Raw genomic sequence first — 57014 nt, 5'->3', positions numbered from 1 at the left:
TTTGTTCTTCTGCGGCATCGACACCAGGTGCATCGACGATCGCGCCAGCTTTGTCTGTCGTGCCTTCTTGGTGTAGGTCGCGGCCGGCTTCGGATCGTCCCATCCGAACATCGCCATAATCTGGTGCTCTGTCGCGCCATTCTCGGTCGCCAGTGTCGCGTCGAACTTTCGAATCCCGTGCGCCGAGCCGTGCGTGAGGCCGGTCTCGTCGCCCTATTCGCGGAATTTGTTGCCGAAGCCTGCGATGCTGAAGGCCTTCCCGAACGCCGTCACCAGATAGGTCATGTAACCGCTTGGGGGTGCGTCGAGAATGGCGCGCTGGTTGAAGGACGCGGCGTTTGGCCCCGCGCCCCGGCAGTCCTCGCGGATGCGCAGCGCTTTATGGCCGGCAACGACGGGTGATGCGGCGGCCTGTTAGAGGCCTGCGCCGCTGGCGGAAGATTCAGCGACGAAGCGGAGCACCTGAAAGAACGCTGCCGAATAGTAAAGCAACAGCATCCGCGCATTGATGCGGTGATGATGTTGGAACGCGCTGACGATATTGCCCGGCGAGAATTGGATGCGGGCCTTGCGGATTAGCAGCAGCAGCGCGCCGATGACCGCCAGGGCCGATCCGACATTGAAGGCACAGCAGAGCCAGCTAACCATTGACGATCACTCGATTTGGCGGCCGAGCCTCTCTCAGAGACAGGCACAACTAATAGAATAACCGCCGGCGCGTGTTCTACTAATGAGGGAGCGGACGAAGGAGTCAAATTCCGTGTCGTCCTGATAGCCGCGCTTGACCTTCGCGGCTTGAAGTCGGCCCAGAGCGCGATCGGCGTCCGCCTCAGGGTCGGAGAGATCGCAGCGCACGCGATCCGATTGGCCGATACGGCCCCCTTTCCCGCACGACGGCAAAGCCGTCGAACAAGGTCGGCTGCGCGGCGAGGTGACAGAATCGTCGCATGCGCAGCGCAGGATGATGCGGACCAGGTGGACGATGGGCGAACGCTGAGTCCCGGCGAGTCCGGCGTCAACGGCCGATTGGAAAGACGGTCGGAGCCGCGATAGAACTCGCGACGGGGATAGAGGCCAGTCGAACATTGGGAATGTTCGACTTGGCGAATCGGTGCGAACGTGGGCGCAGTCAAAGGATCGTTTGCACATGGCCGTAATACCTCTGCCAGCAAATTATGACGACCTCGTCCTCTCCTTGAACGATACAGGCTTGAATCACGACATCATATCGCTTCTAGCCGCGCAGGCGCGTCCCGCCATCCTTTTACGGACGACTCAAAGTGAAGAAGACTTGATTTCGTTGGGAGCATCTAAGATCGGGGGCAGACCCGATCTGCCGCGTGGTGCGGCTTGGCCAATACGGCCTGCCTACCCGGATGCGGATAAGAGAGCTGCGAGGCACCGAAAGGAAGCCGCTCGCCTGCTTGCGGATTCAATAAAGCCGCACTCACGGATGACACCTGAACAAGCTCAGCGCTTCAGTCTCGCACGTCGGGCGAGAGCGGATGCCGTTGAGACAGAATTCCCTCTGGCATTTTTCGGACAGTTCGATCTGTCCGAGCTGAGCCGGGAAAAGGGATTCGACGCGACTTTTCCGAGCGATGGCCGCCTACTCCTGTTCTATGATCTCCTGGAACAACCAGAGGAGTTCAGCCCTGAGGCTTCAGTGGGATGGCGGATGTTATGGGATACGACACCCGTCTCAGCGCTGGTCCGAGCGCCAATCCCCGACGCATTGTCATCAATCTCGGACGACGATTGGTCGTGCGTTTTTCGTGCGGCTCAAGTTTCCACCGAAACCGTTCTCACGCCGATCCCGCCAAATGACAAATCATGGAATGCATTTCCGCTCGATGATGACTACGCGCTGGAGGAGTATCAGGAGTGGCTATCCCAATTCGGGACGCCAGACATGAGCGGTCGCGACAACCATCAGTTCGGGGGCTTTCCGCAAACATTGCAGAATGGTCTGCAGGCCCGCTGTCAGTTGGCCGCCAACGGCTTGAACTGTGGTGGTCTGGACGTCTGGAAGACGGAAGCAGCAAAAGAACTCCTGAAATCCGCTAAAGATTGGCGGCTTGTTTTGCAAATCGGCGTCGATCGTCATGCGGGAATCTCTCAACCGGGCGCCTATTATGTGACTATGCGGGAGCAAGATATCGCGGCACGACGGTTCGATCGGGCTCGAGTAACCTACCAATGTGATTGAGCAGGCTTACATTTTCCTTCTGTGAGGTCTTGGCGTTGTTCAGTGGGAAGCCAACGCTATGCCCTCCGTCATGGGTGAGAGGGCGCCAGCGGCACAACCAATAGCACAACTGCCGATGCCGTTTCTATCCACGAGGGAACGGACAAGAGAGCGGGGCGGACCTGGAGCGACTGCCCTGGCAAGCTATCACGCGCGACCTGGACAGACTTAGGTGTCCGGGCTGGGGTGCGCGTTCGCGTCGCCTATTTCCCGTCGCAGAGGCGGACGATCTCGCAGAAAACCTTGAAAACGCCCGGGCCAGGCGGGCGATCATCTTGAGTTGGACGGGTGTATCCTCTTGAGGAAGGCTATGTTCAAGGCGATAGGCACATTTGTCATTGGTATCGGCCTTCTGATCGCTGCGGGGTTCAGCGTCCACGCAACGCTTGGATTTCTACGAACGTCGATTGTTGCACCCGGGCGCGTAGTGAAGCTCAATGCGGGCGGATATCACGCCGAGATCGAGTTTGTCACAAAGGCCGGAGAGCATGTGTCGTATCCACAAGGGGGCATCCTGATCGCGGCGATGATGGTCGGACAGGATGTCGAAGTTCGATATTTGCCGGAACAGCCGATCCCCACTGCAACGGTCAATACGTTTCGGGCAATTTGGGATACTTCGATCTTTTTCCTCACGATAGGGCTGGGCGCTATCGCGGTCGGGCTTATGAATCTGCCGTCGCGCAAGTAAGAAGACAGCGTGAGAGGATGCCGCGCGGCGCTCAGCCGAGCAATTCGGGCTCGGCCAGGTGCTCTTGCACCAACAGCTTGACGGCACGTTGCAAGCGCTCGAGACGCCAAGGGCCTCCCCTGCTACCGGGGTCCTTATTGAGCTCAGTGACAATGGCGCGCCATCTGGTGTGCGGCCGAATGCGGCGCACGATCGGCAGTCAGGCATCGGCTTCGGCTGTCCCAGCCCGCTCGAATCGGCAGAAGGCGCTAAGCACCATAGGGAGCTGTGGGCAGCAATACGTCAAATCTTAACCGGAAAGTGGAAAGCCGTGAATCAGGCAGATTTCTCAATCCGCAGGTATTGGGCCCGGCAAGCAATCTTGCTTACATCGAATGGAACACCGATCAACATCTTCAGGCAGCCGAGCGCCTTCCGTTCAATGCGAAACGCGGCACCGGCACGGGCATTGCGCTCTACAGCTGATGTAGAGGCTCCGCTTCATACGCAGATCATATCATCCCCTCGGCTACGAGACGGCGGTAATGCTCTCCCAGCACGGCCACTTCGTTAAAGCGTCTAAATGTAAAGAATCGACGTTCTGGTCATGAGGCACGCTATAGTGGCGGCCATTCAGGGAGTTGAGGGGCACGGTTTGACAGCAACTCGAAGCAGTCTGTCCGAGAAGATTTACGCAGACCTGCGGCTCGCATTGATGTCCGGGGTCTATGAGCCCGGCGATCGCCTTAACATACGCAAAATAGCGGTCACCAATGACACTTCCCCGACTCCAGCAAGGGAAGCAGTAATGCAATTGGTGCGTGAGGGGGCCCTTGAGCTCAAACCGGGCTATCAACCCCGCGTTCCTGTTCTAAGCGCCGATCAGTACATCAAGATTCGCGAGGTCCGAGTTCCGCTCGAGCGTCTGGCAACCGAGCTGGCAACGGTCCGCGTGACTAACGAGTTACTCGATCAGCTGGTTGAACTCGACAAGCAGTTCATCGATGCGGAGCATCGGCGCAGCTGGAAGGAGGCAATGAGCGCGAACCAGGCATTCCACTTCTCGATATACAACGCTTCGGGCAACGAAGTCCTTGTGCGCATGATTGAAAATCTGTGGTTGCTCACTGGCCCCTTCGTGCACAAGCAGTACCTTTCGTTGCCGCGTTTACCTTCTGACAGCGACCTTCACACCCAGATCATCGATGCGCTGAGGCGTCGCATGCCAAATGAGGCAGGCGACCTGATTGTGCAGGATATGCGTGAAGGCTTCCGCATTATCTTGCAGCATCTGTTGCATGCAAAGGCCTCGCTTCGCGGAAAGCGCCCGAACGCGAATACAACGAAGACCAATGGCAAGTACTGACGCCGTACGTCAGATGGGCGGTCTTCGATAGCGTCGGGCCACGTCGTCTGGTGCCTATTACCGATGCGACAACTGGGCAACGGCCCGACCCGCGGCAGGAGTTCCCGCCGATAGACCACCGTCTACAGCCAGCGTTTGACCGGTGATCATCGATGCCCTTTCCGACGCAAGAAAGGCAACGGCGTGCGCTACGTCGGCCGGGCGCGAAATGCGCGGCAGCGGGCAAAGTGCCAGCAGCTCGTCAAATACGTTTGGGTTGGCTGCCAGCCTCGCGTCCCAGGCGCGAGTGCGAACCGTACCAGGCGCTACGGCGTTCACTCGGACCCCAAATGGCCCAAGTTCGACGGCCAGGGACTTGGTCAGATGGATCAACCCAGCCTTCGCTGCGCTATAACCTGGGAAGCCGAAAACGCCTAGGCCGTTGACTGTCGCAATGTTTACGATGTTACCGTGCTCGGCAATCAGCTGCTCGCGGAGTGCCTGAATGCAAATAAAGGCAGAGTCGAGGTTGGCAGCGATATCTAGACGCCAGGTCGGGTAGTCGGTCGTAAGGATTGATGCGCCATTCGCCTTGCCAGCGGTGTTTACTAGGACCTTGATCTTCCCGAGCTTCATGGCCGCATCTGTTGCCGCGGCGACTGAAGCGGGATCCGCCGCATCGGCTACAAATGGGACGGCTTGACCACCTTCCTTCCGGATGGCGGCGCACACGTCTTCCGCCCGATCGCCGACGAGATCCATACAGGCGATCTTGAATCCGTCGTGCGCTAGTGCATGGCAAATAGCACTCCCGATATCGCCGCCGCCGCCGGTCACGAAAGCCCACGTGTTCATGCTCATTGTCCTACAGGGTTAGTCAGAGTAAGGCGGCCGATGCTGCGCCCACGGCCGTATTGCCTCGAAACGGGACGCTAGCTGCAGCACGCCGAGATCATCGAAGCGCCGTCCGACGATCTGCAGCCCAACGGGCAGACCGCTCGGAGTGAAGCCACAGGGAATTGATGCCGCCGGATTGCCTGATAGGTTGAATGGGTAAGAAAACTCCGCCCAGCTCAGCCAATCCCACGCGTGTTGCGGCCAGTGTTCGGGTTGCAATCGATCTGCTGGAAAAGCAGCTACAGATACCGAAGGCGTAATGAGAAAATCCCACTCCTCGAAGAAGCGGTGAATCTCCACAGCGTAAGCATACTTCTTTAGCCGCATGTTCTGATAATCGGCGAGCGTATAGTCCATCCCCGCGCGAATGCAGGCCACAAAGCCGGGGTCCATCTTCTCTTCCCATTGTGGCAGCAACGACCCGTGGCGAGCGGCGAAATGAGCTGGCCAGAAGAACCGAGCAAGTTCCGGTCCGCGGGCGCCCCAAGCGGGCGTCACCTCCTCGACGGTGAGGTCGAGGTCTGCTTCGAATACCTTTGCGGCAGCAAGAACGAGTTCGGCCACCTCTGGGTCGACCCGCGCGTGACCGAGATCTGGACTGAACGCAATGCGTAGTGGTCGATCAAACGCTTCATGTAGACGACTGGAGTAGTCAGCCGCAGAAGATTCCAGGCTGGTCTGATCCCATGGATGAGGTCCCGCCATCACTCCAAGCATCAGGCTTGCATCGGCGACATTGCGCGTTATGGGTCCCAGATGCAGCGTGTTGTCGCCGTTGGAGGGCGGATAGATGGGAACGCGACCATATGTCGGCTTCAGCCCGAACACGCCGCAGAAGTGTGCCGGCATGCGGATCGAGCCCGCGCCGTCTCCGCCCTGGTGCAGCGGGCCGTAGCCAGCGGCCGCTCCAACGCCTGCACCAGAGGACGAGGCGCCGGCATTGTAGCCGTGCTTCCAGGGATTGTGCGTCGTACCGGTCAGCGGACCATCGCTCACGCCCTTCCAGCCAAATTCGGGCGTGGTGGTCTTGCCCAGAATGATTCCGCCAGCGTCCCGCAGGCGCGTGACCATCGGTGTCGTGAAATCCGGCACCTTGCCCTTGCTCGTAAAGCTGCCGAACTCGGTCGGCAGACCAGCAATGGCTTCGTGATCCTTGATCGTCACTGGCACGCCGTGCAAGCGACCAAGCGGATCCCCGGCCATCACCGCTCGTTCCGCGTCGCGCGCCTGGTCCAACGCCGTCTCCGACGTCCGCAGCGCGAACGCATTCAAGCGTGGCTCGAGGCGATCAATGCGCTGGAGGACGGCTCGTACCAGTTCGACGGGGGACAAAGCCCGTGAACGGATAAGACGCGCCAGGTCGGTCGCTGATGTGAAGCAAAGATCGTCCGAATTCATCGACGTGCTCAGCCTTTCTTGAGATTCCAGAAGACAGGCATGCCGTCGACTACGTCTGTCAGGTTCGAGCGATAGGCCGTTGGCTGGTAGTAGAATCCCAACGGAATATACGGAACGTCCTCAAAGGCCTGTCTTTGCATATCGGCGATGATCTTCTTCTGCTCGGCAAGGTCGCCAGTGCTCATGTAAGCGTCGCGGTAGCGTTCGAGAGCCTCGCTGGTCGGCCAGCCGGCCCCCGAGAAGCCGGCGGCGCCGATGCCTCTCAGGAAGGTATGACTGAGGGGATTGATCGCCAGAACGCCCGGAGCATAGTTGCACCAGACGCTCCAACCACCCCGATCAACGGGTTGCTGCGACGACAGCCGAGGCAGCACCGTTCCCCAGTCCAGCGCCTGATAGTCGAGGTTGACACCACTTCGGCGGAACATGTCTGCGATGATCTCGCTCACCGCATTGAGCGCGGGTAGATCCGTCGGCACCAGGAAGACAACTTTTTCACCCTTGTAGCCGGCGGCACCGAGCGCCCGCTTCACCGCATCCACGCTGCGCGGAGAGGTCAGTGCTTCCATTCCAGCATTATTGGCAAGTGGCGAGTCCGGCAGGAAGTACCCGACATTGTCCTTCCAAAGCGACCGGTCGTCTCCCATGACCGCCGTCATGCAGTCTGCCTGATTCACCCCAGCGAGGAAGGCGCGGCGAATGGCCGGGTTGTTGAACGGCGGCTGCAGGTGGTTGAACTGCAACAACGCGAGATAGCCGCCCTTGTCCTTTATCTGGACCGTCACACCGCGCGACGATTTCAGCTGGGGCAGAAGGTCGGGTGTGGGCTGCTCCCACCAGTCCATCTCGCCCACTCGAAGCGCTGCCGCGGCAGTCGAAGCATCGGGCAAGGTGTGCCATTCGACGCGGTCCACATGAACGACCTTCGCACCGGCCATAAAGCTTGGCGCGCCTGCGGCGGGGACGTAGCCCGCGAATTTCTCATACACAGCACGCTGCCCGGCCATGCGCTCTTCTGCCAGGAATCGGAATGGTCCACTTCCGATGATTTCGGTTACCTGCTTGGCGCCGTCAGTCTGGGCCAGACGCTCCGGCATGATGAAGCAACACCGAGAAGGCTTGCCGAGGACGAAGGGTAACGATGGAAATGGCTGCTTCAGCCGGAAGCGGATCGTCTTGTCGGTGGGGGCCGACAACTCGTCGGTGACCGACGCGAGTTGCTTCGCCAGGACATCGAGGCGCCACCACCGCTCGATGCTTGCCACGGCATCTCTCCCGCGCACGGGCGTGCCATCGTGAAAAACGAGCCCGTCCCGCAACGTGATAATCCAGCTTCTTCCGTCATCCTCTATGGAATGACCGGCAGCCATCTGCGGCTGAATACTGAAAGACCCGTCCATCCCGTACAGGGTATCGAACACCATCAGACCGTGGTTACGGCTGACGAGGGCTGGGCTCTGAACCGGGTCGAGCAGCGCGAGATCCGCTTGCGGGATGAACTTCACCGTCGATCGACTGTGCGCTTGACCGAGTGCGGGCGTGAACAGCGGCATCACCGACGCGCCGGCAGCTTTGAGAACTGTTCTGCGATGGACCATGGCCTGACCCTCAATCATTTATCGGTCATTTTGATCTATCAAAATATCATCCCATATCGCGATACGATCAAGTCTTGCTTGCATCTGTTCTATCACAACCTTATTTTTGGTATATCATACTGAAGTCGTGGAGAGCCTTTCGTGCGTCCCATCGAGACCCGAACACCGCTCAATGAGCCGCTCGACCTTGCCGAAGGGCCGGTGTGGGATGACATGTTGGGCATGCTCTGGTTCGTGGACATCACGCAGCAGCTGATTCTGCAGCTCGATCCCGATTCAGGAGCGCTGCGTCGCTTTCCGATGCCGGCCCAGGTCGGCAGTCTTGGCCTCGCGACCAATGGGCGGCTCGTCGTGGCGTTGCGCTCTGGCGTGCATCTTTTTGATCCAAATACCAGTGAGCTCGAGTTCCTGGTTAACCCTGAGCCCACACCGACGACCAACCGATTGAATGACGGAAAGGTCGGTCCGGACGGCAATTTCTGGGTCGGCAGCCTTGATGGGCGGCCCACGCGCGAACGTGTGGCGGCTCTCTATCGGATCACGCCAGAGGGGACCTCAACGCGGATCGTCGGAGGACTTTATTGCTCCAATGGACTCGCCTGGAGCCCGGATGGGCGGACCATGTATCACGCCGATACCCTTGGTTCCTACGTGCAGGTGTTCGACTTCGATCCGAGGTCGGGCCAGGCCAGAAATCCACGCAAGCTTCTGACTTTGGACCGAGCGCAAGGCCTTCCGGACGGGGGCGCAGTGGATGTCGAAGGCCACTATTGGAGCGCAGGCATCAGCGCGGGAGTCATCAATCGAATTTCCCCGGATGGTGTCATCGTGGAGCGCATTCCGCTGCCAGTTACTGCCCCGACGATGCCGTGTTTCGGAGGGCCGGATATGCGAACGGTCTTCGTTACTGCCCTCGCTTCTGATCGGTCGGGTACCTATCAGGCAGGCAGCGTCGTCTCGTTTCGCGTTGAGGTTCCTGGACTCCCTGCTTGCCGGTTCGGCGAGAGAATTCCAGCGTAATGGACATGACCCGCCCGTGTTGATCTATGCCATACGGCGTCTAGTGGCAACGATCCCGGTGATGGCGATCGTCGCTCTCTTCGTATTCAGCCTGCTCTATCTGGCGCCCGGCGACCCGGCCACGATCATCGCGGGAGATCAGGCCACGCTCGAGGATGTGGAGCGGATCCGAGTCTCACTCGGCCTCAACGAACCTTTCGTGATGCGCTTCTGTCACTGGATTTGGCGCATCCTTCACGGCGACCTCGGTGTGTCGATCTTTTCCAACCAGCCAGTGACTCTCATGATTGCACAACGTATCGAGCCCACCGTTTCTTTGATGGTCCTGACGTTGGTTATCTCGGTATTGATTGCCGTGCCGCTTGGAGTGATCGGGGCCTGGCTGCAGGGCTCACTCGTCGACCGGCTGGTGATGGTATTCGCTGTCCTCGGCTTCTCCGTTCCCGTATTTGTGGTGGGATACGTACTGGCCTATTTCTTCGCACTGGAGCTCGATTGGCTGCCGGTCCAGGGCTTCACGCCAATCAATGCCGGGTTCTGGCCCTTCCTCCGGCAACTCATTCTGCCTGCGGTCGCACTCGGATTGATTTACGTCGCTCTGATCGCGCGCATAACACGCGCTGCCATGCTGGAAGTGCTTTCGCAGGAATACATCCGTACCGCTAGAGCGAAGGGGGTGGGACAGCCCCAGCTTCTGTTCTTTCATGCGCTTAAGAATGCCGCCGTTCCGATCGTGACGGTCATCGGAATCGGCGTGGCTCTGCTGATCAGTGGCACAGTGGTAACAGAAAGCGTGTTTGCACTTCCGGGCCTCGGCCGGCTGACGGTGGATGCCATCCTACGACGCGATTATCCGGTCATCCAAGGCGTGGTGCTGTTGTTCAGCTTCGTCTACGTGCTGGTCAATCTGGCAGTGGATCTCATCTACAAACTGTTCGATCCGAGGATCCGGTATTGAGCACGATGACAACCCCGCAGGACGTAGCCGTGGCCGACGCCCTTCCGGCCCTTTTCCCGACGGTGCGGCAACGGGGTCGGATTGCCATCTTCATCCGCCGTCATCCAACGATCGTGGTCGGCGGCGCGTTTCTACTCGCGCTCCTGCTCATTGCTGTCTTTGCGCCGTGGCTCGGTACCGTCGACCCGACCGCCCTCGCTCCGGCGAGGCGAACGAGACCGCCTTCTGCTCAATATTGGTTCGGCACGGACATGCTGGGGCGCGATGTCTACTCCCGAGTGCTGTTCGGCACGCGCGTCTCGCTGTTCGTCGGCTTTTCGGTCGCCATTCTCGCATCCACGATCGGACTGTTGATCGGCATTATCGCCGGCTTCGTCCGTCCCCTCGACACAATCCTGATGCGCGTCATGGACGGGCTGATGGCAATTCCGGGTATCTTGCTTGCAATCGCACTGATGGCACTAACGCGCGGCTCGGTGGCGAACGTGATCATCGCGATCAGCGTTTCGCAGATTCCGCAGGTGGCCCGTCTCGTGAGAAGCGGCGTTCTCACCCTCCGCGAACAACCCTATGTCGAGGCTGCCATCGCATCCGGCACACGTCTGCCAAAGATCCTTTGGCTGCACGTGGTCCCGAATGCGCTTGCTCCACTGGCGGTGCAAGCAACCTTCATCTGCGCCGCAGCGATGATCACCGAAGCGACACTATCGTTTTTGGGAGCTGGTACGCCCCCGAGCATTCCCTCATGGGGCAACATCATGGCTGAAGGGCGGGCGATTTGGCAGGTAAAGCCCTACATCGTTTTCTTTCCGGCCATCTTCCTCACGATTACGGTACTCGCGGTCAACATGCTCGGTGACGGCATGAGGGACGCGCTAGATCCACGCCTCGCAAAGAGCATCTGACCGTGGCGTTGCTCGAGATAGACCGCCTCCAGACCCATTTCGGCACACCAGACGGCGTAGTGCGCGCAGTCGAAGGCGTATCCTTCAACATCGAGGAGGGAGAGACCGTGGCCGTCGTGGGTGAGAGTGGCTGCGGAAAGTCCGTTACTGCCATGTCAATCCTGGGGCTCGTTCCACAGCCGCCAGCGCGCATCGCGGGTGCCATCCGGTTCGCGGGACGCAATCTTCTGGATCTACCGGAATCGGAGATGCGCAAGCTCCGTGGCAACGACATCGGCATGATTTTCCAGGAGCCTATGAGCAGTCTCAACCCGGTGCTTATGGTTGGGCGGCAAATCGGTGAGACGCTACGCCTGCATCAGAGATTGTCACGGCGCGCCGCCGAAAGCCGTGCGATAGAGTTGCTGGATCTTGTGGGTATTCCCGAGGCGAGGCGTCGGGTGCGGGAGTATCCGTATCAGCTTTCTGGTGGCATGCGTCAGCGTGTGATGATTGCGATTGCGCTCGCATGCAATCCCCGTCTGCTGATAGCGGACGAGCCGACGACCGCACTCGACGTGACAATACAGGCTCAGATCCTGGATCTCATGCGTGACCTGAAGCATCGCCTCGGCTCGGCGATCATGCTGATTACCCATGACCTCGGCGTGGTCGCAGAGATGGCCGAGCGGGTGGTCGTCATGTATGCGGGGCGCAAGGTCGAGGAAGCTGCTGCAGGCGACATCTTCGCCAATCCCCAGCATCCCTATACGCGCGGCCTTTTGGGTGCCGTGCCGAAGCTCGGCTGTTCGCTTGAGCATAGTGAGCGCAGCACGCTGGCGGAGATACCGGGCCTGGTGCCGTCGCTGCGCAAGCCGATCGTCGGGTGTGCCTTTGCCGGCCGCTGTCCCAAGGCGACTCAACTCTGCCGTGAGCTCGCGCCGGCGGTGGAAGAGAAAGCCCCGCACCACCAGGTCGCATGCCACTTTGCGGAGCGGAAGTTCCCGACATGAGTGGCCCCCTTTTAGAGGTTCGGAACCTTAAGAAGCATTTTCCCCTCCAAGGTGGCCTGTTCGGTTCAGTGACCGGCTATGTCCATGCTGTCGATGGCGTGAGCTTCACGATCAACCGGGGAGAAACGCTTTCGCTCGTGGGTGAGAGTGGCTGCGGCAAGTCTACCGTCGGACGATGCATCCTGCGTCTAACTGAACCCACGGCGGGCGAGGTTCTTCTCGACGGCCAACGAATCGACCACCTTTCGCCAGGTGCTCTGCGACCGCTGCGGCAGCGCATTCAGATCGTCTTCCAGGACCCGTTCAGCAGCCTCAATCCGCGTATGCGCGTGGGCGACATAATAGCCGAGCCAATTATCAATTTCGGCCTTGCCAACAATAAGAACGAAGTGGAGGACCGTGTCTCAGGCCTAATGGACAGAGTCCGGCTTCCGCGGGATGCGATGCGTCGGCATCCCCATGAGTTCTCAGGCGGTCAACGGCAGCGTGTCGGAATAGCCCGGGCACTTGCGCCCGGCCCCGACCTCATCATCTGTGACGAGGCGGTGTCTGCTCTCGATGTTTCCGTTAAGGCGCAGATTGTCAACCTGTTAGCCGCCCTCCAGGACGAACTCGGTCTGGCGCTATTGTTCATCAGCCATGATCTCGCGATCGTTGAGCACGTCACCCATCGAGTAGCAGTCATGTATCTCGGAAAGATCGTCGAGATCAGCGACCGGCGAACGCTCTTCGCGAGCCCGCAACATCCTTACACACGCGCGCTGCTTTCCGCAGTGCCCGTACCGGACCCTTCGGTGCGGCGCGATCGCATCGTCCTTCGGGGGGATGTGCCGAGCCCCATCAATCCTCCGCCCGGCTGCCGGTTCCACACGCGGTGCCCCTTCGTCTTCGATCCCTGCAGGACGGCGGCGCCATCGCTGAGGCCGATTGGAAAAACGGAGCAGTTGGTAGCTTGCCATCTATCTTCGGATGCGGCCTTTGGCCAGTCGAACGCGGCTCAATTGCAAACGGCGGCAGCTAGCAAAAATGCGCCGTTGCATGGGCAAAAGCGTGACTAACTCTATACGGCAGAGAGTGCTTCCGCATTGATTGACTGCAACATGATGTAGCTCGTTTCCCACGACTTGGCCCTCGTGCGCCAACTCGCCCACACCGTCTCGGTGATGCACCGTGGGCGTATCGTCGAGCACGGGATCGTCACTGGCATCTTCGACAACCCGCAGCACCCCCATACAGCAGCGTTGCTGAAGGCGATCCCATCAGGGATCGCCGCGATCGCCGGCGGACCTCATCTCGGCGTCCGTCCGATCGTCGACGAGGCGCAGACCGCCTAATCATCTCGCGGCGGCCTGTACCCACGTGTGCTCGTTTGGCTCATTATCTCGTTGGTTGTGTCGAGGCCCTATTAAGCCGGAGCGATACCTGCAGCACCTCCGCAATGTCTCGTAAAATCTTCCAACTATTGCTGGACCGGGGGAGGGGGGCGAACAGCCATCATAGACATAACAATGTGCGAGAGTGGTGTTGGCGTCGCTCGATCTTGAGGTCGGCAATTTCAGGGTGAAGATCGGGAATGGAGTGAAGGCTTCGACCGTGTTGGGGGATGCGCGTGTCCTTAACGAACATTGGCTGGCGCGCCTTATGGCGGTTGGGCAGGATGGTAACCTGGGAGGTTATATATGCAGTTCGATGACGTCATTCTCGGCCGCCGCAGCATCCGCGGCTACAAGCCCGATCCCGTGCCCAGGGCATTGATCGAGGAGATTATCGCTTTGGCGATGCGGGCGCCGTCGTCGATGAACGTCCAGCCTTGGAACTTCTATGTTATCACCGGGGAGCCGCTGGACCGGATCCGCGCCGGCAATACCGAGAGGAACCTGGCCGGCGTGCCGCATTCGCGCGAGTTTCGTGCGCATGGCGCTTATACCGGCCAGCACCGTGATCGGCAGATCGGCGTCGCCAAGCAGCTCTTCTCCGCGATGGGCATTGCGCGCGACGACAAGGAAAGGCGCCAGGACTGGGTATTGCGGGGCTTCCGACAATTCGATGCGCCTGTCTGTGTGATCGTCACCTATGACCGCGTGCTGCACGGCAGTGACGATGCGCCCTTCGACTGCGGCGCCGTAGCCACCGCCTTGGTCAACGCTGCCTGGTCCCGCGGGCTGGGGGCGGTGATCAACAGCCAAGGCATTATGCAGTCACCGGTGGTGCGCGAGCACGCCGGGATCGCCGACGACCAGGTGATCATGAAGAGCATCGCCTTAGGCTGGCCCGATGAGGCCTTCCCGGCCAACGCTGTGGTATCCGAGCGCAGGTCAGTGGCCGAGGCGACTGTGTTTGTCGGCTTCGACGACTAGGCGCGACCAGATGGGAGCGGTCAGGCCCGTTACCACTCTGGAGGCGCTTTTGGTTCGGGCAGCGCGTGGTGTGGTTCAACCTCGCTGTGCTCGATCTGGGCGCTGCTTTCTGGCGCGTATTGTTGATGGTTGTCAGATTGGACTCCGGCCGTACATCCGTAGGCTCCCAAGAAGGGCTGCGGGTGCGCTGTTCGCAATGTTCCTGACTCCTCAACGGATTTTTCTGGCTGGCTCTCCGCTGGCAACTTCTTCATTCGCCGCCACGGACGAGTACCTACGGTTCGGGTACGGCCGCCGTTAGGCAGGCTGACCCAAAGCGTTCCCGTATGCACGAACTGCCATCTCGATAGGTCAGCCAAAAGCTGAGCCCGGCGTTAGTCGTTGTACGCCGTGGTTCGAACGCCCTTCCGAAAGTAAAGCCGGCCGGCCGAGGGGCCGAAGAATCACGAATTGGCGGCTTGGTATCACGCTTGCTCATAGGTCCATGCTGATCGCGCGTGATCAATAGCGCAGAAGGAGTATCGATAAGGAGGTTTGTGGCATCGGCCGCCTCCTATGGTTCATCTGCGGCCCGCTTGGTACCTGGGGGAATAGGCCGGTTCGGACCGCGACGGTGGCGAAACGGCCGGTAGGTTCCAAGCTTGGTGCTGGATTCGTAGCTGCCGTCTTCAAGGCCGAGCGGCATGTCTGCTTTTGCTGTCAATTCCGCCATCATCTCGGGTGCGATGATCGGCGCGGGACCTGACGTCGTGACCGTGGCCGCCACCGCACTGCCGATCAGGCCCTGACGTCGTGACGCAACCGCCTCGGCCGCCGCCCGCACCATGCCCGGAAGACCTCGCGTCCATTGAACCGTCGAGCGGCATAGGGCGATGAAGCCGCCCAGCGTCAGGCCGCCGACGAAGGTGACGGTCTTCGAATGACCATGCGGGATCGCGGCACGGCAGCGTTGCCCCTTCGGCGCCCACCCACGCAGGCGGGCCATCTTGGTCCAAGGCCCGCTTTCGTCGATGAAGATCAAGTTCTCGGGGGGCGAGCCCGGGCTGGCTGTCGGACCAGCGCTGGCACGCCGCCTTTACGTCAGGACGCTCCTGCTCGCTGACGTGCGCAGTCCTTTTGTGCGTCTGGTTGCGCCGGTCGAGGAACTTCCAGACCGCCGTCCAGACCACTCGCACGCCGCGCTCTGCGGCCAACCGCTCCACGATCTCCTCGAGGCTCGTGTCGGGCTTCTCGCGCACCCTTCCCAGCATGAAGGCCTCATGAGGATCCAGTACTGAGCCCTTGGGTTTGCCGGTACAGGTCTCCGAGCGCTGGATGGTCTGCAGGGCGCTGCAAGCAGTGGGGCACCGCCTGCATCTGGCACTCCCAATACCCAGTGTGATCATCGGACGCGGAGCGATTAGACTCTCGTTGCAGCTGCCGCTCCCTGTTGCAATATTTGATATATCATGTATCAGTCCTGGTTAGATTTGGCGGGGGACCATTTCGGACATCATGAAACCAGTTTTTGGCGTGGTGGCGGACGATCTGACCGGCGGCTTGGAGACCGCCGCCATGCTCATCGCGGCCGGCATCGACTGCGCGTTCGTCACCGACCCCGATCTGGTCGCCAATGTCGGCGACGTCCCGGCCATTGTGGTTGCGCAGAAGACGCGCGTCATTCCCGCTGACGATGCCGTTGCCAGGATCGAGAAGGCGGCGCAGGCACTGCTCGCGCGCGGCGCGCGTCAGCTATTCTTCAAATATTGCGCGACATTCGATTCGACGGACCGCGGCAATATCGGTCCCGTGGCGGACATGCTGATGCAACTGACGGGCGCGGATTACACCGCGTTCTGCCCGGCCTCTCCGTCGCTTCATCGTACCGTCTATAACGGCCATCTGTTTCTCGGGACCGAGTTGATCTCGGATTCGCCGAAGCGCAACGATCCGCTGACGCCGATGACGGATCCCGACCTCGTTCGCGTGTTGCAAAGGCAGACGTCGACCAGGGTCGGCCTTCTCGCTCATCCTTTGATCTGCGCGGGCCTTGCGCATTTGGAGCGTGCGATCGCGTCCGCGACGGGGCAGGGCATTCGCTACTTCATCACCGACGCGATCTACGAGCGCGACCTCGATGTCCTGGCAGCACTGACGTCCGACTGGAAGCTGATGACGGGCAACGCAACGATCGTCCAGCATTACCCGGCGATCTGGAGAGCGCAGGGGCTCATCCCGGCGACAGGCAATCGCGTGGGTTTGCCTGCGGTGGACGGGGGTGGCGTCGTTCTCGCCGGCAGTTGCGCGGAACGTACGCTCGAGCAGCTCGCCGACTTCGAAAAATGTCGTCCTGTGCTTCGGATGAATCTCCTGGCGGTCGACGACGTCGAGTCAGCGGTCGGATCGGCACTCGACTGGGCGCGGCCTCGGCTGGAGGCCGGGCCCGTCGCCATTTCGACGTCGGAATCCCCCGAAGTCGTAAAACTGGTTCAGGAGCGACATGGGCGCAAAGGCGCTGCGGAACTTGCCGAAACCATCCTCGGCCGTCTTGCTCTTTCGCTTCGTGACGCCGGAGTTCGCCGCTTCGTTGTTGCTGGCGGTGAGACATCAGGAGCGATTGTAGACCACCTCGATATTCGTAGCCTGCGGGTCGGCCCCTATGGCGGCCCGGGCATTGGAACGGCGGCGACAGATGGTGCTGATCCGATCGCTCTTTGCCTTAAGTCCGGCAAGCTCGGCCCGGTCGATCTGTTCATGACGACGCTGAAATCCATGCAGAATCCGGAGAATGCGAATTGAACGAGCTCGAAATCAGGCGCTCGCTACTGAACATCGTCGCGATGCTTGAAGCAAAGGGATTCAACCACGGCAGCAGTGGCAACGTCAGCTGCCGGATTGGTGAGGACATTCTCATCACGCCGACTGGCGGCAACAGCGGCAACACGACCCCCGATCGCCTGGTACGGCTGAAGCGCGATGGAACGGTGCTCGACGGCGGGCTGCCTTCAAGCGAGTGGCATATGCATCTTGCGATTCTCAACGCCTATCCGTACGTGAATGCGGTCGTGCATACACATGCCGACTACTGTGTCGCGCTGTCGTGCGTGGGGAAGCCAATTCCGGCATTCCACTACATGGTCGCGGGCTTTGGCGGTAACGATGTGCCATGCGTTCCCTATGCGACGTTTGGAACGCGGGCCCTTGCCGAGGGCGCGATTGCCGCGCTTCGGAAACGCAAGGCCTGCCTATTGGCCAACCATGGGATGATAGCCTCGGGCGCAAGCCTGCAGACCGCTTTCGATCTCACGGTGAGGCTCGAGACTCTGGCCCGGCAATATCTCCTCGCTTGCCAGGCAGGCACGCCGACAATCCTTTCCGACGATGAAATGGCGCGGGTGCTCGAACGCTATGCGGGCTACGGCCGCGTCGCACTACCGGCCTGATCGAAAGAGGGCTTATGGAGATCACCGGCAAGACCAAGATCATGTTCGTGTTGGCGGACCCGATCGGCCATGTACGGGCAAGCGCGGTCTTGAACGCCTATTTTCGGTCCATCGACGACGACGTGGCGGTATCGCCGCTGCATGTATTGCCCGCCGATCTGGGAGCAGTTCTCGCGAGCATCAGGCTGATGCGCAACGTCGTTGGTTTTGGCGTCACGATCCCGCACAAGACAAGTGTGATCGAGTATCTGGATGAGGCGACGCCCGAGGTAGCGCTCATCGGCGCGGTCAATTTCGTGAAACGAACGGCTGACGGACGCCTCGTTGGCGACAATCTGGACGCGCGCGGTTTTGTAGCCAGTCTCGCACAGCATCGGATTGCGGTGCGCGGCCGGAAAGTACTCCAGGTTGGAGCTGGCGGGGCAGGGCGTGCCACCGCCTTTGGCCTGGCTGGGGCCGGCACGCGCGAACTGACCATCATGAACCGGGATGAGGCGAAGGCACGCGCGCTTGCCGCTGCGGTGTCGCGGCGCTACCCGGGGACGAAGGTCAGTGCCGGGCATGCGGAGGCGCGCAGCTTCGACCTCATCGTCAACACGACATCGCTCGGCATGAAGATAGACGATCCTCTGCCTCTGGACCTCGAAGGGGTAGGGCCTGGCGCTGCTGTCAGCGACATTATCGTCACCCCGGAGGTCACCCCACTTCTTGCAAGGGCCGCCACTCAGGGCGCGAGAACGGTCGGTGGAAGACCGATGCTCGATGCGCAAATGGTTCTTGTCGCGAAGTTTATTGCGCGATAGGTGGATATATCAAATATTATATCGGCCGGTCGCCGACAGAGCTCGCGGCACGAACGCAGGCATTCTGCCTCCTGGGGCACTCCCCGACGGAAAGATAGGAAACGAGATCTTCGTGAAGCCTATATCGACCACATCAGCAACAGCCGGCGCCTCCGTCCGCATCAGTCGCCTGGAGAAGCGCTTCGGCCCAGTTGTCGCCGTCGATGGCGTGGATCTCGACATTGCCGCCGGTGAGTTCATTGCTTTGCTCGGACCTTCCGGCTCCGGCAAGACCACCATCCTGATGAGTGTTGCAGGCTTCGAGTTTCCGACCAGCGGCGCCATCGAGGTGGATTCGGAGGATCTCACCTATGTGCCTTCGAACAGGCGGAACCTGGGAATGGTCTTCCAGAACTACACGCTGTTCCCCCATATGACCATTCTCGACAATGTCGCCTTTCCCCTGAAGATGCGCGGATTGCCGAGGGCGGAAGGTCATGCGCGCGCCGAAGCCGCGCTCGCGACGGTGCGTCTGGCCGGTTACGGCCATCGCCGTCCCAACGAGCTCTCCGGTGGCCAGCAGCAGCGCGTGGCGCTGGCACGCGCGATCGTCTATCAGCCGCGCGTGCTGCTGATGGACGAGCCGCTCAGCGCACTCGACAAGAATCTGCGCGAGGACATGCAGCTCGAGATCAAGCGCCTGCATGCGGAACTCGGCATCACCGTCATCTTCGTCACGCATGATCAAGGCGAGGCTCTGACCATGGCGGACCGGATCGCCGTCCTGAAGGACGGCCGGATCCAGCAGCTCGGACCGGCACGCGAGCTCTACGAGAGGCCAGCCAATCTCTTCACCGCCGGATTCATTGGCGAGATGAACTTTGTCGATGTCATGGTCAAAAGCATCGGCGCTACCATCGCGGTAGCGCTGCCGTGGGGCGAGACCTGGCAACTGCCGGCGGCCGCGGCGGTCGATGCGATGGAGCCCGCTCAGGCGGCGGTGCTGGCAGTGAGGCCCGAGCGACTGGAACTCGGCGCAGGCGCAGCCGGGCAAGTCGGCGACAGGCAAGCCGTCGAGGGGCAGGTCATCAAGGTCACTCTGAGCGACATCGTCTATGCCGGGTCGGCCCTGCTCCTGATCGGTCGCCTTCCGGATGGTACCGAGATTCGAGCGCGTCTCCCGGGGGCATCGCGACTAGGCTCCCTGGCTGCGGGCGATGTTGCCTCCTTTACCGTCCCCGCCGAAGCCGCCCTGCTCTATCGCCGAAGTGCGCGATGAAGGGGGGCTCACGATCTCGCTTCTGGCACTCCGACGGGCGCAGGCTAAGCGGTCTGTCAACGGTGCTGTTGCTCGTGCCCTTCTTCGCGGTCATTGCGTTCGTCTTCGTCTATCCGATCGCGCAGCTCCTGGTGATTAGCGTTGCAGAACCGCATCCGACCCTGGGCAACTACGCTCGCGTCGTCGACAACCCCGTCCACGTTCGCGTCCTGATGCGTACGCTCTGGACTGCCGCGCTGGTGACAGCCCTATCGGTGGTCCTCGGTTTCCCAGTGGCTTACTACATGAGCCGGGTGAAGGGAGTGCGGGCTGCGCTAGTTGCGGTCTGCGTGATCTTGCCGCTCTGGTCGAGCGTATTGGTACGCACTGCAGCCTGGTCGTTCCTGTTCCAGCGCAACGGGTTGATCAACTCGGCCCTGATGGCCCTCGGCCTGACCTCGCAACCGTTCAAGCTGCTCTATACGCAGAGTGCAGTGGTCATCGCCATGACCCACGTGCTGCTGCCCTTCATGATCTTGCCGATCTACGGTTCTTTGCGCAGCATCCCCAATGATTATGTGCGGGCGGCTGCCGTGCTCGGCGCGACGCGACTGCGGACCTTTCTCGAAGTCATCCTTCCATTGAGCCTCTCGGGCGTCGTCTCCGGCTCGCTGCTGGTGTTTCTCACCGCGCTCGGATTTTTCATCACGCCCGCCCTTCTCGGTTCGCCGCAGGAGATGATGATCTCGACCCTCGTGTCAAAGCAGATCCGCGAGGTCCTTGACTGGCCCTTTGCCGCCGCACTGGTGGGAGTGCTGACGGTCTTCGTGACAGTGCTGGCGCTTGTGTTCAGCAAGACGTTGCGCTTCGATCGGCTGATGGGGAGCGCGTCGTGAAAGCGCCGACAGACCGAGGGGCTCTCCTGCTGGGCGCCTACGTCTATGCCGTGCTGGCTTTCATCATTGTGCCGCTGGTCATCGTCATTCCAATGTCGTTCAGCCAGAACGACTACCTCGCTTTTCCGCCGACGGGTTTCACCCTGAAATGGTACGCGGAGTATTTCGACAGCAGGCAATGGCGGGCGGCCACCTGGCTCAGTGTCCAGGTGGCGTTCCTGACCGCGATCTGCGCATCGCTGATTGGCACTGCGGCCACCTACGCCATGGTCCGCGGTCGCAGCCGGCTCGTGTCCCTGTTCCAGATACTCCTGATAGGGCCGATCATCGTGCCGCATATCGCGCTCGCCGTCGGTCTGTATCTGTTTTTTCAGACGATCGGTCTCTCCGGAACAGTTCCCGGCTTCGTGCTTGCGCATACGGTTCTGACCCTGCCGTTCGTCGTGTTCACGATGGCCGCAGCCCTGGGCAAGGTCGACGCCAATCTCGAATCGGCCGCGATGAGCTGCGGTGCGACGCGCCTTCAGGCCTTTCGCTTCGTGACGCTGCCGCTCGTCCTGCCGAGTCTTGCGAGCGGTGCACTGTTTGCCTTCATCATCTCCTTCGACGAACCCGTCGTGTCGTTCTTTCTGTCCGGCATACGTCAGAAGACGCTGCCGCGTCGGATGTTCGAGGATATCGAGCAGAACCTGACACCGGTGATTCCCGCGATCGCGACGCTGCTGATCGTCCTGTCCATCCTGATCTTGCTCGGGGGCCATGCGCTCAGGTCTCGGAGCAAGACCCAATCGAGCGCCGGGTGAGATCTCAACGAGGAGAACGTCGATGTCGAAGAAGACCTGGAAGTGGACGTCAGCATTTCTTGCGCTGGCTTGCACCCTATCAGCAGCGCTGCCGGCAGCCGCCCAGAAGCTCGAGGATCAGCTGGTGATCGCCACGACCGGTGGCCTGATGGGCAATACGCTGGAGAAATACTTCTATGGGTCCTTCGGCAAGGCGAAGAACGTCGAGGTCGTTCCGGTCGCGATCGAGGTGCCAGACCAGTGGGCGCGTGCCAAGGCCATGCAGCGCACCGGCAAGATCGAGTTCGACATCGTCACCGCAACCGGTCCCGATCTGGTCGGGCGCACCGACATGCTCGAGAAGATCGATTGTGCCAAGCTGCCGAGCGTCCAGAAGTTCGCCGTCTCCGATGCCTGCCAGCCCTACGGTGTGGCACGCACGACCGGTGGGATGCTGATCACCTACAATGCGGAGACATTCAAGGACAAGGCACCGAAGACCTGGGCCGACTTCTGGGACGTCAAGCGATTTCCGGGGCCGCGTGGCCTGCCCGATACCGGCGACAGCGACTGGTGGGTGCCGGTGGCCGCTCTTCTCGCCGATGGCGTCAAGCCGGAACAGCTTTTCCCGCTCGACCTCGATCGAGCCTACAAGAAGCTGGACGAGATTCGCCCCAACGTCACCGTGTGGTGGAAGACCGGCGACCAGGTGCAGCAGATCATGCGCAGCCGCGAGGTGGTCATGGCGATGAGCTATTCCGGACGCGCGCTGGCCGTCGTGAAGGAAGGTGCTCCGGTCGCGATGTCCTGGGACCAGGCGATCCGCGATACCGGCTATATGGCCATCCTCAAGGGCGCGCCCGATCCCAACGCGGCCATGGCTTATCTCGATTACTTCTATGCGAACCCCGAAGCGCACGTACCGTTCATGCGCGCGGTCAACTACGCAACTGCCAGCAAATCGGCCATCGATTTGCTGAAGCCCGAAGAGCGCAACCTTTATGCGACCTCGCCGGAGAACTACGAGAAGTTGGTCAAGCCTGACTTCGCCTGGATCGGCGAGCATCGCGACGCGCTGCGCCAGCGATGGATGGCCTGGTTGACCCGCTAGTCGGCATCAGAAGCCCCTCCGCCTTCCTGTCAGCACGACGAGGACGACCATGGATCACACCAGTGACCCCGATGCACTGCGCTACGTCATCGATCCGGGCCGGCTTGATCTCGTGGAGGAATTCCGCGCAAGCCCGCTTGGCCTGCACAGCCCGGAGCTCCGCAAGCTGCTGGCCCGGATGCGGTGGGGCAGGCCGGAGGGGAGGCTGGTCCTCATCGTCCTCGAGCCCGGCAAGGCATGGCGCCTGTCGCGTATTCCGGCGCGGCGGGGCGATCCTATGCCCTTTGTCGACGACCGGATTTTCACGTCGCTGGCCGAAGCCGAATGGCATGTCTTCAAGCTCCGCTGGCGGGAAATGACCGGTGCGATGTTGCCTACGGAGATTTCGGGTGATCTATAGGACTAACGAATATCTTGGCTATCCGGATCGCATCAGCGTTCCGGCAGGGGAGAGTGTCTCTTTCCAGCTGAGCAGCAAGCGCTCGAAAGTGAACATTGAAGTGCTGCGGCTGCGTTGTGGCGATGTCGACGCCAACGGCCCCGGCTTCAAGCACGAGGTGATGGTAAGCAACGTCGACGGCGAGCATGCCTGCCGCGATCAACCGATCCGTCCGGGCTCCAATGCGATCATCGAGCATCACGGGACTCTGGTTCCGACGCGTGGAGATTGGTGTTTCGGCACCTATGTCTGGCCGACGCGGATTGGCGACAACGCCAGAGCCGTGATGGGCAATTGGTGCGAAGCTTCCGCGCGCGGCTATGCGCTCGAGCTCGATGAGGAAGGGCATCCAGTTCTGGTGGTCGGCCGGTCGACCGGGACGCCGGCCCGGTTTACGCTCGACGTCAAGCTGCGTCAGCGCGTCTGGGCATTCATATCGTGCGCGCTCGACCTTGCACAGGGATTGGCGACATTGTCGGCGATCGTTCCGGCGGAGGGCGTTCGGCCCGCCGTCGCGCATTCGAAGTCGTTCGTTCTGCCGCGAGTGCTCGCGCTCGACTCCGGATTGCCGTTCTTGATCGCGGCCCATCATCAGAACGATGAACGACGATATGCCTGTCATTTCGACGGCAAGATCGAGGCACCACGGATATTCTCATGTCCATTGGATGCGGAGGCGTTGCGCACATTCGACTGCCAGCCGCGCACCGGCACCCCACGGGCCGGCCTCGTTGCCTTCTGGGATTTTTCGGATGGAATCGCGACTCTGTCCATCAAGGATCTGTCGGCGAATTGCCTGCATGGCAGCTTGCGCCAGTTACCGCGCAGGGGCGTCACCGGCTTTCACTGGTCGGGCAGCGTCCATGACTGGCGGCTCTCGCCGCGGGAATATGCGGCGATTCACTTCCATAGCGACGACATATACGATTGCGGGTGGCAGACCACGTGTACGCTCGACGTGCCGGCCGAGTGGCGCTCCGGTGTTTACGCGCTGCGCCTGACGCCGACCGGCGAGGCGCGCGAGTCGGACTGCGAGAGCTACGTCACCTTCTTCGTGACGCCAGGCAAGACGTCAAGGCGAGCGGACCTCGTGATCGTCGCATCGGTCGCGACCTACCTGGCGTATGCCAACAGCGCGCTGCGCCTCTATCAGGTTCATTTCGAGACGCTGATGGAGCACGTTCTGTGGTTGCCGCAGGATGATGTCTTCATGCAGGAGAACCCCGAGATCGGCCAGTCGACCTATGATTGTCATGTTGACGGTTCGGGCCGCGCCTACAGCTCCTGGCTGCGACCAATCCTCAACATGCGTCCGCGCGGCTACTGGTTCAACCTGATCAACGATACTCACATCCTCGACTGGCTCGAGGAGAAAGGGATAACGTACGATTTGATCACGGATATCGAGCTCGATCGGGAAGGCGCGCGGGCACTTGCGCCCTATAGGGTCATGATGACGCCGACCCACCCGGAGTACTTCAGCTTTAACATGATGAACGCGATCATGGTGTATCAGAACGCCGGCGGGCGGCACATCTCGATGGGTGGCAATGCATTCTATTGGCGCTGCGGGTTTCATCCGGCTGCACCGGCGGCACTCGAGGTTCGCCGTGGCATGGCTGGTACCCGAACCTGGGAGTCGGAGCCGGGCGAAGTGCATCTTGCCGGCACCGGTGAGCCCGGCTCGTTGTGGCGACACTCGGGTTTCGCGCCACAGAAGCTCGTCGGGGTCGGCTTTTCGGCAATGATAAACGACACCTGCGGCTATTATCTGCGCACCGCCGAGAGCGAGGATGCGCGCGCCAGTTTCATCTTCGAGGGCGTAGGTCGTCACGAGAAGATCGGTGACTTCGGCTTTCGCTACAATGGAGCGGTCGGCAGCGAGATCGACCGATGCGATTTCGATCTGGGAACGCCGCGCCACGCGCTGCGGATCGCGACGTCCGAGGGACTGGGCGCCGGCGCGCTGCCGACTCCGGAGGAGTTTCGGACCGTGGTTGATGGGCTTGACGGCACGCAGAATGCGCTGGTCCGTGCCGACATGGTGTTCTTCGAGACCGCGAATGGTGGTGCGGTGTTTGCGACTGGTTCGATCACCTTCGGCATGTCGCTGGGCCATAATGACTACGAGAACAATATCAGCGCCATTACCCTGAATGTTGTGAAGCGGTTCCTTGATCCGACGCCGTTCGTCATGCCAGTCCAGGCCTAGCGCGGCCACGGCTTACGAGCAGAAGAGAGTTCCGATGACTGACAAGCGTGATTTTCAAGCGCCGGAATCGGGAGCCGTCAACGTCGCGCCGCGGAAGGTTCGCGCGATGCATGCGGATGAGCACTGGGGCAGCCAGCCTTGGTACGAAGCGCCGCGCGAAGCCCCCGACGTCCCGGAGGTCTACGCCTATACCGACGCGATGTCCTACGATCCCGGCGACGAGGTTGTCTTCCATGCCAGCGCGACGGCAAAGACTTGGCGACTGCAGGTCTATCGCGATGGTCTCGAGCCGGACATGGTGCACGAGGTCGAGGCGTTGGGCGGTGTGTTCGCACCGACCCCGGTCGATGCCTATCGCAATGGCTGCGGCTGGCCGGTCGTGCATCGGTGGAAGCTGCCATCCGATCTGCGTTCCGGATTCTATCGTGTGGTATCGTCCTGCGACCGGACAAATGGTGGCCGCTTCGTCCAACATCATTTCTTCGTCGTGCGTCCGACGGCAAAGACCCGGCGCGCGAAGATCCTGATGATCCTGCCGACCGGCACATGGACGGCCTACAACGATTTCGGTGGCGCAAATCACTACTTCGGAGTCGAAGGGCCGAACCGCGATGAGCCTTCGCCGGTATTGTCGCTAGAGCGGCCGTGGACCCGCGGCATGGTCTGGCTGCCGGCGGGCGCGCCCCGCATCTGCGCTGATCCCGCGCCCGAGATGGGGGATGCGCCACGCTATCCGATGAAGGAGTGGGCCTTCGCCAACGGTTTCGGCCAGTATTATGCGGCTGCCGGCTGGGCTCAGTTCGACCGTCATTTCGTGCAGTGGGCGGAGAGGGAAGGCTACGCCCTCGACATGATCACTCAGACCGATCTCCACTACCGACCGGAGCTGCTCGACGCCTATCCTTGTGTGACGATCATCGGCCATGACGAGTACTGGACATGGGAGATGCGCGAGGCGATCGAGCGTTATGTCGAGCGTGGCGGACGGCTCGCGCGTTTCGGTGCCAACTTCCTGTGGCAGATCCGACTCGAAGAAGGTGGCAGGCGGCAGGTCTGTCACAAGTTCAAAGCGATTCACAAGGATCCGGTCGTCGGCACGGACAGAGCGCATCGCATGACGTCGGCCTGGGAGGACCGCAACGTCCGTTGGCCCGGCGCCTCGACGGTGGGGGTGAACGGCGCACGCGGCCTCTATGCGTCCTGGGGAGGTTTTGCGCCCAACGGCCAGAGAGGCTTTACGGTCTACCGGCCCGAACACTGGGCCTTCGCAGGCACCGGGCTGCACTATGCCGACGTCTTCGGCGACAAGCAGCACATCTTCGCCTACGAGGTCGACGGCCTGGACTACACTTTCCGCAATGGCCTCCCGTTTCCCGTTCCCGCCGAAGGGCAGCCCGAAACCATCGAGATCCTGGCCATGGCGCCGGCCGTCCTCGCCGAGGACGAGCCGCAAGGCGATGGCTTTCGCTATTACGTGCGCAGCAGTGACCACGAAGGTCTGGTGGAATGCATCACCGGCGAAGTCACGTCCGAGGGGCTTGCCCGCTACAAGTACGGCTCCGGCATGATGGTGCACATGACTCGGGGCAAGGGCGAAGTGCTGACGGCCGCTACCTGCGAATGGGTGATGGGGCTGAAGCGCGGCGACCCATTCACGCAGCGGATCACGCGTAACGTTCTCGACCGGTTTACCTCGTCGAAGCCTGCGCCGGCAGGGAAGTGAGCATGATCACGCAGGCTATGAGCGGACGACAGCCGGCGCCACGCACGACCGATGTGGAGGAACTCGAACGCACCGCGAGACGTCTCCGACGCGATGTCATCGATCTGGTTGCACCCACGGGGCAGGCCTATGTGCAGCAGGGGCTTGGAGCGGCCGACCTGTTCGCGGTGCTCTGTTTCGCGGAGCTGCATCTCGATCCGTTGGACCTGGATTGGGTTGATTGGTGATCGCTTCTGGCGAGAAGCCGACCTTGATGTCGGATTCCGCCGCGTCGGCATTCGCGACGGCTTCGCCGAGAGCGGCTCGACGTCTTATCTTTTCGAGAAATATGGTCTGTCGGAGCGCGGGATCATCGATGCCGTGAAGGAGGCGCGTGCCAGGAAGCGCCGCTGAGGTCAGTCCTCGCCCGGCGTGATGTTGCCGGTGCCGCCATGTTCTTCCAAAAGCCGCACGAGGTTCTGGCCGCCCTCCATCATGTCGGCCTGGATGGCCTCCCGCACCATGTCGGGGCGCCGCTGTCGCAAATACTTGAGGACGGACAAGTGCTGATGCTCGTTCGGATAGGTGGGAGGCGCGTCGGGATAGTGGAAATTCAGCAAAGGTCCGTTGCGCATCCAGATGTCGTCCAGGATGGCGAGCACTTCGGCAAGACCCGAGGCATCATAAAGGCCGCGGTGAAACTGCCAGTTGGCACGAACCGCATCGGACCATCTGCGCTCCTTCTCGGCACGAATCAACTCGCGGTGGATCGCCTCCATCCTGTCGATCTCGACTTCGGAAATGCGTGTCGTTGCGTGCTCGGCGGCAAGTCCTTCGAGAAACAGCCTGACGGTTCTGAGCTCGATGTATTGCTTGGCGGTGATGTGGTTGACGATGATGGAGCGCCCGGACTGCATCTTGAGGGCGCGCGCCCGCACGAGCTGCATCAATGCCTCGCGGATCGGCGTCTCCGATACGTTCATGGTCGCGGCGAGATCACGGATCTTGAAGCGGTGGCCGGGCCGGAATCGTCCCTCCATCAGCGCTTGGCGCAAATTATTGTAGACAAGGCTTGTCAGGCTGTCGCGAGCGACCGGGCCGACCCCGCTCTCGCCATGCCTCTGCTCGACCTCGGTCATTTGGCTCCCTTAAGGCTTGGTCCCAAGCCCGCCCCATCCACTCGAATCCACATTGTATATAATATAGGCCACAGCCTCGCCCAAGCTGTTGGGCCCCCACGCCATGGATCATACGCGGCCAATTGAGAGATCGCCGCTTGTAATACCAAGAATTATATATGATATATCAATGGAAATTGGGGAGAGCCATCATGCTGGGACTGAACCGGACAAGGGACGCGGCGCTGCGGGCTCGTGCCGAGAAGGTCGTACCAAGTGGGATGTGGGGGCACCTCCACGCGGCAAAGCTGCCGGGCGGCTATCCGCAATTCTTCCATCGAGGCGAGGGCGGGGTGCTTTGGGATGTCGACGGCAACCGGTACGTCGATTTCATGTGCAGCTGGGGACCAAACCTGCTTGGCCATCACCATCCCGAAGTCGAGGAAGCGGCCGAGCGCCAGCGGCGCGACGGCGACTGCATGAACGGCCCTGCCGAAGTCATGGTCGAACTGGCAGAGCTTGTCGTGGATATGGTCGGCCATGCCGATTGGACGCAGTTCCAGAAGAACGGCACCGATGCGACGACCACGTGCGTCACCCTCGCGAGGGCGGCGACGAGCCGCCGGAAGATCCTCGTTGCCAAGGGAGCCTATCATGGTGCCGTACCCTGGTGCTCACCATCCCTGCTTGGCGTGACCGCGGAGGATCGCGCACATCTCGTATATTTCACGTTCAATGACGTCGAGAGTCTCGAGGCCGCGGCAAAGATGGCTGGTGACGATGTCGCCGGTATCCTGGTGTCGGCGTTCCGGCACGACCTCGGGTTCGATCAGGAGCTTCCGACTGCGGAGTTTGCGCGTGCAGCGCGGCGCATCTGCGACGACAAAGGTGCGGCGCTGATCATTGATGAGGTCCGCGCGGGCTTTCGGCTGAATGCGGCCGGCAGCTGGGAATCGCTCGGCGTTCGCCCGGATCTGTCGGCCTGGAGCAAGGCGATCGCCAACGGATATGCGTTGGCGGCGGTCACTGGAGCCGATTGGCTCCGAACTGCTGCGGCCCAGGTCTTTGTCACCGGATCATTCTGGGCAGGGGCTGTCGCGATGGCAGCCGCCGTCGCGACATTGAAGATCGTGCGCAGGGATGACGTGCCGTCCCGCCTCGCGCAGTGCGGACTGATGCTGCGTGAGGGTCTCGAGACCCGCTCACGGCAATTCGGCGTGTCAATTCGTCAATCAGGTCCGGCTCAGATGCCTGCCCTTCTGTTCGACGACGATCCAGATTATCGGAAGGGTTTTGTCTTCTGCAATTCGATGCTTGAACGAGGCGTTTACTTCCATCCCAAGCACAACATGTTCCTCTGCGCCGCCCATACCGAGGCAGACATCGCCGCCGCACTCGACGCGGCGGAGCATGCCTTTTCCGTCGTCGCAGCACTTTGACCGTCAGCGCGGCCACTCTCGCTGCGTCGAGCGTCGATGCAGGGGTGCTTGCTTTGTATATGCCGTGTACGAGCGGCGCGACCCTGTAGAGAAGCCCGTAGCCAACGCTTCAGTCGGCCCCTCTCCAGAACCGATAGAGCGAAGTCGCGTCGCCATTGTACAGGTTGCGATCGCAATGACTGAGGCCGCGCACGATGTTGGTCTGGCCATAGGCGGGGTGGCTGGCATTCTCGTCGGCCGCATACTGCCAGAGGCGCCAGCCCGTTGCTGTCCAGGCGAACGGGATCTCGGGCGAATCATGGTAGTCGGCGACCCACAGGCCGCAGCGGGCGAGGATCGAATCGGGCGTGATGCGGGCGCCGAAGCTGAGACCGGAGACGGGCAGGGGATCGCCGTTGGCCCAGGTTGGATGCACGTAGACCACCGGCAGGTGGCCCGTTCTCTCGCCCACCGTCCGGACGAACGCTTCGGCCTGTTCGAGCGTCATGGAGTTAGCTGGATTGTTGTCGTTGGCCTCGAGGTCGAGTGCCAGCAGGGTTTGGGGACCGGGTCGTGCCGTGGCCAGGAAGAACGCCGCCTGCCGCTCGCCCGACGATTGTCCGGTGCCGAAGTGATAGGCGCCCCACAGCAAACCCGCTGCCTCAGCCTGAGGCCGTCGTCCGGCATAGGCCGTATCGGCATAGTCGCCGCCCTCGGTGGCCTTATGGATGACGGCCAGGATGTTGCTTTGGCGGACCTGACGGAAGTCGGAGACGGCCACGCTTCGGCTGATGTCGACCACCGCGTCCAATCCTTGCGACGCACGATCCGGCGGCAGAGGGGCAATCGGATATTGGTAAGCGGGCTGGGGGGCCTGGCGGGTACTGCATCCTGCTGCGGTTGAAGCGGCCAGGCCCGCGAGAATGCTTCGTCGGGAGATCATCGCCTACAGTAAGACGGTCGAGAGGCCCGGCCGTCAATGCGACTACAAATCCCGACTGTAACGGCCTGGCGGCGCGCGCCAGCCCGGCAGCCGGGGGCGGGTTACGATGCGAATAACGTCGGTGTTGGCAGGAGGAGCGACATTCCGGGATGCCGTGTCGATCGTCAGGTGTTGGCCGGTGGTTGTGCGAGCCCCGGCCTTGCCGACAGAAGCATTGCGACCGCAGCCAGGCAGATGAGCATCAGGAGGACGTCGCGGCTGGCGGACGCCAGCTGGGATGTTGCGATGCCCAGCGTGCTGCCGGTCGTCCGACCCAGGCTGAAGGCGAGCAGAGAGGAGGCACCGGCGATACCCGCGCTGATGCCCATGTAGCGCGCAACGTTCAGGGCGCTGCCGGCCTCGCCGGCCATTTCGGTTGGCGCCGCAGCCATGATGGCGCTGCCATTGGGCGAGATGAACAGGCCTTGCCCGGCCCCGAACGCGGCCAACCCCAGCATGACGAAGGGTAACCCGGCGGCTGAACCGTCCAGAAACGCATAGAGCAGGCCAAGCCCGGCGATGCACAGCAGCATGCCGGCGCAGGCGGGCAGGCGTACTCCGAAGCGGTCGGATAGGGCGCCGCCCAGGGGCGCGACCAGGCCCAACGCCGCGGGCAGGATGGACAGGCGCAGACCCGATGACAGCTCGGACAGGTCGTAGATCCGGATCAGCGCAAAGGGGATGACGAAGAACACGCCGAACAGAACCGCGTAGGACAGGAAGTTCGCGGCATTGCCCAGAACGAAGGAGGGCGCTCTGAAAAGGGCGGGATCGAGCAGCGGCGTGGCGGCGCGGCGTTCGGCGCGGACGAACAGGATGAGGCATATAACGCCCGCCAGAAGACAGGCGATTAGCAGCGGAGACGTCGGTCCCCAAGCGTGGACTTGGTTCAGCGCGGCGACGATGGCTGTCAGGGCCGGTGCGATAAGTATGGCGCCCCGCCAATCGAAACCTCCGGCGTTGGAGATTGCCCGCGTGCGGGGAATGACGAGCCACCCCAGCAGGATAGCGGTCAGTCCGACAGGCACGTTAACCCAGAAGGCCCAGCGCCAGCCGAGGGTATCGAGAAGCAGGCCGCCGATCGCCGGTCCGGCCCCCAGGCCGATGGCTTGCGCCGCCGATTGCAGGCCAAGGCCGCGGCCATGTTCTTCGGCAGGAGTCGCCATGACGATGATGGCGGTGCTGTTGGCGGTGATCAGGGCGGCGCCAACGGCCTGTGCGATCCGGCAGGCGATCAGCGTGCCGAGATCCGGCGCCAGGCCGCACAGGGCCGAGCCGATGATGAACAGCAGAAAGCCGGCCATATAGAAGAGCTTGCGGCCGAACATGTCGGCCAACCGACCGAAGATCGGCGTAAAGGACGCCAGGGTCAGCAGGTAACACACCGCTACCCAGCTCACATTGGCGAGAGGCGCGGCGAAGTCGCGCTCGAGTCGCGGCAGCAGGACCTGTGTCATGCTGGCGTCGATCTGCGACATGCATGAGCCGATGCAAACCGTGCCGACGATGAACCAGCGATAGGATGGAAGGCGGGCAATGGCCTCGAGCGGCCGTGGCTCTCGCCCCTGGAAAAGGGCGCCACGCAGCGCACTCAGCGAAAGAGGTCCGGCGGTGTCGTCGCTGTCGGTTGCGCTGTCTTGCTCTGCCAAAGGACCTCGGCGATGCCGCGCCTTATGCGGGGCCGCGCGACCGTATCGGAGATCGGAAGGCTCTGTCCATCGCCCACCGGCCGGCGACTCGGCTGGCGTCATGCGACCGCGTTCTTCGGCGCAAGGTGACTGGACCCATACGCCGAGCCGAGAACCGTAACGTCGATTGTCCAAGAGTCCCCACGCGGGTAATCAGGATGAGGCGACCACGTTTCATTCCGTGAGCAACGTCTGACAATGGAAAGCAGCGATACCGACGTCGCGAGCGGCGACGAGAGACAAGGCTTGAAGCGCCGCGCCGCCATGGCGCTCGGGTCGGGGCTGGCGCTGGCTGGCCTCGGCACGCCGGCCGAGGCTGCGACCGGCGCCAGGTCTCTCAGCTCGGCGGATCAGCTGCGGCCTGCCTATGACGTCATCATCGTCGGTGCCGGATCGGCGGGCTGTGTGGTCGCGCATCGCCTCGGCCAAGCGGGGCGGCGCGTGCTGGTGATCGAGGCTGGCGGTCACAGCCGATTGCCGGCAGTCGCCGATCCGCCGCAATGGCCGACGCTGTCCGGCGGGCCGCTCGACTGGCGATACGTGACGGTGCCGCAAGCGGGACTGGGCGGTCGGGTGGTTCCCTATCCGCGCGGCAAGGCCGTAGGCGGATCGAGCGTGATCAACGCGCTCGCCTATCAGGCCGGTCACCCTGCAGCATATGACCGTTGGCCGGCGGGATGGCGTCATGCTGACCTGCTCCCATTCTTCAAGCGCGCGGAGATGTTTTCAGGCGGCGGCGACACCTGGCGCGGCGGAGAAGGCCCGCTCCATGTCCTGTCGCTTGCCGATGTGGCCGAACGTACCCCGGTCGCCGCCGCGTTCGTCGCCGCGGCAGAAGAGCGGGGCTTTGCCCGGACGGCCGATCTCGGCGGCGCGGTTCGAACCGGTGTCGGCTGGAATCAGTTGAGCGTGAAGTTCAGTGATGGCGATTATGTCCGGCACGATTCTGCCTGCGCCTTCCTGGACAGTCTCGACGGCGCCGCGGTCGACCTGCTCGCCGACACGCCGGTGCTCGGTCTTGTCATCGAGGGTGGGCGCTGCGTCGGTGTGCGCCTCGCGGACAGGATCGTCAGGACAGACGGGGAGGTCGTTCTCTCGGCGGGAGCCATCGATTCGCCCCGACTGCTGATGGTGTCGGGGATCGGGCCGGCGCCGGCCCTGCGGTCGATGGGCATTCCGGTTGCTGTCGATCTGCCCGAGGTCGGCCAACATCTCGAGGACCATGTGCTGCTGGCCGGCGTGGCGTATCGCGCACGGCGCGAAGTCTCGCGCTCGCACTTCAATCATGCCGATGCGCTGCTCTATGTGCCGCCCGCCGATCCTAGGCAAGCGCCGGACCATCTCATCATGTGCCTGTCGCTGCCGTTCGTGCAGCCCGTCGTCGGAGCGATGCCGGCACCGGCCTATACGCTGGTGCCCTGCCTGATGCAGCCCCGCAGCCGCGGCACTGTCCGGCTCGCCTCTGCCGATCCGTTGGCGTCGCCGCTGATCGATCCGAACTTCCTGTCGGACCCGGCCGATCTCTCCAGCCTGGAGACGGCAGTAAACCTGGCGCGCGAGATCGGCTCCGCTCGTGCCTTCGATGACTGGCGCGAGGCGGAAGTCTATCCGGGGTCCGCCTGGGCGGATCGCGCCACCCGCGCCGATTTCATTCGCCGGGCCGCCCGACCATTCCATCATCCGATCGGTACCTGCCGCATTGGCGCCGTCGTCGACGAGGCCCTGCGCGTCACGGGGGTGGCCGGACTGCGCGTCGTCGATGCTTCGGTGATGCCGAGCCTCCCTGCCGCCATGATCAATGCTGCCGTGATTGCCGTGGCGGAACGCGCCAGCGCGCTGATGCTGGCGGGTTGAAGTTCTTCAAACTGGTCTTGCCGCGGGTGGTGGCGTGCCGGTTCACCCTTTCTTGTACAGCCGCTTGCCCATGATCCAGGTCTCGTCGACAGCGCGGTCATCGCCGACCATCATGATTCCGAACAGCAGGTTGGCGACCTGCTCCATCGTCTGTGGACCTTCTTTCTCGACGACCAGCGATTGATGCCAGGCTTGTGCGGCCTGACCGCCGTTCCAGTCGAGCACGACGAAGTCGGCTTCCTTCCCGGGTTGGAAGTTTCCAACCAGATCGTCGATGTAGAGACCCTGTGCGCCGCCCAGTGTGATCGACCAGAAGCCGCGATAGGGCGACACCTTGTTGCGCTCGGCCTCGGCGAGATCCTGTCGGGTCGGGTCGATGCTGCCGTCCAGCAAGGTGTTGTTGCACATGCCGACCTTGTACCCCTCCTCGAGGGCGTGCAGCAGCGAGAAGCGGTTGCCGCCGCCGATATCGGTTCCCCACGACAGCCTGACCCGGGCTTGCGGGTCAGTGGCGCGCCCGAGGCGGAACAGGCCGCTGCCCAGGAACAGGTTGGAGCAGGGGCAGAAGGTCAAAGCACCACCGCTTTTCGACAGCCGTCGGAACTCGTCGTCGGACAGCCAGACGCCATGACCGCCTGAGAACTTCGGCCCGACCAGCCCGTATTTCTCGTAGACGCCCAGATAATCCGTGCAATCGCCATGGTCTGCCAGCACGCCGCGGATCTCGCTGGGATTCTCGGAGATATGCGTGTTCACCCAGCAATCGGGGTGCTCCCGCTTGAGCCTCTCGCACGCCGCGAGGAGCTCGGAAGAGGCGCCATAGGCAAAGCGCGGCGTGATCGCGTAGAGGCTGCGTCCGCTTCGGTGATAGCGCTCGATCAGACGCTTGCTCTCGTTGTAGAAACCTTCCGGCGCGTTGAGCATCTCGGCTGGAGCTTTCCGGTCGATACCGGTGAGACCGGCGATGATGCGCATGTTGCGGCGCTCCGACTCTTCGAACAGCTCCTCCGTCGAGACCGGCGAACTGGTGGTGAAGGTCTGACAGGTCGTCGTTCCTGCTGCGAGAAGCGCATCGAAAAAGCGGCCGGCGGCTTCCCTGGCATAGTCGCGATCGCGATATTTCAATTCCTCCGGGAAGACCCAGACCTGCAGCCAGGGCAGCAGCTGCTGGCCGAAGGCACCGAGCACCCGGGTTTGCGGAAAGTGGATATGACCATCGATGAAGCCGGGAAGGATCAGCCGGTCCCGAATGGTGGTGATCTCGAGCCCGCGATGGCGCTCGGACAGGTGATCGTAGAGGCCGAAATCGACGATCTTGCCATCGTCGATCACCAGGAGACCGTCGGCGTGGAACCGGGCCGCCTCGTGCTCGGCGCCAATATGCTTCCACGGGTCGTCGATGAAATCGAAGAACGCGCCCCTGATGCCGATGGTGGTCATTGATGCTGTCTCTTCCGCTCCACTGGGCTATCCGATGCAGGCGGCGGTGATGCCGACGCGCTCCGACGCTTCTATCGCAATGGCTGGCCGGTGCGATCGGGGATAGTCAGCAGGCCGATCAGCGAGATCAGCGCCGTTCCCATAAGGTAGAAAGCCGGGCCAAAATTCGCATGCTCTTCGCTGACGAGATAGACGGCAACGATGGGGGCGGTTCCTCCCAGCAAGGCAAAGGCGAGGTTGTAGCTGAGCGACAGGGCCGTGCAGCGTGTCCGGCCGCGATAGAGTTCGACGAGCGTCGCCTCCATGGGGCCGGCCCACGCCCCGATCAGCAGGGCGAACACGATCTGGGCAAACAGGATCGAAAAGACGTCGTGCCGCAACAACAGCCAGAAGAGAGGCCACGATAGCAGGATCGTCCCGATCACGGAGGCCATCAGCACGGGCTTGCGGCCGACCCGGTCGGACAGCATGCCGAAGCAGGGCGTTGCCGTGACGGCGACCAGGAGGCAAACCGTGTTGATCTCCAAGGCCCTCGAGGCCGGCAGGCCGTCCACCTGTTGCATCATCGTCACGAGGTAGACGGTGATGAGATAGATGCTGGTGGCGAAGGATGCACAGGCGATCCCGCCTCGCAGGATGTCGCGCCAATCGCTGCTCAGGGCCTCGACGAGCGGAAGTCTGTGCCTCACCGGTTGTGGCGGCTCGTCATTGGACAGGACGCGCCGCAGGATGAAGGCGGATCCCCCCAGCACCGATCCTGCCAGAAAAGGGAGGCGCCATCCCCATGACTCGAGCTGTGCTTGGCTGAGAAGCCAGGATTCGAAGGCTCCAACGCCAGAGCCGAGGAGTATGCCTGAACTGGCGCCCATGGAAGCGAGGCTGCCCAAAAGACCGCGACGACGCGGGTCGGCTCCCTCGACCAGGAACACGATGGAGGTGGAGAACTCGCCGCCCACCGCCAGTCCCTGCAGCATCCGCATGACGATGAGGAGCAGCGGCGCCATGACTCCGATCTGGGCAAAGGTCGGCAGGAAACCGATCGCGACGGTTGCCGCCGTCATCAGTCCTGCCGATGTCAGCAATGCAGTCTTGCGGCCTAAACGGTCCCCGATATGGCCGAACAAGGCGCCGCCGATCGGACGCATGATGAAGGCCGCGGCAAACACGCCGAAGGCGGCGGCCAGCGAGATGACCGCAGATCCGGCCGGAAAGAAGTTCTTGCCGAAAATCGCCGCGAAGAAGCCGTACACAGCGAAGTCGTACCACTCCAGCACGTTGCCGATGGCACCGGCCAAGGCTTGTCGTGCCCAAGGGGCAGGTGGTTCGGCCGGCACATCCGCAAGTGCCAGCGCTTCCGAAGCAGCGCCCAATGACATGTCGTATCTCCCCCGAATCCGTCTCGAACCGCGTGCCGCCGTTGTCGACTTCGGCGTCTTTGTGCGGTCCACTGCCCTTATCCCGTGCCGACATTTATAGGCCGCCGCTTTCCGGCCGTGTAGTTTCTTTGACGAAGATTGCAGTTCAGTTGACCGCAAAAGCATCGAGGGGCGCGCCTCTTCCTCGATGGCGGCCATTTTGCGTGGATCCAAAAAGGGTGAATAACGGCCGGGGCAAAGGGTGCTCCGCTCCCCGGAAGCGGAGCACCGGTTCGCGCTACGGCCGCGGCGGTATTGCGATCTTCTCGTCCTGCATTGCGTGCATCAGCGTCGCCGTCGATCCCTGCGGATCGGACTGGCAATCATTCATCGCGGTGGCAGTGCTCGCATTGGACCCTTCCATGATCGGGTGCTGCGCGGCATAGCGCTGGGCTAGCGTCTCGCAATACTTCGGATCCGACGCACCAGCGCGTGGGCTGGCGGCGTTGGCTTGAGCATTGACGGCGACCGGCATGAGCAGGGTTATGGCCGCGATCGAAGCCAGACAGGCAAATCGAGTTGTCATTGGGTGTTTCCTCCTCAGGTCGAAGACGACCTGCCGACGAAACGCTTCCGATCACTTTCCGTTGCTGCCTTAATGCTTTCGCCAAACTTACAATCCGTCGTCCGCGGTCGAGCGTCACAAGGCCATGAAGCCGCCATCTGTGCAAAGCACGTGGCCAACGACGAACGAGGCGGCATCGGATGCCAGCCAGACCACTGCCTCCGCCACTTCCTCGGGCTGACCCATGCGCCGCAACGGCAGGCCAGCGGCGACCGCGCTCATATCCATGATCTTCGAGGCCAGCATCATGTCCGTGACGACACGGCCGGGCGCCACGGCATTGATGCGTACTCCCTGTTCGGCAGACTCCATCGCCGCCGAGCGCGTGAGCGAGATCACCGCCGCCTTGGAGGCCGAGTAGAGGGCGAGGCCCGGGTTGGGGTTGCGCAGGCCACTCACCGACGCATTGACGACGATGGCGCCGCCGCCTTGCGCCGCCATATGCCGGATCTGATGCTGCAGGCAGAGGAAGACGGAACGCACGTTCGTATCGAATACCCGGTCGTACAGGCTCGCATCCTGCTCGGCGATGGAGGCGCGGGGCTCTTGATATCCGGCATTGTTGAAGGCGACGTCGAGACGCCCATGATCCGCGAGGATCGTTCGATGCAGCATCTCGATCTCGTCGGGGTTCGTGACATCTGTCCGAATGAAGCGACCGTTGGCGCCAATGGCCGACAGAGTGGCGATCGCCTCATCCCCTTCCGTCTGGCGTCGGCCGGCGATGACGATCGAAGCGCCTCGGGATGCGAAGGCCAGCGCCGCGGCACGACCAATTCCGGTCGCCCCGCCCGTGACGAGGGCGACCTTGCCATCGAAATCCTGCGTGACTGCCTTTTTCATCGATCGTTCCATATGCGCATTCATCACGAACTCCGCGGATCTGACGAGGCCGGCCGTTGGGCCGAAGCCGATACTGATTTCCCGGCTGTCCCGATGCTCGCCCGTAGGCAAAACTGGGTGATCTGTTCGACAAGCTGCCGGTCGGCGCGCGGCCCTGTGCCCTTGGCCGGCGCCAGCGGGCCGACCAATCCCTCCATGAAGGCGCCGACGATGCAGGCTGCAGCCACTGCTGGGTCGAGCGGGGGAAAGGCGCCGCGCATGATTCCCTGCCGCAGAACGCACTCGAAGCAGCGCGCCAGTTGCGCCCGATAGTCGAGGCGCACCGACTCGACCTCGGGATCGACCGGCTCAGCGATCAGGGCATAGGCCAGGCGCCGTCCGCGCAATGCTCTGCCGGCAAATACGCGGATGGCAGATTCCAGCTTCTCTGCAGGCGAGCCATCCGCCTCGACCAGCGCCTTCACGACCCCGACCTCGCGCGCCGAAACGATGGCGACGATTTCGGCGCACAGCTCTGCCTTTGACGACCAGTGGCGGTACACCGTACCAGTGGCAACGCCGGCCTTGAGCGCCACGTGATCCACCTGGGTGGCAGCCCATCCACCATCGGCCACGAGATCGCGTGCTGCGGTCAGGATGCGCGCTCGCTTATCCGCCTGTCGCTTCGCCGCGCTTTCGGTCCGCCGATAGACCACGTTCGTCTCGTCGCCTTGCCGTCAGGAGTTAAGGAGGAATCTACCTCAAGAAATGAACGCAGGTTCATATCTTCGTGTCAATGGCCAGTCGGGTGGCGTGCGCTGGGGAGTGGCCAATTCTACGGCGCGGACCTGAGATGCACCGATCACGATATCGGCGATCGTCCCGTCCCGTGTTAGCGTGCCGTGGTCGCAAACCTATGGGGAGGGCGTGGTTGCCGATCTACATGGAGATCTCACGGCTGTATCGCACCGTGACCATCGTTGCGCGGGGGACGATCACGCCGGAAGAGGTTCGGGCCATGGCCAAGCGGCTTGCTGATGCACAGGTCCGGCCGTTCGCCAAGATACTCGAGGTGGCGGGTGCCAGAACACAATGGACCGAGGCACAGATTATGCAGCTGGCGGAGCTGCTACGGCCAGCGTCGAATGAGAAACGCGGTCCGGTCGCTTTCATCGTCGATATGGGGCGGGTGGGATTCCCCCAAGCCTTTGCGAGATTGACGCAAAGCGAAGGGCCGATCAGCCTGTTCAAGAGCCTTCACGAGGCTCGCGACTGGCTGAAGCAGGTGGGGCAGGCGGATGCAACGGCGCTTCCAGAATCCGAGAGGGCGGGCACGGTGGGAGTAGAGAACGCATCGCCTTGGACGGATCCCGAACGCGAAGGCATTCTGATCCGCGGTGAACGGCAGCGAGGCGTGCGAGTCGGGGCCCTGAATGTAGCGTAGTGTGCAGAGAGGCGTCGGGAGTAGAGTAATGCATCTGGAGACGGAGGTCCTGGTCATCGGCGGAGGCGGCGCCGGCATGTATGCCGCGCTGGAAGCAGCCCGCACAGGTGCGTCGGTCGTGCTGGCAGATCGCAGCATCGTGGGACGAGGCGGTGCAACGGTGATGGCCCAGATGACTGTTGCCGCCGCGCTAGGCGAGCAGGTGCCTGATCATTGGGAATACCATCTCGCCGATACGCTTGCGGCCGGCCGGGGCCTCTGCGATGCACGCCTGGCGGCGATGCTGTGTGAGGAAGGGCCGCACCGTATTCGCGAAATGGACAGCTGGAAGGTCGGCTGGGCGCGCGAAGACGGACATATCAAGCAGGCACAGGCTCCCGGCCATGACCGGCCGCGTTGCGTCTATGTCGACTTTCTGAGCACAGGCCCCGCCGTCTCGCGCACGCTCCGGGGAAGAGTGAACGCCGTCGGCGGCATTCGACGCATCAGTGAACTGGCGATCGTCGATATCGCGGTTCGTGACGGCGAGGCTTGCGGCGCAACCGCCCTTCATCTCTCGACCGGCCAGATCGTCACCATCGGCGCCAAGGCGGTCGTGATCGCGACCGGCGGATTGACCCGGCTCTATCGACGCAACAGCGCCTCCGCCAATATGGGCGGCGACGGTTATGCCCTGGCACTGCGAGCAGGTGCCGAGCTAATCGACATGGAATTCGTGCAGTTCTTTCCGATTGGCCATCTCGCGCCACGGCTGGTCGGGATGGATCCGATCATGTGGGATCCGTTTCGCTACAAGCTCGGTGGCAAGCTGCTGAATGCGGAGATGCGCGAATTCGAAACCGACTATGCGGCGCGGGATACGCGCAGCGACGGTCGTTATGTGCTTACCCGCGATCTGGCAACCTATGCCATCTTCAAGGAGGTCGAGGCGGGTCGGGGGAGTCCCGCGGGCGGCGCTTATCTCAGCTTTCAGCATGTACCGGAGGCGGAAATCCGCCGCGCCTTCGGGCCCGTCGTCGACCGGCTTGCCGCGAACGGCATCAATCTCGCGGCTCAACCTGTCGAGGTCGCGCCGATTGCGCACTATCACATGGGTGGCGTCCGGGTCGACGAGAGGATGTGCACGCGCGTGCCGGGCCTTTTTGCCTGCGGGGAGGCTTTGGGAGGCGCCAACGGTGCCAATCGCCTGTCCGGCAATGCCATTACGGAAGCGTTCGTTTTCGGTGCGCGCGCAGGGCAGAACGCGGCGGAGCACGCGCTGGCGCGATCCAACGGCTATTCGGCTGATGCGACACGCTGCACGGTGGATCTGCTCAGGAGCGCGAGTCGGCGCGATGGGCCGAACACGGCCGCGACGATAGCGACTCTGCAGGCGCTCATGTCCGACAAGGTCGGTCCCTTCCGCACAGGGCGGACTCTCCAAGCGGCAGAAACCGCGCTGATGGAAATAACGAGCGAGATAGGCGATCGGCCTCTTGCCGCGGAGAGCCCGTGCGATCCGGTCCTGGTCGACTGGCTCGATCTCCGGAACATGCTTCTCGTTGCACGCAGCGTCACCGCTGCTGCCTTGGCGAGAACCGAGAGCCGCGGTGCCCATCAACGCGAGGATCATCCCGGGCTCGATGCGGCGTGGGAAATCAATCAGATCGTAAGTCTGGAAAGCGGACGCCTTCGTCTGCGTCGCCAGGCGCCGACCATCGACCGGAACGCAGCATGAAGGCCACCTTGATCGTCCATCGTGGAGTGCCCGGCGAGCCGGAGCGCACCGAGCAGTTCGAGGTGGCGTTCGAACCTGGTCAATCGGTGCTCGACGGCCTGCGAATCGTGCGGCGTGATATCGATCCCACTCTCGCGTTCCGATTTGCCTGCATCAACGCCAATGCCTGCAAGGAATGCATGATGCTGATCGACGGCAAGGTCGAATATGCCTGTACGTCCCGCCTCAAGGAGGGTTTGACCGTGCTGGCCCCCCTTCCCAAGAAGGCGCTCGTCCGCGATCTCGTGACAGAGATCGTGCCTCCCGACGAGCGGCTCTGACGCACGCCTGCACCTTTTGAACTCCGGAAACGGTGCGAGCCGGCAAGCCCTTTCGTCCGTGTGCGCATGTTTGGATTTCTGGATCATTTACGCGTTCTGCATCCGGAGCCATCTTGGATGGATGATGGCAAGTGGGACATTGCCGACTTTTGGATGTTGTCGACGCTTCTGATGTCGATCACTTCCGCAAATTCAAGGTCGTGTCATGAACAGAATGTTCGCCATAGAGGCGTTGGCTCGGGATCTCTGCCAGGCGCTTCGTAGTCTTCGCGGAGATCACCGTTCCTGGATCGCAATCGACGAGATGCAGCACTGTCTCGGTGTCGACAAGGCGACGATCGTTAACGCGGCCGTTGCCTATGCCGCTGCCAAGGGCTGGATGGCGGTCGGCGGAACGCCCGCGCACAGCGTACTGCTGGCGCAAGGGGCGCCCTGATTGCTGCCCCGATGATAGAGGCGGCGGTTCAGGGTCTCAACATGTCGGCGGCTGGAATGTACGGGCCTGCCGACGCCGATCACTCACATGGCGAGATCGAGGCGAATCCAGAAGAACTGCTGTCCGTTCCCGGGAGCATTGCCGCAGGCGGCCGCATAGGTCGTGCCCTTCGAGACCGCTACCTTCTGACGGCTGCCGGGATCCAGCATCAAGGCGATATCACGGCTTGCATCGTTGAGGCCGGGCCGCAGAACCACCCAGCGCGTTTGACCGGCAGAGCAGGTGTTGGTGAAAGTGGCGAGTCCGTCGTTATGCTCCGTAGTCTTGGTCTGCGTGGCACCATTGGCGGTGCATCCGACCTTGAACCCGCAATTCTTGAACGCCTGGCCGGCGGCATTGAGCCCTTGAAGGCCTTTCTGTTCCTGACCGGGAACATGGCAAGCGGTGCACGGTTGTCCGGTCTGGTTGGCGAAGAAGGGATTGGCGGCAGCGATGCCGGGCACTACTAGCAGGGCTCCCGCCATTGCCAACAAGCCAAGTCCGGCGAAACCAAAGCCCAGCTTCCAGATTCTCCTCATGTACTCCCCCAAGGCCGCGTCGAACATCCGGCCCCCGCGGCCGGTCAGTTTCACGCCCTTCCATGAGGGGATGTTGCTCATGCGCCAAGCGCGAAGCCCAACGAATGAGTGGTCTGCGCAAACTTTTCCGAGCGGGCACGACCTCCGACTGTCAGGCTACCCGTGCAGAAGTACGACCGGTTACTGTTCCGTAAATGAGGTCGTGAAAGAACATGCCGCCGGCGATTGCGCGGTTATAACTCGCCCACAAGCGCGGCAGGATCTCGACCCGATGACCGCCGCGCGTCTTGAGCTGAACGAGTCCCGTCTCCTCGGCGGTCATCAAAAGGCGCCGCACATGGGTGCGGGAAACGCCGAAGCGATCGCCGATATCGGCGTAGGAGATGGCCACATGCGGATCGTCGGTCTTCTCCAAGGCTGTGTGCAACAGGGCAGCGAGGACCATGTGTCCACCGGCGCGGTCGAAGAAGAGCATCATGTCAGGCACGGCCATCAGCAGTTTGTGACCGAGTGGCGCGAATTCCAGCGATGCCTGGCGTTGCAGGATATGCATCGTCGCGTCGCCCCGCATTATCGGGCCATAGTCGTTTTGCGGGCAGAGGACGGTAAGCGGCGCATAGTGCGCCGCGAGCCAGTCCCGATCGTGCGCCAGCATCCGCTCGGTGGGCTTCAGGATGCGCAGCCGCCGGTCGCGCTCGGCAGGCCGAACCTCCAGGAACCCGACCGATCGCAATCGGGCGACGAGATGATCAATCTGCCGCTGGCTGACGCCGAGCCCGAATTGCGAGAGGAGCTGCTTCAGGCGGCCGACCGTGAACCAGGTCTCGGGCCGCTCGGGATCGTGGCCGGCCTCGAGGATGACCGCGAGATGATAGACCACGAAACGGCCCGACTCGATCAACAGGCGCACCAGGAACGGGTCGCCGTCGTATACCGCCAGGAATCGATCGAGATAGAGTTTGCGGGCCTCGGGGAAGCGGGGATGGGCGAGGATTTCCTCGATGGAGGCATGCGGCGCGCGCGCCAGCAGGCGGCGAATTTCAGGACTATCCAAGGCTCCCCCATAGACTTGATGGGGAAACTATTATCCGCAGAAGATATGCGCAATCTTTTCCAGGCCGTAGGCCGAGCCGCCGCCTAGGCTGATTGCGGTAGCCAATGGCTTTATCCAACTCGAACCCTTACCGCGATGGGGCATCCCGGTTGCCCGTTCCGCTTTGCTTCGGCGCTTGCGGCGCACCTATCGGAACTGGGAGTGCGAGGGATCTCCGGCAGTTCCACTTCGGCGTTGCGATCGGGGCGGCCGCCAGCCTGATCCTCCTTTTTGCCGCTGTCCTGGGTTTGTCGATCACGCGGATGATTTAGTGCGCCTCGCGACCCCATGTTGCGATTCGGGGTCGATCAGGCCCGCCCGGGATGGCTAACCCCGGCCTACATTTTGACCACTCGCGCATTCAGCGAGTTGCGGAAGGTGCTGCGGAAGCGACCTGTCTTTTGTGGTTGATCTCGATCAAGGAACACGGTTGAGCCGCGGGCGATGAACATTGGCGATGGCGGACATCTCGACCGGAACGAGGCGGTATCATGCGGAAAGTCGATCAGCCGGACCGGCCGGAGCCGCTTCTCAGCATTTCCCCGGAAAAAGTCTGCTTCGTGATCGTCAAGGCACGGGAATTCGATGCCAAGGATCCGGCCAGCGAGCCCGATCCCGGTTCGAATCCTTCCGATGACAAGGAAGCTGCCGTGCTCGAGGAACACGGTGATGATCCGGTCGTAGAGGAACTTACGGCCTTTATCGATGGACTGTCCGAAGACGAGCAGGTCGACCTGGTGGCATTGGCGTGGCTCGGTCGCGACGGGAGCGATGCGACCGATTGGGCCGACATTCGCCGGGAAGCACAGGATGCTCACAATCAGCGGACGTCGGCCTATCTCTTGGGAATGCCGCTGCTCGGAGATTTCCTCGAAGAGGGTCTTTCGATGTTGGGCTACTCGTGCGAGGAATTCGAGGTTGGTCGCCTGTAGTGAAGGTCCTTTCCAGCGCTGCTAGCAGAGTGAACGCTGGTTCCGGATACTGCCGTCCGGCACATGGATATTTGTCTCGATGGCGGCAAGAAGGCGATTGAGATCGGCCTCGGCGTCCGCATCCTCCGCTTCCGCCATGACATTCACAGTGCCGCGTCCTGGCCTGATGAACTCCAGATAGAAAGCGTCGAGATCGATTTCTTCTTCCTCGTCCTCGTTGTCGGACTCCGAGGGCGTAAGGTCCTCTTCCACGGAAATGGTCAGGCGCCATTCATGCGCGGCATGACGTGGCATGATCTCAAGCATCGCGACAGTGACCTGCTCGCTGAGGTCGTCGCGGTCCTCGTCCCCCAGAGGCAGTTGTGGCTGGTCTGCAAAGGACTCCAATTCGTTGATGCGCGAGGCCACGACATCCAGAGATGTCGTGCCGCGCTCACGCTCGACCAGCAGCCAGCGGACGATCTGTTCGGGGTCAGTGTCGACAGGATAGGTTTCCATCATATCCTCCTCCGACAGCGCGCGGACTGCACAGCAAGGACGATCGCGACCGGCGCGCTTCGACACTAACTAAGAAAATGATCAGTCGTTCCGCGTTGATCTCGATCAAGTGTCGGTGCGTTCCGGCATGCGTAGTCCGGAGTTCCTTGACGAAACCAACCAAGAAAGCGGGTTCGACCTTGACTGGATCTTCGCTCGTCCAAATGTCGGACGGCGCCCTGGCTTGATCCATCTCAAGGCTGGATTTCCGTATTTGGAGGACGAAATGACCATGTCCACGAAATCCACTTCTTCCGCGATGCGCCCTGCGACCCGAGAGGATTTTCAGCGCCTACTGGGTACGCTGGACGATCCCAAGGTAATCGACATTCTGGAGCTGAAGCCCACAGTGGCCGACATCGAGGAAGCGGCCGTATGTGTCGCCGGAGACCACGACGTTCTTGCGAAGAGTGGCCATCACGTTTCGGCCGTTGCGGCCAAGGTCGTGGAGATCCTCACGGCCGACGAGGATGAAGAACCGCCACCTCAGCAGCCGACGTGATCTTGGCAACTGCGGTCAGGAACTGAACGCGCATGCCGTCTTGAACCGATTAGCCGCCGTCGCGGCAGGACGCGATGGCGGCAGCAATGGCCTCGCCGGCGTCAACGATGGTCAAACGGGCCGTATTCTCCGGCGAGAGACTGAAAGGCGGGACGGTATTCGTGACCACGATGCCGTCGATCGCCGGTTCGGCCATGAGCGCCGGAGCCCCCTCCATGAACAGGCCGTGCGCCGCTGCTGCGTAGATCTTTGTGGCGCCGGCCGTACGACAGGCCCTGGCGGCCCGCACCAGGGTGCCACCGGTGCTGATAAGGTCGTCGACGATCACCGCGACTTTGCCGGCGACATCGCCGGCGAGCAGTTCGCCAGATACGATCCCGCCACTTCGGCTCTTTTCCATGAATGCGGAACCGACGTCGCAATCCATGAGGCACTGCAGTTCGCGGCGGAAGGCATCCTCGCGCTTGGCGCCGCCGGCGTCGGGCGACACGGCAACGACCTGCTGCCCACGGAGCAGGGGCGCGAAATGCGAGGCCAGCAAGGGTGCGCATTCGACGTGGAGGGTCGGGCAGCGGAAAGCATTCTCGAATGCGGACACGTTGTGAACCTCGACCGCGATGACGCGGTCGATGCCGATCGCCTCGAAGAGGGCGGCGACATAGCGTGTCGTGATAGGATCGTTCGGCTTGGTCCTGCGATCCTTGCGGGCATAGCAGAGGTAGGGAACAACGGCGGTTACCGAACTCGCGCCGGCGTCCTTCAGGGCGCCGCAGAAGAACAGCAGGCGGCAAAGCTTGTCGTTGGCGCTCTCACGGTCATCGCCATGGAGGGCATGGAGAACGAAGACGTCGTGCCCGCGGACATTCTGCAACGGTCGCGCCTTGTGCTCTCCGTCCTCGAAGCTCCGTTCCTCGAGCGGAGCGAGCGGGACGGTGAGGCGACGGGCCACGCGCTCCGCGAAGGGGCGACTGCCTTCCAAGGCAAAAACCAGCATTGGCCGATGACTCATGAGCCTCTCCTTGCGCGATCCATGTCATCGGCGAGCGACCGCAGTCCGTCGCTGATGCGCACCGATACGCCGCTCGCCTGCAGCCGCCGAAGCGGTGCGGGCAAACGTGCGAGAGATGTGGCTGCGTGCGCCCTCGCTTCGGCCAGCCTGGGAAGCAGCCCGCAGCGCCTTCCTGCCCGCATCACCGGATGCAGTAGCGCTTCGCCGTCCGCCGTCTCGTCAAGCAGGGCAACCACATCCCCGGCGATGGTGCCATCGGCTGCGTAGTGTCGGTAGACCTGCTTGCACCCCGGCCATGTCACCTTGCCTTCGCTCATCTTTCGCCGCGGACGACCGGCATATTCCTGCAGCTTGTAGGCGCAGTCGAGCGCAGGAGCATCGGCGGCCGTCGTGAGGCTGGTGCCGACACCGAATCCGTCGATCGGCGCGCCACTGCTGCAGAGCGAGAGCAGAGCACGATCGTCGAGGCCTCCGCTGACAAGGATTCGGACGTTCTGTAGGTCTGCCTCGTCGAGGATGGTCCTGACCGCACGCGCGTGCGCGGCGAGATCGCCGCTGTCGAGGCGAACAGCCTTGACCGCAATTCCCTCCCGGGCCAGGCGCGGAGCCAGATTGGCCACAAAGCGGGCGCCTCGTTCTGTGTCGTAGGTGTCGATCAGCAAGGTCAGCGCGTTGGGCCGTACGCGCGCGAAGCGCTCGAACGCAATAGCCTCGTCGTCATGCGCTTGGACGAAAGAATGCGCCATCGTGCCGACGACGGGGATATCGAAGACTCGGTTGGCCGCCAAGGTAGCGGTGCCGGCGAAGCCGGCGAGGTAGGCGGCGCGCGCTGCCAGAAGGCCCGCCTCGGCGCCATGGGCACGACGCAGGCCGAAGTCGATCAACTGCCTGCCAGGCGCTGCCAGCACCATTCGAGCCGCTGTCGAGGCAATGACGGTCTGGAAATGGAGCAGATTGACCAGGCGGGTTTCCACCAGCTGGGCCTCAGGAAGTGGCGCGGTTACCCGAACGACAGGCTCGTCGGGAAAAAAGATAGTGCCCTCGGGCATCGCATCGAGGTCGCCGGTGAAGCGCAATTCCGCAAGATCGTCGACAAAGCTGGCCGCAAACAATCCCGACTCGCGCAGCCAGTCCAGCTCCTCGTTTGAGTAATGCATGCCTTCCAGGAACGCGACCAGCTGCTCGAGGCCCGCCGCCATCAGGAACCCGCGCCGTGAAGGCAGTTTACGGACGAAGAACTCGAATGACGCCGTCGCGTCCATTCCGTATCGCGCATAGCATTCCAGCATGGAGAGCTGGTAGAGATCGGTCAGCAGCAGGCTGTTCTCAACCATTGTGATGCCTTTGCGGATACGAAAGACCTTCAGTGGCAACGGGTTGCGCGAGCATACATTCCAGCCGACGCGCATCGGCCAAAGCCAGATCGAGATAACGGCCAGCAAGCCGTGGCCATTTCTCGGGTGTCCGGGGGCGCGGTTCGAGAAGGTGCGCAATGGCCAGGCGTGCACGGAGTGTCGCCCGATAGCAGCGATAGAAGGTGAAGAGGGGCTCCAGTGCCGATGCTGCCCGCAGAGGAAGCATCCGTCGTTTGATGTACTGGCCGAAGCGGGCGTCGCCAATCCGGTCGCATTCCACACACAGGAAAGCGATTTCGTCGAGGGGATCGACAGTCCGAAGCTGGTGATTGAATTCCAGGCAATCGATGATTCGCACGGTCGGCTGAAGCCAGATATGCTCCGGCCGCAGGTCGCCATGGCCATCGACAATACTGTGGGAGTGAACGCGCTGGGCCAACAGCCGATATCCCTTCAAAAGGAACTGCTGCTGGGCCCGATCGATTCGTCGGACCAGCGCCTCTGATAGCGGCAGGTTTGGCTTCAGGAGCACTTTCCTGTTGTCGTTGAGGCTCCGCTGCCAGTGAAACTGGAGAAGCGGCGGTGGCAGGGAGATCGGGACGGCCCGCCTGTAGAAGCGGGAAAGCCTGTCGATCAGCGGGTCGAGGTCCGATGTTGACAAGGTTCGCGTATGCAGACGCTGTTCGAGCGTCTGCGACTCATCGAGCCGACGCATCACGACCAGCCAATCGACGATCTCGTCGCCGCCGATCAGAGAAAGTCGGCCTGCATTGAGGTACAGCGGCGCTACCCGCTCATAGACGTCGGATGCCAGGCGTCGGTTCAGCATCAGCTCGCTGACACAGGCCGCGTGCCGCTTTTGCCGGGACGAGAAATCGAGATAAGGAAATCGGACCGGCTTCTTGAGCTTGTAGGCCTTCTCGCCGACGAGAAAGATCCACGACATATGTGTCTCGCGACTGACGACGAGCGCCGAGGCATCGCCGTAAGCGGCACCGCGCTCGAGGAAGGCGACCTTCTGTGCGAGCGTTACCGAGGGCTTGGAGGTGGCGGAGTCACGAAGGGCGTGCGGAGGGAGCAAGGGATGATCCGGGCACGGGCTGCTTGGCCATCGTGGCGATGACTTCTTCGTCCGATATCTGGCGAAAGTCTTCGTAGAACGCTCCGACCGAACCAAAGTAGTCCGGAGCGGTCAAGCAGACGGTGGCGTCGGCCTCCCGTCGCAATGAGCCGAGCGACTCCGGCGCGGCCGTCGGTACGGCAAGAACGAGCTTGGCTGGCTGCCGGCGGCGAATCGCGCGCAGAGCCGCCATCATCGTGGCGCCAGTAGCGATGCCATCGTCGACGACGATCGCCGTCGCTCCTTGCAGTGGCACCGGTGGGCGATTGCCGAGATAGGCCCGATGCCGACGCTCGATCTCCGCGGCTTCACGGACGCAGATCTTATCGAACTCGATGGGTGTCGTTCCGGTCGCCGAGATGATCTCGGCGTTGCGGACGACGATCGGATCGGCGCCGTCCACCACCGCCCCGATCGCCAGTTCTGGCTGCATCGGGGCACCGATCTTGCGGACCAGCACCAGGTCCAGCGGTGCATTCAAGGCCTTTGCCACCTCTGCCGCGACCGGCACGCCGCCGCGCGGCAGGGCGAGCACCACCGGGTTCTTGTCGCGATACACCGCCAGTGCCTGTGCGAGGAGGCAGCCGGCATCGGTCCGATCCTTGAATCGTGCGACCCTATGCATCGCGTCCCCTGCTGGCGGCGGAAAGAGCCCGCCGCATCGGCAATGTCCTGACGACGAAGGCCAACCTCATTGATCCCGATCAAATTCGGCCTCTTCCGAGCCAAGGAACGGAGGCGACGGCGGGAGAACTGGACGGCCGGTCCGTTACGGTATTCGCGAAACGGGTGAAGGCGGGGGTGCCTTCTTTCCGTGGAGCCGCAGAAATGGAAGTATCGCCGTGAGCAGATCCTCCGGTGCTTCCTCCGCCTGCAAGTGGCCGGCATCGATCGGACCACCGTCGACCTCGTCGGCCCAGCTTCGCCAGATATCGACCGGGCTGTCGCCCGAAGAATACCGACCGGCCTCCCAGGTCACGAAGACCGGGCAGGCGAGCCGTCGCCCGGCCTGGCGATCCTCGCGATCATGCCCTTCGTCGACGGTGGCGCCGGCCCGATAGTCGGCGAAAATCGCCCGCCGCACGTCGGGGCGCAGGAAGGCACTGCGATAGGCAGTGATCGCCTCCGGCGACAGGCGGTCGAAGTATTTCGCCATTCTTCTCAGTGTCCAGTCGAAGAAATACCCCGGATCGGCACCGATCAAGCGCTCGGGGAGATCGAAGGGCTGCGCAAAGAAGAACCAGTGCCACGCCCCCATCGCGAAGGGCTTTGACGTGCGTGCCCAGACCTCCAGCGTCGGGATGACAGTCAAGGATACCAGGGCGTTCACGCGTTTCGGGTGATCGAGCGCCAGGCGATAGGCGACGCGACCACCGCGATCATGGCCGACCACGGCGAAATGGTCGAAGCCGCACGCTTGCATCAACTCCACCTGATCCAGTGCCATGGCACGCTTGCTGAAGCTGGCAGGCTCGAACGTTGTATCCCGGCCCCCGCTGTCGCCGTAGCCGCGCAGGTCGGGAGCAACCACCGTAAATTCCCGAGCCAGCATCGGAGCGACGCGATGCCAGGCGAGATGCGTCTGCGGATATCCGTGAAGCAACAGGAGCGGCGGGCCCGATCCGCCGATCGCGAAGGAGATCGAGCCGCCTGCCGTCGTGATGCGGCGGTATGAAAAGTCCTGGAGCAGCATGGCGTTCCACGAGATCGTGCCCGCCTGTGGCGCGAAATTCCACCAGCTTGTCGGCGGGAGTTGCCAATGGCGTGCCGGTCTTTACCTTGTGCCGGGTTTCGGAGTCGAACCCTGCGACCGTGGAGAGAGAAATGAACGCTGATGCGAAAAAGACAGTATTGCGCATGATCCCGTATGGGATTTACGTCCTGACCGCCGATGACGGGCAGGGGAACGTCGCGGCCGCTACGGTCAACTGGGTCACACAGACGGCTTTCGCGCCGCCGTTGGTGGTGGTTGGCGTCAAGACCGATTCGGGCACCTATCAGACCACCAAGACGACCAAGACCTTCGCCCTCAACATGCTGGGTAAGGACCAGAAGAGCCTGGCGTTCACCTTCTTCCGGCCGGCCGATCTCAGCGATGGCAAGATCAGCGGGCAGTCCTACCGCAAGGGCGTGACGGGCGCCCCCATCCTGGTCGACGCGCCGGGTGCGGTGGAATGCAAGGTGACGACCGTCATCGAGCAGGGCGACCATCACATCATCGTCGGCGAAGTGGTCGAGGCGCACCTCAACAAGGCGCCGGCCGGCCGGCCCGATGCGGCGATTCTCGAGATGAAGGATCTCGGTGACAACGTCTTCTACGGTGGATGAGGCGACCACGGTCGTCCCGACAAAGGCCTCTCCGGTACGGAGAGGCCTTTTCCATTTTTCGCCGGGTCAGAGCTTGATGACGATCTTGCCGAAGTGGCGGCCGGAGGCGAGCCGGTCATAGGCCGCCGGCACGTCATCGGGGCCGTAGGTGCTGTCGATGACCGGCTTGAGCCCGTGCGCGGTGATGAAAGCGTTCAGTGCCTCGAAATGCTCGCGCGAGCCGACATTGATGCCGTCGATGGTGGCGTTGATCAACTGAAGACGGAACAGGTTGGACTGGGGGCCCTTTCCGGTGAAGACGCCGATCTGCGCGATACGGCCGGCCGCACGCAGGGAGCGCAGTGATCGGTCGAAGGTATCCGGACCGCCGAGCTCCAGGATATGCGAGGCGCCGAGGCCGTCGGTGAGCTTGCGAACCTCCACGTCCCACTCTGGCGTCGTCCTGTAGTTCACCGTTGCCGCGGCGCCCAGTTCGCGAGCGCGCTTGGCCTTCTCGTCGGAAGAGGAGAGGATAATGGTCCTGGCGCCGAAGGCATTCGCGATCTGCAGCGCGAACAGAGCCACGCCGCCCGTGCCTTGCACGAGCACGGTATCGCCCGCCGCAAGCTGGCCGCGCACAACCAGTGCATGCCAGGCCGTGACGGCGGCGCAGGGCAGGGTCGCCGCCTCCTCGACACTCAGCGTCTCGGGAATGCGGACCAGCGCGGTCTCGGGCACCGCGATCTGGGTGGCAAGGGCGCCGTCGGCGTTGCCACCGCCCAGCGCCGTCGGCCCGAACGCTTCACGGTAAGGGCCGTCGATCCAGTCCGGATAGAAGATCGTGGCGACGCGGTCGCCTGCTTTCCAGCGTGTAACTTTCTCGCCTACAGCAGCCACGTGGCCCGCGCCGTCGGAGAGGGGGATCAGCCCGTCGCGGACCGCGCCAAGCTGGCCGCGTAGGATGAGCAGATCACGATAATTGAGGCTCGCTGCTTCGATGCGGACCAGGACATCATGCGGGCCAAGGGCCGGTGTGGCGTCTTCGGATGTCCTGATCTGAGGGCTGCCTTCGTGCGAAATGAGCCGATAGACGCGACGGCTGGTGAGACTGGATGAGGCGACCGAATCGGGCATGGGTTGCTCCTGCAAGGATTAACATAGCGATCGATATAAAAATCGTTCACTTGCGCCGACGTCAAGGATTTTTATATTGATCACTATGGAAATGGAGTCCCGCCGCCCGCGTGGAAGGCCTCGCCTGCTGGATCGCCAGAAGGCGTTGGAGGCGGCCCTGCAGCTCTTCTGGCGGCGCGGCTACGAAGGCACCGGTATTGCCGATCTGACGGCGGCGATGGGCACCACGCCGCCCAGCCTTTATGCCGCCTTTGGCAGCAAGGAGCGTCTCTATGCCGAGGCGCTCGATCTCTACAGCGCCTCCTACGGTTCGTTCCTGCGCCGGGCCCTGGAGGAAGAGCCGAGTGCACGGCGGGCTATCGAACGGATCCTGCGCGACGCGGTCGAGGTCTATGCGGGCGGTCCGGATCCACGCGGCTGCATGCTGTCGGTCGGCGCCCTAACCTGCGCTCCCGAGCATGAGAGCGTGCGGGAAGATCTGGCGCGGCGCCGTCTCGCCACGATCGAGCGGGTCAAGGCGCGACTGGATCGAGCCGTCGGCGAAGGCGAACTCGACTCGGCTACCGACACGGAAGCGCTGGCGTCCTATTACGCCGCCGTCATCCAGGGACTTTCCATCCAGGCGCGCGACGGCATTCCGCGGAAGGTGCTGGAGGCTATAGCGGAAGCGGCGCTCGGCACCTGGCCGGACAAGGCCAAACGATCACGTCGAGGCTCTCAGCTCGACTCCTGACCGCCGAGATAGGCATCGCGGATGCGGGGGTCGGTCCGCAGCTTTTCGGCTGGCCCTTCGAGCACGATGCGGCCGGTCTGCAGGACGTAGGCGTGGTGCGCGATCTCGAGGGCGAGGCTCGCATTCTGCTCGACCATGAAGACCGTGACGCCCTCGCGATTGATGGCGGCGATCAGGTCGAGCACGCGATCGACCCACAGCGGCGAGAGCCCCATCGTCGGTTCGTCCATGCAGATCAACTTTGGCCGGCTCATCAGGGCGCGCGCCATCGCCACCATCTGCTGCTCGCCACCCGACAAGGTGCCGGCGCGCTGCGTCAGTCTCTCGGCAAGTTTGGGAAACAGGCCGAGCACGCGGTCGAGATCCTGGGCGATCGCGCGCTGATCCTTGCGCGTGAAGGCGCCCATCAGCAGGTTCTCGCGCACGCTCATCTCGCCGAACAGGCGGCGCGCCTCCGGCACGGAGCCGACGCCGCGGCGCACGATCTGCGGCGTCGGCAGGCCAGTGATCGTCTCGTCGGCGAAGCGGACGATCCCGGAAGCAGGCTTCACCAGCCCCAGGATGATCTTCATGGTCGTCGACTTGCCGCTGGCATTGCCGCCCAACAGGCACACGATATGGCCGCGACCGACCTGCAGGCTGAGATCGAAATGAACCTGCACCGGGCCGTAGAAGGTATTGATGCCTTCGAGGGAAAGCAGCGCCTCGGCCGGTTGCGAAGCCGGGGCGGAGAGGGCGGTCGTCATTCTGCGGCCTCCGGCACGCTCGCTTCTGATTTGTCGCTGCGGCGGTGTCCGAGATAGGCCTCGATCACCGCGGGATTGTTGCGCACCTCGGCCGGCTTGCCATTGGCAATGACTGAGCCGTTATCCATCACGATCACGCGGTCGGAGAGCTGCATCACCATGTCGAGCTTGTGCTCGATCAACAGGATGGTGAGGCCAGATTTCTTCAAGTCACCGATCAGAGTCTGCATCTCCGCCGTTTCGGTCTGATTCATGCCGGCCGTGGGCTCGTCGAGCAGCAGAAGCTTGGGGCCGAGGGCCAGCGCCCTGCCGATCTCGACGCGGCGCCGGTTTGCGTAGGACAGACTGTAGGTCGGATGGTCCAGGCGGGGGAGCAAGCGGTCGCCGAAGCGCGCTAGAATCCGCAGGGCCTCCTCTCGCATGCGCTTCTCCTCCGTCACCACAGAGGACGGCCGGATCAGGGCAAGCGCCACCTCGGCGAAGGGACCGAGAAGGCTGAGAGGAGAGGGCCAGGCGGGCCGCACCGCCTTGAAGCGGACATGCGCGCCGACCAGGACATTGTCCATGACGCTGAGATTGGCGAAGACGCGACCGTGTTGGAAGGTCCGGGCGATACCGAGCGTGGCCAGCCACTCGGGAGGAAGGCGCGTGATATCGCGGCCCGAGAACTTTACGGTGCCGCCATCGGGATCGTCGTGGCCGGTGATCAGGTTGAACAGCGTCGTCTTGCCGGCACCGTTCGGTCCGATGACGCTCAGAAACTCGCCTTCGGCCAGATCGAGATCGACGCTGTTCACGGCTGTGAGGCCGCCAAAGCGGCGGGTCAGGCTACGAACCTCGAGCAAGGAAGGGGCTGCGCTCATACCGTCCCCAACAGGCCCTGCGGCCGGAAGCGCACGAGCAACAGCAGCACGATGCCGTAGATCAGGACACGGTACTCCGCGGCGACGCGGAATACCTCCGGCAGGCCGACCAGCAGCACCGAGCCCAGGATTGCGCCTGTGACGTTGCCCATACCCCCAAGGATCACGATGGTCAGCGCCAGGATCGAGAGCTGGCTGTTGAAGGTCTCGTGGTTGATGTACGAATAGAGATGGGCGGTGATGCCACCGCTGACGCCGGCGGCGAAGCTGCCGACCGCGAAGGCCAACGCCTTGTAGCGATCGAGGCCGATGCCATAGGACCGGGCGGCGATGTCGTCGTCTCTCATGGCGCGCAGCGTTCGGCCGAGATGGGAGCGCAGCAGCCGGAACTGCAGGGCGGCAAGCACGACCAGGACGCCCAGCGCGAACCAGTAGACCGAGCGATCCGTATCGAGCTCGAAGCCGAAGAGCGACAGCGGCGGAATGCCCGAAACACCGATCGGCCCGCGCGTCAGGCTGTCCCAGTTCAGGATCACCAGCGACACGATCTCTCCGATCGCGAGCGTCGCGATCGACAGGTAATGGCCGCGCAGGCGGAAGGACGGGAAGACGAGAAGCGTGCCGAGCGCGGCGGCGATCACGCCGGCGAGGAGGATCGACAGGCCGACCGGCATGCCAAGATCGAGCGACAGCAATGCCGAGGCATAGCCGCCGATCGCGAGCAACGCAGCATGGCCGAGTGAAATCAGCCCGACCGTGCCGGCGATCAACGTCAGGCTGAGGCCAAGCAAGCCATAGAGCCAGGCATTGGTGAGGGTCTGCAGCACGTAGGGGTTTGGCAGGACCAGCGGCAGCAGCGCGGCGGCGAGGGCAATCGCGAGCAGAGTGCGCGGCGAGATCTGCACCGGCTTGCTGGGAGCGATGAAGGTGCCGGTCATCGGCTCGGGCGGGGTCTGGCGGCGGCTGGCGAACAGGCCGTTGGGGCGCAGCACCAGCACCACGATCAGGAGAATGAAAGCGAAGAGATTGCGATAGCTGGTGCCGAACAGGGCGATGCCATAGCTCTCGACCAAGCCCAGCAACATACTGCCGGCAATCGCGCCGGGGACGTTGCCGACTCCGCCGACGACCTGGGCCACGACGCCCTTCAAGGTCGCCTGGAAGCTCATCGACGGGTCGATGTAGTTATAATACATGCCGACCAGCAGGCCGCTCACCGCGCCCAGCGCCGATGCGATGGCGAAGACGGTGCGATTGACCGCATCGACATCGACCCCCATCTGCTGCGCGGCGTCACGATCCTGGGCCGTAGCCCGAACCGCCCAGCCGAGGCGTGTGAAGCGCAGGAAGTAGTAGAGCAGGCCGGCGCTGCCGATGCCGATGGCCGCGATGAGGATGTCGAGCGCGCCGATCGTTCCCGAGCCGATCTGAAACCGCTTCTGCAGCAGCTCGCTCGGCAGTGCCCGAGGATCGGGAGAGAAGGTGAGCTGCACGAGCTGGTCGAGCACGAAGCTGATGCCGATCGTGGCCAGCAGCGGAGCGATATGGGCATAACCCTGCAGCGGCCGCAGCCCGAAGCGCTCGATGGCCAGTCCCAGCAACGCGCCGACCGCAACGACGATGACGATCGTCAGCGGTAGTGGTGTTCCGAACTGCGTCACCGCCAGGAAGCCGGCGTAGGCGCCCACGACATAGACCGAGCCGTGGGCGAAATTGATCAGCCGGCTCACGCCGAAGATCAGGGCGAGGCCCACCGCCAGCAACGCATAGATGTTGCCGATGATCAGGCCGTTGACGGTGTAGTCGAACCAGGAAGACAAGATGCTCTCGAAGAAACGTCAGCGGACGACAGGGCCGCCTTGATAAATGGTGAACTTGCCGTCCTTCACCACGA

At 62.5% G+C, this 57014-nt stretch carries 59 protein-coding genes (1 of these 59 running past the window's edge); 33 read left to right on the top strand and 26 right to left on the bottom strand.

Annotated features, from left to right (window positions below; translation table 11 throughout):
• Positions 1–414: 414 nt before the first annotated feature.
• The gene (locus B5D62_RS28740; protein ID WP_085937520.1) at positions 415–648 is read right to left on the bottom strand and encodes a hypothetical protein; all 234 of its coding nucleotides are present in this window, start codon (positions 646–648) and stop codon (positions 415–417) included.
• Between the two features lie 562 nt (positions 649–1210).
• Here B5D62_RS28740 and B5D62_RS28735 point away from each other — a divergent pair.
• The 4 genes from B5D62_RS28735 to B5D62_RS28725 all read left to right on the top strand — a co-directional run bounded on the left by B5D62_RS28735 (position 1211) and on the right by B5D62_RS28725 (position 4284).
• The gene (locus B5D62_RS28735) at positions 1211–2209 is read left to right on the top strand and encodes a YwqG family protein (RefSeq protein ID WP_170921190.1); all 999 of its coding nucleotides are present in this window, start codon (positions 1211–1213) and stop codon (positions 2207–2209) included.
• 349 nt (positions 2210–2558) lie between these two features.
• The gene (locus B5D62_RS28730) at positions 2559–2939 is read left to right on the top strand and encodes a DUF3592 domain-containing protein (protein ID WP_085937518.1); all 381 of its coding nucleotides are present in this window, start codon (positions 2559–2561) and stop codon (positions 2937–2939) included.
• 267 nt (positions 2940–3206) lie between these two features.
• Positions 3207–3404: a hypothetical protein gene (locus B5D62_RS33130; protein WP_139374139.1), complete on the top strand. Its 198-nt coding sequence runs from the start codon at positions 3207–3209 to the stop codon at positions 3402–3404.
• Positions 3405–3540: 136 nt separating this feature from the next.
• Positions 3541–4284 (top strand): GntR family transcriptional regulator, encoded by a 744-nt coding sequence (locus B5D62_RS28725; protein WP_170921189.1) that lies wholly within the window; start codon positions 3541–3543, stop codon positions 4282–4284.
• 57 nt (positions 4285–4341) lie between these two features.
• Here the strand turns inward: B5D62_RS28725 and B5D62_RS28720 are convergent, their stop codons facing one another.
• Genes B5D62_RS28720 through B5D62_RS28710 form a run of 3 tightly spaced genes read right to left on the bottom strand, consistent with a single transcriptional unit; the run spans position 4342 to position 8156 of the window.
• Positions 4342–5118, bottom strand: coding sequence for an SDR family oxidoreductase (locus B5D62_RS28720; RefSeq protein WP_139374138.1), 777 nt, complete (start codon positions 5116–5118; stop codon positions 4342–4344).
• 18 nt (positions 5119–5136) lie between these two features.
• Positions 5137–6558, bottom strand: a complete 1422-nt coding sequence (locus tag B5D62_RS28715; RefSeq protein ID WP_085937515.1) for an amidase — start codon at positions 6556–6558, stop codon at positions 5137–5139.
• 8 nt (positions 6559–6566) lie between these two features.
• Positions 6567–8156 carry an ABC transporter substrate-binding protein gene (locus tag B5D62_RS28710; protein WP_085937547.1) on the bottom strand — a complete coding sequence of 530 codons (1590 nt, stop codon included), beginning with the start codon at positions 8154–8156 and terminating at the stop codon, positions 6567–6569.
• Between the two features lie 141 nt (positions 8157–8297).
• Between B5D62_RS28710 and B5D62_RS28705 the strand changes: the two genes are divergently transcribed.
• The 7 genes from B5D62_RS28705 (at position 8298) to B5D62_RS28675 (ending at position 14388) form a co-directional block, all read left to right on the top strand.
• Positions 8298–9176 (top strand): SMP-30/gluconolactonase/LRE family protein, encoded by an 879-nt coding sequence (locus B5D62_RS28705; protein ID WP_218191368.1) that lies wholly within the window; start codon positions 8298–8300, stop codon positions 9174–9176.
• A 16-nt stretch (positions 9177–9192) separates the two neighbouring features.
• Positions 9193–10134 (top strand): ABC transporter permease, encoded by a 942-nt coding sequence (locus tag B5D62_RS28700; RefSeq protein WP_085937514.1) that lies wholly within the window; start codon positions 9193–9195, stop codon positions 10132–10134.
• A 5-nt stretch (positions 10135–10139) separates the two neighbouring features.
• Complete coding sequence (locus tag B5D62_RS28695) at positions 10140–11039, top strand: ABC transporter permease (RefSeq protein ID WP_085937513.1); 900 nt, start codon at positions 10140–10142, stop codon at positions 11037–11039.
• A 2-nt stretch (positions 11040–11041) separates the two neighbouring features.
• Entirely contained in the window at positions 11042–12031 is a 990-nt protein-coding gene (locus tag B5D62_RS28690) for an ABC transporter ATP-binding protein (RefSeq protein WP_085937512.1), read from the top strand.
• Positions 12028–13089, top strand: coding sequence for an ABC transporter ATP-binding protein (locus B5D62_RS28685; RefSeq protein ID WP_085937511.1), 1062 nt, complete (start codon positions 12028–12030; stop codon positions 13087–13089). Before B5D62_RS28690 ends, B5D62_RS28685 begins: the two co-directional genes overlap by 4 nt.
• A 75-nt stretch (positions 13090–13164) precedes the next feature.
• The gene (locus B5D62_RS28680; protein WP_218191367.1) at positions 13165–13365 is read left to right on the top strand and encodes a hypothetical protein; all 201 of its coding nucleotides are present in this window, start codon (positions 13165–13167) and stop codon (positions 13363–13365) included.
• 345 nt (positions 13366–13710) lie between these two features.
• Positions 13711–14388: a nitroreductase gene (locus B5D62_RS28675; RefSeq protein ID WP_085937509.1), complete on the top strand. Its 678-nt coding sequence runs from the start codon at positions 13711–13713 to the stop codon at positions 14386–14388.
• Positions 14389–14941: 553 nt separating this feature from the next.
• On the opposite strand, the gene B5D62_RS28670 is transcribed toward B5D62_RS28675, so the two are convergent.
• A complete protein-coding gene (locus tag B5D62_RS28670; RefSeq protein ID WP_139374137.1) occupies positions 14942–15409 on the bottom strand; it encodes a transposase in 468 nt (155 codons plus the stop codon).
• A gap of 473 nt (positions 15410–15882) precedes the next feature.
• On the opposite strand from B5D62_RS28670, the gene otnK reads away from it, so the two are divergent.
• The 12 genes from otnK (at position 15883) to B5D62_RS33560 (ending at position 27406) form a co-directional block, all read left to right on the top strand.
• Positions 15883–17166 (top strand): 3-oxo-tetronate kinase, encoded by a 1284-nt coding sequence (gene otnK, locus B5D62_RS28660; protein ID WP_139374136.1) that lies wholly within the window; start codon positions 15883–15885, stop codon positions 17164–17166.
• Positions 17163–17810, top strand: coding sequence for a class II aldolase/adducin family protein (locus tag B5D62_RS28655; protein WP_085937506.1), 648 nt, complete (start codon positions 17163–17165; stop codon positions 17808–17810). The genes otnK and B5D62_RS28655 overlap by 4 nt, the downstream gene beginning before the upstream one ends.
• 14 nt (positions 17811–17824) lie before the next feature.
• The gene (locus tag B5D62_RS28650; protein WP_085937505.1) at positions 17825–18613 is read left to right on the top strand and encodes a shikimate dehydrogenase family protein; all 789 of its coding nucleotides are present in this window, start codon (positions 17825–17827) and stop codon (positions 18611–18613) included.
• 94 nt (positions 18614–18707) lie between these two features.
• Positions 18708–19871, top strand: a complete 1164-nt coding sequence (locus B5D62_RS28645; protein ID WP_085937544.1) for an ABC transporter ATP-binding protein — start codon at positions 18708–18710, stop codon at positions 19869–19871.
• Complete coding sequence (locus tag B5D62_RS28640) at positions 19868–20746, top strand: ABC transporter permease (RefSeq protein ID WP_085937504.1); 879 nt, start codon at positions 19868–19870, stop codon at positions 20744–20746. Before B5D62_RS28645 ends, B5D62_RS28640 begins: the two co-directional genes overlap by 4 nt.
• Positions 20743–21549 (top strand): ABC transporter permease, encoded by an 807-nt coding sequence (locus B5D62_RS28635; RefSeq protein ID WP_085937503.1) that lies wholly within the window; start codon positions 20743–20745, stop codon positions 21547–21549. Before B5D62_RS28640 ends, B5D62_RS28635 begins: the two co-directional genes overlap by 4 nt.
• 22 nt (positions 21550–21571) lie before the next feature.
• Entirely contained in the window at positions 21572–22639 is a 1068-nt protein-coding gene (locus tag B5D62_RS28630) for an extracellular solute-binding protein (RefSeq protein ID WP_085937502.1), read from the top strand.
• Between the two features lie 49 nt (positions 22640–22688).
• The gene (locus B5D62_RS28625) at positions 22689–23039 is read left to right on the top strand and encodes a N,N-dimethylformamidase alpha subunit family protein (protein ID WP_085937501.1); all 351 of its coding nucleotides are present in this window, start codon (positions 22689–22691) and stop codon (positions 23037–23039) included.
• Positions 23029–25290: a N,N-dimethylformamidase beta subunit family domain-containing protein gene (locus B5D62_RS28620; protein WP_085937500.1), complete on the top strand. Its 2262-nt coding sequence runs from the start codon at positions 23029–23031 to the stop codon at positions 25288–25290. The genes B5D62_RS28625 and B5D62_RS28620 overlap by 11 nt, the downstream gene beginning before the upstream one ends.
• Positions 25291–25324: 34 nt before the next feature.
• The gene (locus B5D62_RS28615; RefSeq protein ID WP_085937499.1) at positions 25325–27013 is read left to right on the top strand and encodes a N,N-dimethylformamidase beta subunit family domain-containing protein; all 1689 of its coding nucleotides are present in this window, start codon (positions 25325–25327) and stop codon (positions 27011–27013) included.
• Positions 27014–27015: 2 nt separating this feature from the next.
• On the top strand, positions 27016–27240 hold the full coding sequence (locus B5D62_RS28610) for a hypothetical protein (RefSeq protein ID WP_085937498.1): 225 nt from the start codon (positions 27016–27018) through the stop codon (positions 27238–27240).
• Positions 27230–27406 (top strand): hypothetical protein, encoded by a 177-nt coding sequence (locus tag B5D62_RS33560; RefSeq protein WP_170921188.1) that lies wholly within the window; start codon positions 27230–27232, stop codon positions 27404–27406. Before B5D62_RS28610 ends, B5D62_RS33560 begins: the two co-directional genes overlap by 11 nt.
• 2 nt (positions 27407–27408) lie before the next feature.
• Here B5D62_RS33560 and B5D62_RS28605 read toward each other — a convergent pair whose 3' ends face one another.
• A complete protein-coding gene (locus B5D62_RS28605; protein WP_085937497.1) occupies positions 27409–28131 on the bottom strand; it encodes a GntR family transcriptional regulator in 723 nt (240 codons plus the stop codon).
• A 191-nt stretch (positions 28132–28322) separates the two neighbouring features.
• On the opposite strand from B5D62_RS28605, the gene B5D62_RS28600 reads away from it, so the two are divergent.
• Complete coding sequence (locus tag B5D62_RS28600; RefSeq protein ID WP_139374134.1) at positions 28323–29549, top strand: aminotransferase class III-fold pyridoxal phosphate-dependent enzyme; 1227 nt, start codon at positions 28323–28325, stop codon at positions 29547–29549.
• Between the two features lie 109 nt (positions 29550–29658).
• Here the strand turns inward: B5D62_RS28600 and B5D62_RS28595 are convergent, their stop codons facing one another.
• Together B5D62_RS28595 and B5D62_RS28590 are read right to left on the bottom strand one after the other, a co-directional pair.
• Positions 29659–30330: a glycoside hydrolase family 25 protein gene (locus B5D62_RS28595; protein ID WP_231714973.1), complete on the bottom strand. Its 672-nt coding sequence runs from the start codon at positions 30328–30330 to the stop codon at positions 29659–29661.
• Positions 30331–30635: 305 nt separating this feature from the next.
• The gene (locus B5D62_RS28590) at positions 30636–32159 is read right to left on the bottom strand and encodes an MFS transporter (protein ID WP_170921187.1); all 1524 of its coding nucleotides are present in this window, start codon (positions 32157–32159) and stop codon (positions 30636–30638) included.
• Between the two features lie 237 nt (positions 32160–32396).
• On the opposite strand from B5D62_RS28590, the gene B5D62_RS28585 reads away from it, so the two are divergent.
• Positions 32397–34052 carry a GMC family oxidoreductase gene (locus B5D62_RS28585; RefSeq protein WP_085937494.1) on the top strand — a complete coding sequence of 552 codons (1656 nt, stop codon included), beginning with the start codon at positions 32397–32399 and terminating at the stop codon, positions 34050–34052.
• 42 nt (positions 34053–34094) lie between these two features.
• On the opposite strand, the gene guaD is transcribed toward B5D62_RS28585, so the two are convergent.
• From guaD to B5D62_RS28560, 5 genes are all read right to left on the bottom strand, one after another.
• Positions 34095–35492 carry a guanine deaminase gene (guaD, locus tag B5D62_RS28580; protein ID WP_085937493.1) on the bottom strand — a complete coding sequence of 466 codons (1398 nt, stop codon included), beginning with the start codon at positions 35490–35492 and terminating at the stop codon, positions 34095–34097.
• A gap of 71 nt (positions 35493–35563) precedes the next feature.
• Positions 35564–36868 (bottom strand): MFS transporter, encoded by a 1305-nt coding sequence (locus B5D62_RS28575; RefSeq protein WP_170921186.1) that lies wholly within the window; start codon positions 36866–36868, stop codon positions 35564–35566.
• A 277-nt stretch (positions 36869–37145) separates the two neighbouring features.
• Complete coding sequence (locus tag B5D62_RS28570; protein WP_085937491.1) at positions 37146–37433, bottom strand: hypothetical protein; 288 nt, start codon at positions 37431–37433, stop codon at positions 37146–37148.
• Positions 37434–37547: 114 nt separating this feature from the next.
• Complete coding sequence (locus B5D62_RS28565) at positions 37548–38315, bottom strand: SDR family NAD(P)-dependent oxidoreductase (protein ID WP_218191365.1); 768 nt, start codon at positions 38313–38315, stop codon at positions 37548–37550.
• Between the two features lie 23 nt (positions 38316–38338).
• Positions 38339–39010, bottom strand: coding sequence for a TetR/AcrR family transcriptional regulator (locus B5D62_RS28560; RefSeq protein WP_085937489.1), 672 nt, complete (start codon positions 39008–39010; stop codon positions 38339–38341).
• Positions 39011–39225: 215 nt separating this feature from the next.
• Here B5D62_RS28560 and B5D62_RS28555 point away from each other — a divergent pair, with 215 nt between their 5' ends.
• The 4 genes from B5D62_RS28555 to B5D62_RS28540 all read left to right on the top strand — a co-directional run bounded on the left by B5D62_RS28555 (position 39226) and on the right by B5D62_RS28540 (position 42211).
• Positions 39226–39738 (top strand): STAS/SEC14 domain-containing protein, encoded by a 513-nt coding sequence (locus B5D62_RS28555; RefSeq protein ID WP_139374133.1) that lies wholly within the window; start codon positions 39226–39228, stop codon positions 39736–39738.
• 28 nt (positions 39739–39766) lie between these two features.
• Positions 39767–41455 (top strand): FAD-binding protein, encoded by a 1689-nt coding sequence (locus tag B5D62_RS28550; protein ID WP_085937487.1) that lies wholly within the window; start codon positions 39767–39769, stop codon positions 41453–41455.
• Positions 41452–41775 (top strand): 2Fe-2S iron-sulfur cluster-binding protein, encoded by a 324-nt coding sequence (locus B5D62_RS28545; RefSeq protein WP_085937486.1) that lies wholly within the window; start codon positions 41452–41454, stop codon positions 41773–41775. Before B5D62_RS28550 ends, B5D62_RS28545 begins: the two co-directional genes overlap by 4 nt.
• Before the next feature lie 205 nt (positions 41776–41980).
• Positions 41981–42211 carry a hypothetical protein gene (locus B5D62_RS28540; protein ID WP_085937485.1) on the top strand — a complete coding sequence of 77 codons (231 nt, stop codon included), beginning with the start codon at positions 41981–41983 and terminating at the stop codon, positions 42209–42211.
• 83 nt (positions 42212–42294) lie between these two features.
• On the opposite strand, the gene B5D62_RS28535 is transcribed toward B5D62_RS28540, so the two are convergent.
• On the bottom strand, positions 42295–42816 hold the full coding sequence (locus B5D62_RS28535) for a hypothetical protein (RefSeq protein WP_139374132.1): 522 nt from the start codon (positions 42814–42816) through the stop codon (positions 42295–42297).
• A 124-nt stretch (positions 42817–42940) separates the two neighbouring features.
• Complete coding sequence (locus B5D62_RS28530; RefSeq protein WP_085937483.1) at positions 42941–43843, bottom strand: hypothetical protein; 903 nt, start codon at positions 43841–43843, stop codon at positions 42941–42943.
• A gap of 530 nt (positions 43844–44373) precedes the next feature.
• On the opposite strand from B5D62_RS28530, the gene B5D62_RS28525 reads away from it, so the two are divergent.
• The gene (locus B5D62_RS28525; protein ID WP_085937482.1) at positions 44374–44814 is read left to right on the top strand and encodes a DUF3775 domain-containing protein; all 441 of its coding nucleotides are present in this window, start codon (positions 44374–44376) and stop codon (positions 44812–44814) included.
• 21 nt (positions 44815–44835) lie between these two features.
• On the opposite strand, the gene B5D62_RS28520 is transcribed toward B5D62_RS28525, so the two are convergent.
• Positions 44836–45312, bottom strand: coding sequence for a hypothetical protein (locus tag B5D62_RS28520; protein WP_139374131.1), 477 nt, complete (start codon positions 45310–45312; stop codon positions 44836–44838).
• A 109-nt stretch (positions 45313–45421) separates the two neighbouring features.
• On the opposite strand from B5D62_RS28520, the gene B5D62_RS28515 reads away from it, so the two are divergent.
• Positions 45422–45853, top strand: coding sequence for a hypothetical protein (locus tag B5D62_RS28515; protein WP_139374130.1), 432 nt, complete (start codon positions 45422–45424; stop codon positions 45851–45853).
• Between the two features lie 49 nt (positions 45854–45902).
• Here B5D62_RS28515 and B5D62_RS28510 read toward each other — a convergent pair whose 3' ends face one another.
• The 5 genes from B5D62_RS28510 to B5D62_RS28490 form a co-directional block, all read right to left on the bottom strand.
• The gene (locus B5D62_RS28510) at positions 45903–46862 is read right to left on the bottom strand and encodes a ribose-phosphate diphosphokinase (RefSeq protein ID WP_085937479.1); all 960 of its coding nucleotides are present in this window, start codon (positions 46860–46862) and stop codon (positions 45903–45905) included.
• On the bottom strand, positions 46859–48304 hold the full coding sequence (locus tag B5D62_RS28505; RefSeq protein WP_231714972.1) for a nicotinate phosphoribosyltransferase: 1446 nt from the start codon (positions 48302–48304) through the stop codon (positions 46859–46861). The genes B5D62_RS28510 and B5D62_RS28505 overlap by 4 nt, the downstream gene beginning before the upstream one ends.
• A complete protein-coding gene (locus B5D62_RS28500) occupies positions 48189–49298 on the bottom strand; it encodes a hypothetical protein (RefSeq protein ID WP_085937477.1) in 1110 nt (369 codons plus the stop codon). Before B5D62_RS28500 ends, B5D62_RS28505 begins: the two co-directional genes overlap by 116 nt.
• Positions 49273–49962, bottom strand: a complete 690-nt coding sequence (locus B5D62_RS28495) for a phosphoribosyltransferase (protein ID WP_085937476.1) — start codon at positions 49960–49962, stop codon at positions 49273–49275. The genes B5D62_RS28500 and B5D62_RS28495 overlap by 26 nt, the downstream gene beginning before the upstream one ends.
• Before the next feature lie 144 nt (positions 49963–50106).
• Positions 50107–51030: an alpha/beta fold hydrolase gene (locus tag B5D62_RS28490; RefSeq protein ID WP_085937475.1), complete on the bottom strand. Its 924-nt coding sequence runs from the start codon at positions 51028–51030 to the stop codon at positions 50107–50109.
• A 131-nt stretch (positions 51031–51161) separates the two neighbouring features.
• Here B5D62_RS28490 and B5D62_RS28485 point away from each other — a divergent pair, with 131 nt between their 5' ends.
• Positions 51162–51665 (top strand): flavin reductase family protein, encoded by a 504-nt coding sequence (locus tag B5D62_RS28485; protein ID WP_085937474.1) that lies wholly within the window; start codon positions 51162–51164, stop codon positions 51663–51665.
• 66 nt (positions 51666–51731) lie between these two features.
• On the opposite strand, the gene B5D62_RS28480 is transcribed toward B5D62_RS28485, so the two are convergent.
• A complete protein-coding gene (locus B5D62_RS28480) occupies positions 51732–52778 on the bottom strand; it encodes a zinc-dependent alcohol dehydrogenase family protein (RefSeq protein WP_085937473.1) in 1047 nt (348 codons plus the stop codon).
• Positions 52779–52863: 85 nt separating this feature from the next.
• Here B5D62_RS28480 and B5D62_RS28475 point away from each other — a divergent pair, with 85 nt between their 5' ends.
• Positions 52864–53511 (top strand): TetR/AcrR family transcriptional regulator, encoded by a 648-nt coding sequence (locus B5D62_RS28475; RefSeq protein WP_085937472.1) that lies wholly within the window; start codon positions 52864–52866, stop codon positions 53509–53511.
• On the opposite strand, the gene B5D62_RS28470 is transcribed toward B5D62_RS28475, so the two are convergent.
• The 4 genes in view from B5D62_RS28470 to B5D62_RS28455 are tightly spaced (at most 18 nt apart) and all read right to left on the bottom strand, a layout consistent with a single transcriptional unit that may run on beyond the window.
• The gene (locus B5D62_RS28470; protein WP_085937471.1) at positions 53496–54257 is read right to left on the bottom strand and encodes an ABC transporter ATP-binding protein; all 762 of its coding nucleotides are present in this window, start codon (positions 54255–54257) and stop codon (positions 53496–53498) included. The two genes, B5D62_RS28475 and B5D62_RS28470, sit on opposite strands and share 16 nt — an antisense overlap.
• The gene (locus tag B5D62_RS28465) at positions 54254–55120 is read right to left on the bottom strand and encodes an ABC transporter ATP-binding protein (RefSeq protein ID WP_085937470.1); all 867 of its coding nucleotides are present in this window, start codon (positions 55118–55120) and stop codon (positions 54254–54256) included. Before B5D62_RS28465 ends, B5D62_RS28470 begins: the two co-directional genes overlap by 4 nt.
• The gene (locus tag B5D62_RS28460; RefSeq protein ID WP_085937469.1) at positions 55117–56940 is read right to left on the bottom strand and encodes an ABC transporter permease; all 1824 of its coding nucleotides are present in this window, start codon (positions 56938–56940) and stop codon (positions 55117–55119) included. Before B5D62_RS28460 ends, B5D62_RS28465 begins: the two co-directional genes overlap by 4 nt.
• An 18-nt stretch (positions 56941–56958) precedes the next feature.
• Positions 56959–57014, bottom strand: the 3' end of a protein-coding gene (locus B5D62_RS28455; RefSeq protein ID WP_085937468.1) for an ABC transporter substrate-binding protein. It continues 1102 nt past the right edge of the window; the window shows 56 of its 1158 coding nt (coding positions 1103–1158); its start codon lies beyond the right edge, outside the window; the stop codon is at positions 56959–56961.

Source organism: Enhydrobacter aerosaccus (assembly GCF_900167455.1).
GTDB lineage: Bacteria > Pseudomonadota > Alphaproteobacteria > Reyranellales > Reyranellaceae > Reyranella > Reyranella aerosaccus.
Note: the sequence above shows the minus strand (reverse complement) of the source record. Positions and strands in the feature narration are given on the sequence as shown.

Bases quoted from the DNA above. Each gene is read 5' to 3' on its own strand.
- B5D62_RS28740 (WP_085937520.1), bottom strand. From the start codon at position 648: ATGGTTAGCTGGCTCTGCTGTGCCTTCAATGTCGGATCGGCCCTGGCG.
- B5D62_RS28730 (WP_085937518.1), top strand. From the start codon at position 2,559: ATGTTCAAGGCGATAGGCACATTTGTCATTGGTATCGGCCTTCTGATC.
- B5D62_RS28720 (WP_139374138.1), bottom strand. From the start codon at position 5,118: ATGAACACGTGGGCTTTCGTGACCGGCGGCGGCGGCGATATCGGGAGT.
- B5D62_RS28715 (WP_085937515.1), bottom strand. From the start codon at position 6,558: ATGAATTCGGACGATCTTTGCTTCACATCAGCGACCGACCTGGCGCGT.
- B5D62_RS28710 (WP_085937547.1), bottom strand. From the start codon at position 8,156: ATGGTCCATCGCAGAACAGTTCTCAAAGCTGCCGGCGCGTCGGTGATG.
- B5D62_RS28695 (WP_085937513.1), top strand. From the start codon at position 10,140: ATGACAACCCCGCAGGACGTAGCCGTGGCCGACGCCCTTCCGGCCCTT.
- B5D62_RS28685 (WP_085937511.1), top strand. From the start codon at position 12,028: ATGAGTGGCCCCCTTTTAGAGGTTCGGAACCTTAAGAAGCATTTTCCC.
- B5D62_RS28675 (WP_085937509.1), top strand. From the start codon at position 13,711: ATGCAGTTCGATGACGTCATTCTCGGCCGCCGCAGCATCCGCGGCTAC.
- otnK (WP_139374136.1), top strand. From the start codon at position 15,883: ATGAAACCAGTTTTTGGCGTGGTGGCGGACGATCTGACCGGCGGCTTG.
- B5D62_RS28650 (WP_085937505.1), top strand. From the start codon at position 17,825: ATGGAGATCACCGGCAAGACCAAGATCATGTTCGTGTTGGCGGACCCG.
- B5D62_RS28640 (WP_085937504.1), top strand. From the start codon at position 19,868: ATGAAGGGGGGCTCACGATCTCGCTTCTGGCACTCCGACGGGCGCAGG.
- B5D62_RS28630 (WP_085937502.1), top strand. From the start codon at position 21,572: ATGTCGAAGAAGACCTGGAAGTGGACGTCAGCATTTCTTGCGCTGGCT.
- B5D62_RS28625 (WP_085937501.1), top strand. From the start codon at position 22,689: ATGGATCACACCAGTGACCCCGATGCACTGCGCTACGTCATCGATCCG.
- B5D62_RS28615 (WP_085937499.1), top strand. From the start codon at position 25,325: ATGACTGACAAGCGTGATTTTCAAGCGCCGGAATCGGGAGCCGTCAAC.
- B5D62_RS28610 (WP_085937498.1), top strand. From the start codon at position 27,016: ATGATCACGCAGGCTATGAGCGGACGACAGCCGGCGCCACGCACGACC.
- B5D62_RS28605 (WP_085937497.1), bottom strand. From the start codon at position 28,131: ATGACCGAGGTCGAGCAGAGGCATGGCGAGAGCGGGGTCGGCCCGGTC.
- B5D62_RS28600 (WP_139374134.1), top strand. From the start codon at position 28,323: ATGCTGGGACTGAACCGGACAAGGGACGCGGCGCTGCGGGCTCGTGCC.
- B5D62_RS28585 (WP_085937494.1), top strand. From the start codon at position 32,397: ATGGAAAGCAGCGATACCGACGTCGCGAGCGGCGACGAGAGACAAGGC.
- guaD (WP_085937493.1), bottom strand. From the start codon at position 35,492: ATGACCACCATCGGCATCAGGGGCGCGTTCTTCGATTTCATCGACGAC.
- B5D62_RS28575 (WP_170921186.1), bottom strand. From the start codon at position 36,868: ATGTCATTGGGCGCTGCTTCGGAAGCGCTGGCACTTGCGGATGTGCCG.
- B5D62_RS28570 (WP_085937491.1), bottom strand. From the start codon at position 37,433: ATGACAACTCGATTTGCCTGTCTGGCTTCGATCGCGGCCATAACCCTG.
- B5D62_RS28565 (WP_218191365.1), bottom strand. From the start codon at position 38,315: ATGAAAAAGGCAGTCACGCAGGATTTCGATGGCAAGGTCGCCCTCGTC.
- B5D62_RS28550 (WP_085937487.1), top strand. From the start codon at position 39,767: ATGCATCTGGAGACGGAGGTCCTGGTCATCGGCGGAGGCGGCGCCGGC.
- B5D62_RS28545 (WP_085937486.1), top strand. From the start codon at position 41,452: ATGAAGGCCACCTTGATCGTCCATCGTGGAGTGCCCGGCGAGCCGGAG.
- B5D62_RS28540 (WP_085937485.1), top strand. From the start codon at position 41,981: ATGAACAGAATGTTCGCCATAGAGGCGTTGGCTCGGGATCTCTGCCAG.
- B5D62_RS28535 (WP_139374132.1), bottom strand. From the start codon at position 42,816: ATGTTCGACGCGGCCTTGGGGGAGTACATGAGGAGAATCTGGAAGCTG.
- B5D62_RS28525 (WP_085937482.1), top strand. From the start codon at position 44,374: ATGCGGAAAGTCGATCAGCCGGACCGGCCGGAGCCGCTTCTCAGCATT.
- B5D62_RS28520 (WP_139374131.1), bottom strand. From the start codon at position 45,312: ATGGAAACCTATCCTGTCGACACTGACCCCGAACAGATCGTCCGCTGG.
- B5D62_RS28510 (WP_085937479.1), bottom strand. From the start codon at position 46,862: ATGAGTCATCGGCCAATGCTGGTTTTTGCCTTGGAAGGCAGTCGCCCC.
- B5D62_RS28495 (WP_085937476.1), bottom strand. From the start codon at position 49,962: ATGCATAGGGTCGCACGATTCAAGGATCGGACCGATGCCGGCTGCCTC.
- B5D62_RS28490 (WP_085937475.1), bottom strand. From the start codon at position 51,030: ATGCTGCTCCAGGACTTTTCATACCGCCGCATCACGACGGCAGGCGGC.
- B5D62_RS28485 (WP_085937474.1), top strand. From the start codon at position 51,162: ATGAACGCTGATGCGAAAAAGACAGTATTGCGCATGATCCCGTATGGG.
- B5D62_RS28480 (WP_085937473.1), bottom strand. From the start codon at position 52,778: ATGCCCGATTCGGTCGCCTCATCCAGTCTCACCAGCCGTCGCGTCTAT.
- B5D62_RS28475 (WP_085937472.1), top strand. From the start codon at position 52,864: ATGGAAATGGAGTCCCGCCGCCCGCGTGGAAGGCCTCGCCTGCTGGAT.
- B5D62_RS28470 (WP_085937471.1), bottom strand. From the start codon at position 54,257: ATGACGACCGCCCTCTCCGCCCCGGCTTCGCAACCGGCCGAGGCGCTG.
- B5D62_RS28465 (WP_085937470.1), bottom strand. From the start codon at position 55,120: ATGAGCGCAGCCCCTTCCTTGCTCGAGGTTCGTAGCCTGACCCGCCGC.